Origin of the sequence: Desulfovibrio sp. (assembly GCF_009712225.1) — a bacterium.
In the GTDB taxonomy this organism is placed as follows: Bacteria; Desulfobacterota; Desulfovibrionia; order Desulfovibrionales; family Desulfovibrionaceae; genus Desulfovibrio.
This window is the reverse complement of the sequence record NZ_WASP01000006.1, coordinates 1-57,671: the sequence shown is the minus strand read 5'-3', so window position 1 is coordinate 57,671 and position 57,671 is coordinate 1. Positions and strand designations below refer to the sequence as shown.

44 protein-coding genes and 1 tRNA gene (1 of these 45 running past the window's edge) are annotated in these 57,671 nt (G+C 53.4%); 22 read left to right on the top strand and 23 right to left on the bottom strand.

All coding sequences use genetic code 11. The features are described 5' to 3' along the window. A protein-coding gene (locus F8N36_RS05685; protein ID WP_291331836.1) for an ATP-binding protein crosses the window boundary here: on the bottom strand, positions 1-854 show its beginning. Its footprint begins 1,684 nt before the window's first position; the window shows 854 of its 2,538 coding nt (coding positions 1-854); the start codon lies at positions 852-854; its stop codon lies off the left edge, out of view. 108 nt (positions 855-962) lie between these two features. Continuing rightward, positions 963-1,859, bottom strand: coding sequence for a hypothetical protein (locus F8N36_RS05680; protein WP_291331835.1), 897 nt, complete (start codon positions 1,857-1,859; stop codon positions 963-965). 2,095 nt (positions 1,860-3,954) lie between these two features. On the opposite strand from F8N36_RS05680, the gene F8N36_RS05675 reads away from it, so the two are divergent. From F8N36_RS05675 to F8N36_RS05665, 3 genes are all read left to right on the top strand, one after another. Beyond that, entirely contained in the window at positions 3,955-4,899 is a 945-nt protein-coding gene (locus F8N36_RS05675; protein ID WP_291331834.1) for a LysR family transcriptional regulator, read from the top strand. Between the two features lie 956 nt (positions 4,900-5,855). Continuing rightward, positions 5,856-7,316 (top strand): catalase, encoded by a 1,461-nt coding sequence (locus F8N36_RS05670; RefSeq protein ID WP_291331833.1) that lies wholly within the window; start codon positions 5,856-5,858, stop codon positions 7,314-7,316. A 174-nt stretch (positions 7,317-7,490) separates the two neighbouring features. Continuing rightward, positions 7,491-9,239, top strand: coding sequence for a methyl-accepting chemotaxis protein (locus tag F8N36_RS05665; protein WP_291331832.1), 1,749 nt, complete (start codon positions 7,491-7,493; stop codon positions 9,237-9,239). Positions 9,240-10,364: 1,125 nt separating this feature from the next. On the opposite strand, the gene F8N36_RS05660 is transcribed toward F8N36_RS05665, so the two are convergent. The 4 genes from F8N36_RS05660 to F8N36_RS05645 all read right to left on the bottom strand — a co-directional run bounded on the left by F8N36_RS05660 (position 10,365) and on the right by F8N36_RS05645 (position 16,233). Next, positions 10,365-12,314 (bottom strand): sigma 54-interacting transcriptional regulator, encoded by a 1,950-nt coding sequence (locus tag F8N36_RS05660; RefSeq protein WP_291331831.1) that lies wholly within the window; start codon positions 12,312-12,314, stop codon positions 10,365-10,367. Positions 12,315-12,673: 359 nt separating this feature from the next. Beyond that, positions 12,674-14,317 carry a DASS family sodium-coupled anion symporter gene (locus tag F8N36_RS05655; RefSeq protein WP_291331830.1) on the bottom strand — a complete coding sequence of 548 codons (1,644 nt, stop codon included), beginning with the start codon at positions 14,315-14,317 and terminating at the stop codon, positions 12,674-12,676. After that, a complete protein-coding gene (locus F8N36_RS05650; protein WP_291331829.1) occupies positions 14,317-15,471 on the bottom strand; it encodes a sulfotransferase in 1,155 nt (384 codons plus the stop codon). The genes F8N36_RS05655 and F8N36_RS05650 overlap by 1 nt, the downstream gene beginning before the upstream one ends. Before the next feature lie 18 nt (positions 15,472-15,489). Next, on the bottom strand, positions 15,490-16,233 hold the full coding sequence (locus F8N36_RS05645; RefSeq protein WP_291331828.1) for a sulfite exporter TauE/SafE family protein: 744 nt from the start codon (positions 16,231-16,233) through the stop codon (positions 15,490-15,492). A 577-nt stretch (positions 16,234-16,810) separates the two neighbouring features. On the opposite strand from F8N36_RS05645, the gene F8N36_RS05640 reads away from it, so the two are divergent. Then, positions 16,811-17,062 carry a hypothetical protein gene (locus F8N36_RS05640; protein ID WP_291331827.1) on the top strand — a complete coding sequence of 84 codons (252 nt, stop codon included), beginning with the start codon at positions 16,811-16,813 and terminating at the stop codon, positions 17,060-17,062. Positions 17,063-17,801: 739 nt separating this feature from the next. Here the strand turns inward: F8N36_RS05640 and F8N36_RS05635 are convergent. After that, positions 17,802-17,877 (bottom strand) — tRNA-Glu (locus F8N36_RS05635). 152 nt (positions 17,878-18,029) lie between these two features. Here F8N36_RS05635 and F8N36_RS05630 point away from each other — a divergent pair. The 5 genes from F8N36_RS05630 to F8N36_RS05610 all read left to right on the top strand — a co-directional run bounded on the left by F8N36_RS05630 (position 18,030) and on the right by F8N36_RS05610 (position 24,673). Next, positions 18,030-19,412, top strand: coding sequence for an NlpC/P60 family N-terminal domain-containing protein (locus F8N36_RS05630; RefSeq protein WP_291331826.1), 1,383 nt, complete (start codon positions 18,030-18,032; stop codon positions 19,410-19,412). Then, positions 19,409-20,986 (top strand): dephospho-CoA kinase, encoded by a 1,578-nt coding sequence (locus F8N36_RS05625; protein ID WP_291331825.1) that lies wholly within the window; start codon positions 19,409-19,411, stop codon positions 20,984-20,986. The genes F8N36_RS05630 and F8N36_RS05625 overlap by 4 nt, the downstream gene beginning before the upstream one ends. A 163-nt stretch (positions 20,987-21,149) precedes the next feature. Further along, a complete protein-coding gene (locus F8N36_RS05620; RefSeq protein ID WP_291331824.1) occupies positions 21,150-23,207 on the top strand; it encodes an ATP-binding protein in 2,058 nt (685 codons plus the stop codon). A 9-nt stretch (positions 23,208-23,216) separates the two neighbouring features. After that, the gene (gene ybaK, locus F8N36_RS05615; RefSeq protein ID WP_291331823.1) at positions 23,217-23,705 is read left to right on the top strand and encodes a Cys-tRNA(Pro) deacylase; all 489 of its coding nucleotides are present in this window, start codon (positions 23,217-23,219) and stop codon (positions 23,703-23,705) included. Between the two features lie 119 nt (positions 23,706-23,824). Continuing rightward, positions 23,825-24,673, top strand: a complete 849-nt coding sequence (locus tag F8N36_RS05610) for a PhzF family phenazine biosynthesis protein (protein ID WP_366247034.1) — start codon at positions 23,825-23,827, stop codon at positions 24,671-24,673. Between the two features lie 91 nt (positions 24,674-24,764). On the opposite strand, the gene F8N36_RS05605 is transcribed toward F8N36_RS05610, so the two are convergent. The 10 genes from F8N36_RS05605 to F8N36_RS05560 form a co-directional block, all read right to left on the bottom strand. Continuing rightward, on the bottom strand, positions 24,765-24,953 hold the full coding sequence (locus F8N36_RS05605) for a rubredoxin (protein ID WP_291331822.1): 189 nt from the start codon (positions 24,951-24,953) through the stop codon (positions 24,765-24,767). A 12-nt stretch (positions 24,954-24,965) separates the two neighbouring features. Further along, the gene (locus F8N36_RS05600; RefSeq protein WP_291331821.1) at positions 24,966-25,505 is read right to left on the bottom strand and encodes a bacterioferritin; all 540 of its coding nucleotides are present in this window, start codon (positions 25,503-25,505) and stop codon (positions 24,966-24,968) included. Positions 25,506-25,607: 102 nt separating this feature from the next. Further along, entirely contained in the window at positions 25,608-26,015 is a 408-nt protein-coding gene (locus tag F8N36_RS05595) for a transcriptional repressor (protein ID WP_291331820.1), read from the bottom strand. Positions 26,016-26,318: 303 nt separating this feature from the next. Continuing rightward, positions 26,319-27,317, bottom strand: coding sequence for a glucokinase (locus F8N36_RS05590; RefSeq protein WP_291331819.1), 999 nt, complete (start codon positions 27,315-27,317; stop codon positions 26,319-26,321). Positions 27,318-27,341: 24 nt separating this feature from the next. Then, a complete protein-coding gene (gene rfaE2, locus F8N36_RS05585; protein ID WP_291331818.1) occupies positions 27,342-28,799 on the bottom strand; it encodes a D-glycero-beta-D-manno-heptose 1-phosphate adenylyltransferase in 1,458 nt (485 codons plus the stop codon). 19 nt (positions 28,800-28,818) lie between these two features. Further along, positions 28,819-30,801: a glycosyltransferase gene (locus F8N36_RS05580; protein WP_291331817.1), complete on the bottom strand. Its 1,983-nt coding sequence runs from the start codon at positions 30,799-30,801 to the stop codon at positions 28,819-28,821. A gap of 61 nt (positions 30,802-30,862) precedes the next feature. Next, positions 30,863-32,053 (bottom strand): ABC transporter permease, encoded by a 1,191-nt coding sequence (locus F8N36_RS05575; protein ID WP_291331816.1) that lies wholly within the window; start codon positions 32,051-32,053, stop codon positions 30,863-30,865. A gap of 242 nt (positions 32,054-32,295) precedes the next feature. Then, the gene (locus tag F8N36_RS05570) at positions 32,296-33,471 is read right to left on the bottom strand and encodes a glycosyltransferase (protein WP_291331815.1); all 1,176 of its coding nucleotides are present in this window, start codon (positions 33,469-33,471) and stop codon (positions 32,296-32,298) included. A 115-nt stretch (positions 33,472-33,586) separates the two neighbouring features. Beyond that, entirely contained in the window at positions 33,587-34,135 is a 549-nt protein-coding gene (locus tag F8N36_RS05565; protein ID WP_291331814.1) for a hypothetical protein, read from the bottom strand. Between the two features lie 57 nt (positions 34,136-34,192). Next, a complete protein-coding gene (locus F8N36_RS05560; protein WP_291331813.1) occupies positions 34,193-35,287 on the bottom strand; it encodes a glycosyltransferase family 4 protein in 1,095 nt (364 codons plus the stop codon). Between the two features lie 231 nt (positions 35,288-35,518). Here F8N36_RS05560 and F8N36_RS05555 point away from each other — a divergent pair, with 231 nt between their 5' ends. Genes F8N36_RS05555 through F8N36_RS05545 form a run of 3 tightly spaced genes read left to right on the top strand, consistent with a single transcriptional unit; the run spans position 35,519 to position 38,208 of the window. Beyond that, positions 35,519-36,544: a hypothetical protein gene (locus F8N36_RS05555; protein ID WP_291331812.1), complete on the top strand. Its 1,026-nt coding sequence runs from the start codon at positions 35,519-35,521 to the stop codon at positions 36,542-36,544. Further along, positions 36,544-37,314, top strand: coding sequence for an alkaline phosphatase family protein (locus F8N36_RS05550; protein WP_291331811.1), 771 nt, complete (start codon positions 36,544-36,546; stop codon positions 37,312-37,314). Before F8N36_RS05555 ends, F8N36_RS05550 begins: the two co-directional genes overlap by 1 nt. A gap of 24 nt (positions 37,315-37,338) precedes the next feature. Further along, entirely contained in the window at positions 37,339-38,208 is an 870-nt protein-coding gene (locus F8N36_RS05545) for an EamA family transporter (protein ID WP_291331810.1), read from the top strand. A 98-nt stretch (positions 38,209-38,306) separates the two neighbouring features. On the opposite strand, the gene F8N36_RS05540 is transcribed toward F8N36_RS05545, so the two are convergent. Then, positions 38,307-38,735, bottom strand: a complete 429-nt coding sequence (locus F8N36_RS05540; protein ID WP_291331809.1) for a cupin domain-containing protein — start codon at positions 38,733-38,735, stop codon at positions 38,307-38,309. 471 nt (positions 38,736-39,206) lie between these two features. Here F8N36_RS05540 and trpS point away from each other — a divergent pair, with 471 nt between their 5' ends. From trpS to F8N36_RS05525, 3 genes are all read left to right on the top strand, one after another. Beyond that, positions 39,207-40,277, top strand: coding sequence for a tryptophan--tRNA ligase (gene trpS / locus F8N36_RS05535; RefSeq protein ID WP_291331808.1), 1,071 nt, complete (start codon positions 39,207-39,209; stop codon positions 40,275-40,277). A gap of 194 nt (positions 40,278-40,471) precedes the next feature. Further along, positions 40,472-40,912, top strand: coding sequence for a MarR family transcriptional regulator (locus F8N36_RS05530; protein WP_291331807.1), 441 nt, complete (start codon positions 40,472-40,474; stop codon positions 40,910-40,912). 110 nt (positions 40,913-41,022) lie between these two features. Beyond that, entirely contained in the window at positions 41,023-41,421 is a 399-nt protein-coding gene (locus F8N36_RS05525) for a pyridoxamine 5'-phosphate oxidase family protein (RefSeq protein WP_291331806.1), read from the top strand. A gap of 87 nt (positions 41,422-41,508) precedes the next feature. On the opposite strand, the gene F8N36_RS05520 is transcribed toward F8N36_RS05525, so the two are convergent. Next, complete coding sequence (locus F8N36_RS05520; protein WP_291331805.1) at positions 41,509-42,852, bottom strand: sigma-54 dependent transcriptional regulator; 1,344 nt, start codon at positions 42,850-42,852, stop codon at positions 41,509-41,511. A 3-nt stretch (positions 42,853-42,855) separates the two neighbouring features. Further along, on the bottom strand, positions 42,856-44,343 hold the full coding sequence (locus tag F8N36_RS05515) for a HAMP domain-containing sensor histidine kinase (RefSeq protein WP_291331804.1): 1,488 nt from the start codon (positions 44,341-44,343) through the stop codon (positions 42,856-42,858). A 218-nt stretch (positions 44,344-44,561) separates the two neighbouring features. On the opposite strand from F8N36_RS05515, the gene F8N36_RS05510 reads away from it, so the two are divergent. The 7 genes from F8N36_RS05510 (at position 44,562) to F8N36_RS05480 (ending at position 53,162) form a co-directional block, all read left to right on the top strand. Beyond that, positions 44,562-44,978: a universal stress protein gene (locus F8N36_RS05510; protein WP_291331803.1), complete on the top strand. Its 417-nt coding sequence runs from the start codon at positions 44,562-44,564 to the stop codon at positions 44,976-44,978. After that, a complete protein-coding gene (locus F8N36_RS05505) occupies positions 44,975-45,913 on the top strand; it encodes a sulfite exporter TauE/SafE family protein (RefSeq protein WP_291331802.1) in 939 nt (312 codons plus the stop codon). Before F8N36_RS05510 ends, F8N36_RS05505 begins: the two co-directional genes overlap by 4 nt. 2 nt (positions 45,914-45,915) lie before the next feature. Continuing rightward, positions 45,916-46,671, top strand: coding sequence for a TIGR02186 family protein (locus F8N36_RS05500; RefSeq protein WP_291331801.1), 756 nt, complete (start codon positions 45,916-45,918; stop codon positions 46,669-46,671). A gap of 77 nt (positions 46,672-46,748) precedes the next feature. After that, the gene (locus F8N36_RS05495) at positions 46,749-49,370 is read left to right on the top strand and encodes a PEP/pyruvate-binding domain-containing protein (RefSeq protein WP_291331800.1); all 2,622 of its coding nucleotides are present in this window, start codon (positions 46,749-46,751) and stop codon (positions 49,368-49,370) included. Then, positions 49,342-49,716 (top strand): response regulator, encoded by a 375-nt coding sequence (locus F8N36_RS05490; RefSeq protein ID WP_291331799.1) that lies wholly within the window; start codon positions 49,342-49,344, stop codon positions 49,714-49,716. Before F8N36_RS05495 ends, F8N36_RS05490 begins: the two co-directional genes overlap by 29 nt. 147 nt (positions 49,717-49,863) lie before the next feature. Then, on the top strand, positions 49,864-50,520 hold the full coding sequence (locus F8N36_RS05485; protein ID WP_291331798.1) for a DUF599 domain-containing protein: 657 nt from the start codon (positions 49,864-49,866) through the stop codon (positions 50,518-50,520). Between the two features lie 470 nt (positions 50,521-50,990). Then, positions 50,991-53,162, top strand: coding sequence for an EAL domain-containing protein (locus F8N36_RS05480; protein WP_291331797.1), 2,172 nt, complete (start codon positions 50,991-50,993; stop codon positions 53,160-53,162). A gap of 125 nt (positions 53,163-53,287) precedes the next feature. Here F8N36_RS05480 and F8N36_RS05475 read toward each other — a convergent pair whose 3' ends face one another. The 3 genes from F8N36_RS05475 to F8N36_RS05465 form a co-directional block, all read right to left on the bottom strand. Continuing rightward, the gene (locus tag F8N36_RS05475) at positions 53,288-54,100 is read right to left on the bottom strand and encodes a P-loop NTPase (RefSeq protein ID WP_291331796.1); all 813 of its coding nucleotides are present in this window, start codon (positions 54,098-54,100) and stop codon (positions 53,288-53,290) included. A gap of 87 nt (positions 54,101-54,187) precedes the next feature. Next, positions 54,188-56,083: an anaerobic carbon-monoxide dehydrogenase catalytic subunit gene (gene cooS / locus F8N36_RS05470; protein WP_291331795.1), complete on the bottom strand. Its 1,896-nt coding sequence runs from the start codon at positions 56,081-56,083 to the stop codon at positions 54,188-54,190. Positions 56,084-56,331: 248 nt separating this feature from the next. Next, positions 56,332-57,039, bottom strand: coding sequence for a Crp/Fnr family transcriptional regulator (locus F8N36_RS05465; RefSeq protein WP_291331794.1), 708 nt, complete (start codon positions 57,037-57,039; stop codon positions 56,332-56,334). Between the last annotated feature and the right edge of the window lie 632 nt (positions 57,040-57,671).

Here is a 57,671-nt window from a genome sequence, read left to right as displayed (position 1 = left end):
AATGATATTATCAAAAAAGTTAATGATAACATCATACCTAATTTGAACAGGTATGAATGGCTTAAGCCTAAGCTGTCCTCATCGAACAATAAAAATAAATTTATTCCCCCTAAATCAATGCCGATTTTCTTAACTAAATATGATTTCCCTCGGACCTCTAAAATTGCATCATTCTTTATTTCACCAGAAACAAAGCAAGACAAATTACTATATTCATCCAAGTCTGAATATAAAATATCCCTTGAGTTAGATAAAACCATTTTATAGGCCAGATCAGTTCTATATCGCGTTAGCTCTCCATTGATCATCTTGGATTGATCAATAGCAATGAGAGCAAATCCCGTGTGCAATCCTTTTTCTAAGAATTCTGAAATAATGTATAAATATTTTCTGTCGCTAGAATTTAACACTTTTATGACACTGGGATCCTGTCTGTTTTCGTCAATAGTGGATGCGATTCGCGCCTTATCTATGAGGGATGAAATATTTCTGTCAGAAATGACTATGTCAAGATCCGTGTCCAAAATATATATGGAAGTGTAAGCATTAAATGCTGACATTGAGGTCAAGAAGGAGGCAAGCTTGTCTATTTGAGCATTACTCATACTTAAAAAATTTATTTCATTCCTTACAAGATATTCTGTTATTGCTTCAAATGAATGAATACTATCGTCAATTGCAGAATCAAAAATAGATTGAATTTGAATAAAAGCCCCATGCAAATCGTTTTCTATTTCTCTTTTTCCGGCTTCAAACGACAGCCAGAAGGAGAGGGCAATGGGAACTGTCGTCGCAAGAGCGACTGTACAAAATATTACATAATAAAAATATTCTGTAATTCTATTTCTATACATTATACGACTCTAGTTACTTTTTAACTATAAATGTGCTTTGATTTTTTCTGCATTCCACAGGAAGCCACAAAACAGACTAATCAGTCTTTGGCAGGTATACCATATGAACTATTTTTTTTGCACAAGACAAGGATTCAAGTCCAACCTGCTGCACAACTCTTGGGGTATGCTCTTTTGTTTTTCTATAATATTATAGAAATCATCTTCAATCCATTCTATTATACAGTGAATACCGTCTTTTCCAACACTCTTCCATCCGATATTATCAGTAGAATCATAATAATGATGAGTGAAACATAAAAAAAGAGTCAAACGCTTTGCTTGGATGCTATAATGTGTATTTACGCATCGGCATACAACAATAATTTCCAGTTCCTTTTTTAGTGTTTTGTATAAAATTAATTTAAGTACATTTTTTTTTGAAAAAGATTCCTTAAGCTTTACGACATCACAAACTTGGTCGATTTCTATCCGCACGCCACCAGCAGAAATATTTACAACCCTAATTTTTTCATCACTCTCATTTTCACTACAACAATAATTGGGAATGCCAAGCTCTGATACGTCAGAAATGGTGTCTGCGCAAAACCACAACCCAATCTCTTTCACCATTCTTTTTGTTACATATACTCGTTCGTGGCGTTGAAGTTGTTTTTCGATAAAGTTGTCTGGGGTTGCAACTTCAATATATGAACAGTTATTTTTTCTTGAAAACGTATTCTTTATAACATAAGAATTACATAAAAAACAGTTAAATGAATTGGTGTTTTTAATTTTTAATTTGGTTTTTGAAATAGTATTTGGTATTTTTATATACACACTACACTTTTCTCCATGCAATGTATCTGGAATTATTTTTTTATCTGATTTTAAAATAATTTTTTTTAAATCAACATTTATAATGTCGCAAAGGATATTTTGCATCAATGATTGCCTATTAATAAAATAAAGCCGTACTGGAATACAGTTTTTTTCTCCGACATACATTATTTTTAATGCACTCATATTATAAAATATAAACAATTTTTTTATAAAAAACCACTTAATCTTCTGATATGCGTTCATATTTCATTTACCTTCAAGTAATTTGCAAGATTACGTAATGGATCCTAAAAAAAGACCACTGAGGAGGTATTCCGTCAGCGGCTTTTAAGTTCCCTTATAGCTATGCATAAAATTTGATAAACATTCTTCTTCGTATTCGTATAAATATTTCATATAGAACGTGAATATAGTCAATTCGAAAGTTTTAAATACTGATTTGAATTTACTATATATCCAATTAAGAAGGATGGTTGGATAGACAGACTTAACGTCTCCTCGCAAAATGAGCCTTTTATAAGCAGGTGCTCCAGACATGTGGACACAAGAATAAGACTCAGAGAATTTGATAGGGAATTATTGTGGCCAATCCGACAGTAGCTTAGGTAAGGATGCTACATGTGAGACTATCAACGGCAAAATAAAAAATTGAGTTTAATGGACATGCCGCCACATTTGGGGTCAAGCCGTGGAGGAACTCCCCTTGGCTTGAGCTGCTAAGGCTGTCCATCCGCTTCGTACTGTCAAATTTTTGTGGGCAGAACGAAACGCACGCTCTATCTCTACCACCCATAAATACAGATATTGTTGCTTCAGATCACGCCAGTGCCATTCCTTTATTACGCTGCCCAAAACGCCCAAGCTCAACCATAAAGATGCGAACATTAACCGCCCTAGCGTCCGTGCATACTTGTAGCCCAAAATTCATATCATAATGTAATTATTAAATATTTGTGTTTGTTAAAGCTGTTCATCACATTTCCAGCGGGCACACAGAAACCAGCACAACTGGAGTTCGTCTTGCACCAAAAGAGCATCGCTTGGCGTTGACAGTGCCAGTTCATAATAGCCACCTGATACAAAATGCTGCGCCGCATCGTGATGTACATGATATCGCACATGCATAGTCCAACATTGCAATTGCTTTGCCGTAACAGGTGATGATACATCGTGTAATTCAAATTTTATTGGTTTGTCTTTCGGCCTCTTGCAGACTGCACATCTCCCACTTAAGCATGCATTTCGTACTCAATTACAACTAATTTGTGATTATCCATCGCTTTATATGTTGTGTAATTTTCTTATCCAATCTGCAACAACTTCAAAAAAATTTATGATACATTTCATGAAAGATAAATTGTAGTTAAATTCGTTGATCTACGGATAATAGCACGTGATCGTTGCTGTTTGAAAATTTAACCATGGGCCGAAATCAAGCGTGGGATAGCTGTGTCGACAATTTTACGTCTTTGTTCGAAGCACAAATTTTGGCAAAGGCTTGCGGTAAAAAAAATGTTCCTTCACTGCGAGGTGCCCGATCTTGACATGAATTCCTTCATCCGAACTTCATCTCCCTGTTAGGCAGTCTGTTCCTTGGGCTGCAGGCAAATGCAACATCCAAACAAAACGCCAAAAGCAAATAAGCGTTCAAAACCATGTCTTTCCTACCCTGCCCTGCAGCCCTGCCAAAGTCCTATCAAATTTTAGACCGACATTGCGGATTACAACGACGAGTAAGCGTTTTTCTCTAGTAAAACAGCACAGATTTTGCTGAACTCATAGCACACCCATCACCCCTGCAGCAAATCTACGCAAAGCTACCTGTCACGACTTCAGGTCTGAATCACCCACAATCCGCCCATTCTATGGCATAGAGATCTTCGGCATTTTGTTTCTGCTGGCCGTACTCCTTCAGGCCGATCCCATCAAAATGGTGCGCGCTGAACCCCGTTGCAAAAGCAACCCCTACTAAGAAGTGCCAATCTACTTATCGACCCAACAGCACCGCAGATATTCGATAAAATTAAACTATCATTCGAAATTATTGCATTGAGTTTTGTCTAAAACTGGATGTAATTATAAAATTTACAAAGCATTAACAGAGGAAACTAAAGCAGTTGCAATATGTACCAAAGCATATTCGATGTGTATTAAAAAACACACCAAAGTATAAGACCAAGCAATGCGCTTCTTATAAAACTAATTAAATCATTACTTTTTTTCACACAACACACTAATTTTCTATTAATATTCTAGTCATAATTGAAGTGAGGTCGCGGTGATTAGAGAGCGAAGTGGAGATTTTTTGCAGTGGCTCAGGGGATTTTACTTTGTGGCGAAAACTGGCAACCTTAGTAAGGCTGCCGAGCATATGCATCGCAATGTATCGACAATTAGTTACCAGATACGCAGTCTGGAGCATGAACTTGGAATTGCTCTTTTTGACAGATCAAAAAAAAAATTAATCCTTACACAATCCGGAATAAAACTTTTAAATTGGGCAGTAGAAATTTTCATTTTATTTGAAAAGATGAATTTAGATATTTTTTCTTATAAAAACAACTTCAGAACTAACATAACAATAGCAACTAACATGGCCTTTTCACCTTTTCTTACGCAATCTATTGCGCAGTTTACCAGTTTTAACAATTCAAATATAAAAATTTTTGAGTGTACTTGCGTTCAGGGATTAAGCGCTCTGCATGACGGCAGAGTTGATATGGTAGCTGCTGGCGGTTTGACTTTGCCAAGCGAAGAAAAAATGAAAGTTTTGTTCACCGCAAGAAGAGTACTTATTTTACCCAAGGATAGCCCTTGGGGCATTTCAGCCAAACCCTCGTTGGAAGAATTGCGCCGATTGCCTCTTATTGGGTTCAATGTTGAAGACATCACTCTATCGAGTATCGCCTCTCAAGAACGCCTCAATATGCTGCAATTATATGAGATTAACTCCACAATCTCTACTAACAACTACCTTGTCACATATGATTTAGTGCGCCAAGGCCTTGGTGCTGCTGTTGTTGATGAGATATGTCTCCTTGATATTAGAAATAAATTCTTGGATGACATTGTGGCAATTCCTGTTGACCATGTCCTTCCATGCAACGATTATGGAATAATTATTTCTGACCACAGGCAAAATGATGTATATATAAACAGACTAGTAAGCATAATTAAAGAATATGCAGCGCAGCTTACAGAGGAATTATTGCTCAAATTGTAGCATATTCAATGACAATTACATTTACTGATATGTTTTAATATTCATCAGATGCGCCACTATAGTATAACTATCTAACATCAATAACAAACAAGTACAAACTTGCACGACAAATTATCTCGAACGCAACTAAGGTTAGAACGCCCCCGATATTAAGCGCATAAAAATAAAACGAAGCAGGTTCTGGAACGAGCTATTCTTGGGATATTGAGGCAATCTGCGACTGAAGTACTAACTGTTGATCGGCGCCAGCTATGTGATATCTTTGATACCGGCTTTTATTAAAGGCATTGCAAATTCATAGAATAAATATCACTGATATAGAGCTATTATGCAGTTTTATGATGATAACACCAGATAAAAAATGTTTCCTCTTGGTAGCGGATATTAACGCAATCGCCTTGGCTGATCGGCTATAGCATTCTACAGACCATGTTTAAGTCAGGGTTTGCCATGAGCGCAGGAGGAAGGCTTTATCCTCTCATTTGAGTTTTCGTGTTTGGTTTGACATCAATGGCAGACTGCTCTGCACGTAGCATTCATACTGGTGAGGAAGACTTACGATTTCTTGGCGGGAATTTTTTAACACCTGAGCCTTCCACGTAAATGCCTCGTAACAGTCTGCTGTTTTTATAAAAAACTATACACATATTACTGGTTTATAGAGGTCCTCCCCTTGGGGTCAGCTGCCAGCTATTGAAAGATATATGATCACAGATGTAAGCAGATGAATAAATATAATGATAATGAATATCATTATCATTTACATAGCTAGTTATTCGTGCCATAAAACTCAGGCGGATTGAACAACCTCGCTGAATGACAGTTGCTATTTGTAGGAGATCTCATGGAAATGACGGCAAACAACCAATCAATCCATCCCTAAGAACAGGCCCTCTTTTTTTACTGCATGTGAGGTGGTTGCAGTTCTTGCTAACCTATAGCCAAAGGGGAACAGCATGAAAAATGATCATAGTAACAAACTTACCAACAACGCCGGAGCCCCTGTTGCCGATAACAATCGTGTACTGACCGCCGGGCCCCAAGGGCCGATGCTTCTTCAGAACGTTTGGTTTCTTGAAAAACTGGCTCATTTTGACCGGGAGGTGATCCCGGAACGTCGAATGCACGCCAAAGGTTCCGGTGCTTATGGCACCTTCACAGTAACGCACGACATCACACGTTACACAAAGGCATCAGTATTTTCTAAAATTGGCAAAAAAACAGATCTGTTCGTGCGGTTTTCAACCGTTGCGGGCGAGCGAGGCGCAGCCGATGCAGAACGGGATATTCGCGGCTTTGCCATCAAATTTTATACAGATCAGGGCAACTGGGATCTTGTTGGCAACAACACCCCTGTGTTTTTTTTGAGAGACCCCCTAAAGTTTCCTGACCTCAACCATGTGGTCAAACGAAATCCCCGCACCAACATGCACAGTGCGGCGGATAACTGGGACTTTTGGTCGCTCCTGCCAGAAGCGTTGCATCAGGTTACCGTCGTCATGAGTGATCGTGGCATTCCTGCTTCATATCGGCACATGCACGGTTTCGGCAGCCACACATTCAGCTTTATCAATGCACAGAATGAGCGCTATTGGGTGAAGTTCCATTTTCGCACGCAGCAAGGCATTAAAAACCTCACTGACGCCGAAGCGCAGGAACTAGTTGGTAAGGATCGCGACAGCCACCAAAGGGACCTTTTCGAACATATTGAAAAAGGTGATTTCCCACGTTGGACGCTATTTGTTCAGGTCATGCCAGAAGCTGCAGCAGAAAAACTTCCCTACCATCCTTTTGACCTGACAAAGGTGTGGTACCATAAGGATTGCCCTCTCATTGAGGTTGGCGTTCTGGAGCTCAATCGTAACCCGGAAAACTATTTTGCAGAAGTTGAACAAGCCGCTTTTAACCCCACCAATATTGTACCGGGCATAGGCTTGTCTCCTGACAAAATGTTACAGGGAAGGCTGTTCTCTTATGGGGACGCCCAACGCTACCGGCTGGGCGTTAACCACCACCTCATTCCTGTAAACAAATCGCGCTGCCCCTTCCACAGTTACCACCGTGATGGTCAGATGCGTGTAGACGGCAACTATGGGGGGCTCACCAATTATGAGCCTAACAGCCATGGGATATGGCAGGAACAAGCAGAATTTATCGAACCGCCTTTAAAAATCAGCGGAGATGCTGACCATTGGTCATATCCGTGCGATGATGCGGACTATTTCGAGCAACCAGGGAAATTGTTCAGAATAATGAGTCCTGAGCAACAAGAGGTATTGTTTGGTAATACCGCCCGCGCCCTCGGAGATGCTCCCGAAGAAATAAAGCTGCGACACATTAGGAACTGCGCAAAAGCTGATCCGGCATATGGAGCGGGAGTGGCACGAGCTTGCGGTATGCCGGCAGAAAAAATCTAGTTCCATACCATTACGGTAATGATTCGGCAGAATCACAATCTTTCTGCAACAGACCATAACACTTTAGGGTAGTGCCTTGTGCACTACCCTAAAGATAAACAGCTATATGCCGACCATAGGATAATAAAAACTTTATTGAGGCGCATTGTTTTCGCTTTGAATGAGGAGAGAGTCATGCCTAAGGCACCTAGGAGTTACATTAAGTTTTATTTCACACTTGTTAGTCTTCTTATTATTAATTTTGTCCTGACTATCCATGTAGTGTTTGCATCTACTTTTTCGTTAATGCCAACACTTGCTGCGGGTTGGACAGTATTCACTGTATTGTGCATATGGTTCGGCTTTTCTTGTTTGCGCCCAATGGCACACCAGCTTAGTATACATCGAAACGCAATAGATCGACTGGCTACTGGAAACTTGAGTGGCTGCCATAGTTCCAGTGAAAGTTGTTCCGCGATTATGCGAATGCGCACTTACGCCATTAAAGATCGAAATGCTATCTCGACTATCTCAGCTTATAGCATTGATTTTGAAAAAAACTCTGACCAAGCCAGCACTAAAGCCCAGACAGCTCAAAGTGACACTTCCGCCATTAATGATGAAACTCTGCTCCTCTTAGGTGAGATGGAATCTATTGATTTGTCCGCCAGAGAAGTTGCTAGCCATGTCGCCGGGATTGCTACAGGTGTAAGCCAAATGTGTCAATCAAGCCAATCCATTGCCAGTAACATGAAAAGTGCTCTGGAAGCTGCGGAGCAGGTATCACATACCGCCCGTGAAAACTCTCTTCGCATTGAATCACTTGGAGAACAGGCCGCACAAGGCATTGTTGGCTTACGCAACCTCAACGATTCAATCGCAGGTGTACGGGAACAGGCAGTATCTCTCAGAACGGATATGGAAGCATTAGGCCAGGACAGTCAGTCTATTGGTGCGATTTTGGGTGTTATTGCTGACATCGCAGACCAAACGAATCTCCTCGCGTTAAATGCAGCCATTGAAGCCGCCAGGGCTGGAGAATCAGGCAGGGGATTCGCAGTTGTTGCCGATGAAGTACGCAAGCTTGCAGAAAAGACTATGAATGCAACCAAAGATGTGGAAACGGCAATAAGATCTATCCAAACAATGGCCAGCAGCAATCTTGCTTCAACGGAACATGCCGTGACTGCAATCGAAAAAAGTATGAGTGTGGCCGAAGAGCAGATTCGTGAAACTGACAGCCTTATGGAAGCTATGCACATTGTGAGTCAAGAAGTCGGTGGCATTAATTCTGACGTTAATGCTCTCAAAGACATGATGTTTAGTTCTTCAAAAGCCACAGGTGAGCATTCACAAGCCTCTGTAAACATTGAAAAAATGATGACAACTATAGCTGAAATAATGGACAATATGCGCGACAGAGTCCACAAAGGGCATCTCTCAGTCCAAAATATATCTCAAAATGTAAAGTCTGTTAATTCTACAATTGCAGAGATGGCTACCAGCACCATTCAGGTCAATTCTTCGGCTAGGGAACTAACCAGTTTGACCAAAGGGATGAACAAATCCATTTGCGAATTCAACCTTGGTGATGAACCTTTTGATGTGGGTGCCATCAAAACTGCGCATTTGGCATGGCGGTCACGCTTGGAAGCGGTACTGCAAGGACATATGTTCCTGAAGTCCGCAGAGATGATCGATCACCACCAGTGCGCCTTCGGTAAATGGTATGACGGTGAAGGACAACGCAATTGGGGTAACAACCCAATCTTTCAGGAAATAGGAAAACTCCACGAACAGGTACATGCTTTGGCTATCCGCATAGCAGCCTTGGTCGAACAAGGTAACAAGAGAGAAGCACAAGACATTATGCCTGAATTTGAAGAAGTTCGCCAAACGTTGTTTGACGAGCTTGATAACCTCTATCTTGCCATGTCGACGTAAGAGGTTACTCGTCCTGCCCTTACCCTCCGCACATACCACTTGTAAGTTAGTGGCTCCTAGTGGGCTCAGGTTATATTCTTTTCGCGAAATTCTTCTGGAGGCAGTCAACCCAATAAGCTATGTGGTCACCGCTGACTATAATCATGCAGTCCGGGCGCAAGGGAAAGAAACACGTGCGGCTTTAACACCCATCAATGACATATCCACTTCGAGCACTGGGCTTGAGCGATCCCACAAATCGACAATTGTCAAAATCCGGAGGTGTCACCCATCTATAAGGGAGTCACTTACAAAATCCATCGCCCAGGACGACGATATCAAGCACCTGTTCGCCCACCAGCCTTTTCAGCCGGACGCCCTCTTCCTCCAACTGGCGTAGCCGCTGGCGTCAGAGATACTCATCCCACCGACTGCTGCGCAATTTGTAAAAGGTCGCATCCGATAAGCCACTTTGACGGAGTTGATCGTCCGGACTCTCCAGCCACCGATTACCGCAGTAACCCAATAATCTGCTCTGCGTGAACCTGCTTGGTTTTATTCTTGTGCACTCCTATCTTAGGAACACTAACTTTTCAGCACAAGGACACATCACTTAAGGAAATCTTATATATCAGTTAGATAGCATACGCTGTCATTTCTTAAAAGTAACAATTTTTAAGAACAATCCTTTATAAAAGTTGATACTATTTGGCTTAACTTGCTTGTATTTTCCATTTTTTTATATGCAATTCAAAAAAACAGTAAAACATTTAAATTGACGAACGCTAACTGACAGTCAATGAATACTATTTCTATTTTAAAGAGACTAACGAGAGCTTTTACAAATGGATAGAGGTGCCACATGTGCTCGGCCACAGAGGAGCCTGCCGTATATTCAGGAAAGATGACGTGGACGAAGTGCTTGTGAGACACCCCTTGAGGTGAGGCTGATTGGCATGTGACCAGCATTAATCTGATTGCTACCAGATTAACAAGTTGTACGGAAAAATCAGTATTATCTAGAATGCTAAGAGATGTACATTTAGTAATCTACATGTAATTATTTACACAACATTACGTATGTCAAAGATAAATGTACACACTTTGTCGATAAACACAAAAAAGCTATTGAGAATCCGTAGCCGGTTAACAGAGTTTGCAAACCTTGAGCTTGCGCCAAAGGGTGTTGGAGCTGATGCCCAGCGTGCGTGCGGCTAGCGCTCGATTATGGTTGGTGCTTACCAGAGTTTTTTTCAGAATGCTGCATTCGCACACCTCCAGTTGTTCTTTGAGTGTCAGAGGGCTGGGAAATTGCTGAAACTGGGAGGGCATACAGTCATTTTCAAGGGATAACGGGTGCATGGTGCCAGAGGGGGGGACGGTTTGCATGGCACGCAATTCCTCCAACAATTCTGCTAGCAGAGTGTCATCGGGGACGCCATTGTCCAGCAGCAGGGTGTAACGGCACACTAGGGACTCCAACTCACGAATATTACCCGGCCAAGTATACTCAGACAGCATTCTCAGGCCATGTAGGGAAAAATGGTCTGGCAGCCCTCTGCGAGCGAGCAAGGTGCGTACGATGGATGGTATATCTTCAAGCCTGTGACGTAGCGGCGGCAGATGTAGGCTCAGTGTGGTCAGACGGTAGTAGAGGTCGGCGCGGAAACGCCCGGCATGCACTTCGTCTACCAGGTTTTTCCATGATGAACTGATGACGCGCACATTGACCGGAATAACCCTGTCACCGCCGACACGCATAATTTCCCCCGACTCCAGCACTCGCAGCAGCAGCGCTTGCAGTGCGGGAGAAATATCGCCAATTTCATCCAGAAAAATGCTGCCTTCGTTGGCTAGCGCGAAAAGCCCATCCTTGCCGCCGCGTCGCGCGCCGGTGAAGGCCCCTTCGTCATGGCCAAAAAGCTCGCTTTCAAGCAGGGTTTCCGACAGCGCTGCGCAGTTGATGGCGACGAAGGGTTGCTGACAGCGCGGGCTGGCGGCATGAATGCCGTGTGCCAATAATTCCTTACCTGTACCGGTTTCCCCCTGGATGAGCACGGAGGCTTCGGTGCTGGCAAAACGACGTGCCTTGCCGCGCAGCTGGCACATGACGGAGCTATTGCCTGTCAGCGTATCTAGATCATGCCGTGTGGCAAACCCCTTGCTGCGCAGGTGAGCGCGCAGCTTTACATCAATGCTTCGGATATCTTCGACGGGGCGGAAGGCGGCCACGGCTCCGCGCACTTCGCTATTGACAAGGATGGGGCGCGAATTGACTATAAATTCGTATTTTCCCACCTGGCGTACTGTATCCTTACCCTGCTCCGAGCGTTGCAGCGCATCGGGAATACCCATACTGCGCAAGGCAGCGGTTACGAAGGGTGTGGTTTTGCGTGCGTCCGCCTCCAGGAGTTGCGTGGCTCTAGAATTACAGGTAATGACCTTACCCTGTGCGTCAACTCCCACAATACCTTCGTGCAGGGAATCCAGAATACCCCGCAGCCATGCTGCCTGCTCGCGCTCCAGCCGTTGGGAAACAGCAATATTAACGGCTTCTTCCAGTGCTCTTTGCATGACGTCACTGCCCGGCGTGACCACCACACCTTCGCATCCCAAGTTACGGGCTATTTCCGCACAGATACCACCGCCAACAACACATCCCACGCCATTTGCCACCGCTTGGTTGATCCCCTCTCGTAAGGTTTCTGTTGTGGTGAAAGAAATGGTGACAATGCGTATTCCCAATAATTTTTCAAGCACTTCCCAGCCCGTGGGTGGGGCATCGTAACAGGTCAATGCAATGTGGTGCGTGTGGCGCCTTGCGTACAATAACGCCCGCAGCACATCCAGATGGCTACGGGCGATGGTGACCACCGGCTTGTGCAACTGTTGGCGCAAAAGTTTACCAGTGGCGCCGCCGCCAAGGATAACTTCAGTACCTTTTTCCAGTAGAGAACGGGCCACGGGGACGGCTTTTTCCATGGTGGCAAGGCTAATTTCCATTCCAATGCCCAGCCTTGCGGCATAATCATGTACCGTGGCGGCAATAGCACTAGAGTTGGAAACAAAGGCAAATCTGAAATCCTTTTTATCCATACATACTCCCGATCTGTTATTGCACCAACACTATCGCATTCTGCGTATCAATACAAGAAACGACGGTCGATGTCATACAACGACCGTCGTAAGGAGAAAGAAAGCAGTACATTACAAGATATGAAACAAGAAAAAATCGCACAGTGGTTGTATACAATGTCATTCCCAGCCGCGGCAAGCCGGGGTGATGCTGCCAACAACAGGTTCCTCTTTACCCTGAAGAGTTTTCACAGTGGCCTTCGGCTATCTCTCAAGAAATACGCTTTTTATTCCTGCTGGAGATCATCGGGTGATATCCCTTGCGCAAAAATTCCTTTCTTACAGTCATACATAACACTGTGTATCCCGTGAAGGAATTACTAGAAAGGCCACGGGGCGGTTGGATCCCACACTGGCAGCCCAAGAAATGCATACCAAGGGACCATAACGAATATGCCGTATCCAATAGCCATCAAGACAGACACCCACCCCGCCTTTGCATAGTCAGCCATGGAAAAAGTGTTACTGCTGTATGCAATTACCGCAACAGTGATCTGCGTGGGCAGAATGTAAGCAAAGGTATCCGTGTCGGCCACAAGCATGGTAAAAGCCACGGGATGCAGGCCGAGAGTCGGGGCCAGTTTGACAAGAATAGGAGCAAACAAGCTGACCGCAGCCACATTAGACAGCATGCCAAGACGGATGATGTGCGTGCCAACCATGATGATAAGCAAGATCAGCCACCACGGATGCCCAACGGCAAAAATGTGTATATGTTCAGCGAGCCATGCAGCAAGACCGGAGCTGCCCATGCACTGAGACATGGAGAGGGCCCCGCCCAACATGATCAGTGTTCCCCATATGGTGCGTTCCTGAATCTGTTTCCAGGTGAAGGGGAAAATTCCCGGGATAAAAAGTAAAATCAGGCCGAGCATGGCTACAACATGGCTGGGAATATGGTGCCAGCTTTGTGTCATCCACAGTGTTGCAGTAAATCCAAAAATAAGCAGGATGAGAATCTCGCTTTGCGAAATCTGGGGCAGGCGCTTGAACTGCTCTGTCAACACCTGGGCTCCGCCTTCAATTCCCATATTTTTTGTCTTGAAATGTGAGCGCAGCCAGAAGTTAGTCAGAAAAAACATACCAAGATATGGCCATTGCAGAATGAACCAATCAAGATAGGATATATCAAGATGCAACTCTTTACTGAACAGACCCACGAGAACAAGGTTGGGCAAATGCGAAGTAAGGATGCACATACCGGAAATCATGGAACCATAGACGAGCACCTGAATCATAATATGCTTTTTTACGGCGCGCTCGGCTGGCGTATCACCAAAAAGATTCGTGATGCCGTTAACAATGGGCAGCAACAGCGCTCCGCGGGGATTCGCTCCGGGGACAATAATGGAAAGAATAAAATTGACGCCGAAGAGGCCCATAATGGTGCTGTTGGCGCTTTTAATGCGCAGTTTGTGCAGCAGGGTTATGGCAATGCGTTTATCTATACCTGCGACCTGTATGATGGCGGCCATGATAAACGCTATCATGCAGATAAAATATGCATTGGAGGTAAAGCCTGAAACGGCTTTAGGAAATTTGTCAACGGCCCCGCTCAGGGTAAGCAGCATGGGAATCGCTACCCCGGTTATGCCCACAGGGATGGCTTCGGAAACCCAAATTATGCTGGCCCATGCAACCACCGCCAAGGTCGCCTTGCCTTGCTGTGAGAGCCCTTCCGGTTGTGGCATGAATAATATGATGCCCAAAAAAACAACCCACGCAAGAATAAAACCAAGAAATGATTTCTTTGGAGATACTCCCGCCATGTCGGCGTTACCCCACAGAGTAGTCAAAAAGCGGGCTAGTCCAAAACGAGGGCAAGGCGTAGTAGATGGTGAATCCTGCAGCATACTTACCTCTCTAAAAAAATTCCAATTTTGAAGAAATTTTGAAAAGGGCTGGAAGTTTGCCTCAACCCCCTGCAGGGTAGTTATGACCTGCAGGGGGAAGTTCGCTTCCACTACAGCACGACATCGCCTACATATTGACGCTTGATGGAAAAATGTTTCTTCCACGTACTCCAGGCCCGCATGCCCATGATCATTTCCTCATCCGGGTCGCCCTGCGGGAATGCATGAGGATTGTCGGCTTCGGCCCAAATACCTTTTTTGCGGCGTTCTTCGCGCTGGTTAATAAGCCAATCGTTGTAGCTTTCAAATACAATGTGCCCTTCGAAACCGTCCAGCGTAGCAGCGCGGATGCGTCCATCAAATTCTACGTATTTGCTAATCATTTTCTCGGAAGGCATTTCAGGCGTTACATCATTCTTGTAACCGGCTTCCTCAAGTTCTTTTCCTGCAACGGCAGCAAAAATGCGCTGATCACGCTGACTCAACAAGTCTTTATAAATGCCCACATACTTATCGCTGATGGCGTGCCCCAGAGGTGCGTGATCGCGCGAAGCGCCACGCGCTTTGGCCATGTCAGTCTTGTAGAAGTCGAACATGCCCGTTTCAAAATTTTCGCCAAGGAATTCGCATACACCACGCATGATTTGGTCTGGTTTGCGCACAAGGTCTTCATAGCGCACATCCAGCCACAGCCCTTTGTCCGAGAGCGGTTTACGCCAGTCTTTAACTGCATTCCAGCAGCGCTTCCAAGAGTGGGCGGCGCAGTAAATATTGGTGGGGCCAAAAGAGGATTCCATGTAGTCCACGCAGGAATCGCGCCCGTCGCGAGTAATGTAAATAAACTGGGCATTGGGAAAATCGCGGTGCATCGCATCAATAAAATAGAGATTGTGCGGTGTTTTTTCGCCCCAGCGTGGTTTGTTGCTGTATTGAGCGAAGCGCTGGTGCATGGCTGCGTAAAGCCCTGCGAAACTGCGCTCAGGGGCTAATTCAATGACCTCGTCGAGGATTGTCCGAGGGTTAACCTTCATACCCCACAGGGGGGTCTTAAGACCAAAGACCATTTCGCTGGCTAACGTACGGAAATTCTCGGACTTGCCAAGATCACCGTAAGTATGCAGATACGGATAAAAGCGGGGATAATACCACACGACCTCCGGGACAGCGATGCGTGAATGACTACCGAGAAGCGCCATAACCAGCGTGGTGCCAGAGCGTTCCGCACCGATCATGAATATGGGACGTTCATCAAGTGTAATGGGCATATAGTACTCCTTGTAAAATTAGAATTGCAGTAACTCCCTCGCCAGCACAAAGCTGCCGACGAGTATACACACCACAGAAACAGTTTTTTTCAGAGTTGCGGTAGATACCGTATGGGCCAAGCGCGCGCCAAGAATGACACCGCCAAGCTCCAGTACCGTCACCCATGACGCAACCGAAAAATTGATGGCACCGTTGGAAACATTGCCTAACGTACCGGAAAGCGCTGCCGTGATCTGAATGACCTGGCTTGTAGCGATGGCCGTGAGCGGGGCAAATCCCAAAATGACCATAAGCGGTACCGAAAGCACAGGACCGCCCACGCCAGTAAGGCCTGAACCAAAACCCACCAGTGCACCTATGCCCAGCAATAGGGGCAGACGCCGCCGGTTATGGTTCTCTGGGGAATTTTGGTGGGGAGGCAGCAGGGCATAAATGCCTGCAAAGATGATGACGACGCCTAGGAGCACCCCCAGTAGGCGCGGCGAGGCGTAGCCGTTGCATAACGCCCCGGCATAGCCTGACAGCAGCGCCCCGGCACATACAGGGATGGTAATGCCCCAGTCTATGCTTCCGTGACGCTGGTATAGCCATGTGCCCAGTACTCCAGTGAAGATGAAGCTGAACAAGGACGTTCCCATGGAGACATGAATGGGAAGGTCGGCAAAGCCGTTGAGGGCGGGAATGAGCAGAATACCGCCAACGCCGACCGTGCCAATGAGCGCGCCTACAAGAACGGCAATTAACGCAAGAAGAATGAACATAAATATGCTCCGAATGCATGACGTTGTCTTGCATTGAGCAACTACCGTGCCATTCATATTGAAAATATAACTATTTTATATTCAACAATAAAATTATTGACTGACAAAACCACAGCCATACAAAATTGCAAAAATGTGATGATGTATCTTTTTTTTGAGAGACCATTTATTTTTATGCTGCTGAGGCGCTGACATCAGTGCGAGCAGATATCCGCCGTGTGGTCGCGAGCTCATGTAGGCATGGCGAACCACCCCATGCGGCGCGACACATGGAGGGCGAGGACATGAGGTGGAGATCAAAGATGTAATCCCACAGGGACAGCAAATACTGGACGCACACGACTGTGGGCATTCTAGCAGAATATGGGATATTTTTTACTGAGGAAAAGGCGTGTTATGAACTGTCACGCATGCTGCTTCAAGCAGTAAAGACGTAAGCAAAAAATACAGGTGGCGGTGACCTATTGCTTAATAACGTGCATCGGCCACAAATTAAACTGATCCCATCGCCGCAGCACGCGAAGAAAACAATGTGCCAGCGCTAGCTAAAAAAATAACCAAGGAGAGCTGGCCCCACATGATGACAGAAGGGCTGGATGTAAAGCTGCTGGCAGGGAAAGCGCATAAAGTTCTGCCCGCTGATGAAGACCATGTGATGCTTATGACAAAATCAGGCGGCCTATCCTTTCTCAACGAACAGCAGCCCTACATGGAAAGTCTATTGCAAGCTTTGACCATGCGTGTAAAAGACTGTGGACGCCAGTTTTTTGTGCGAGCAGACAAAAATGTTCCTTACGGGCAGATGATGGAAGTTATGGATCAGGCGTAGCGCAGGTATTAAGAATGTGGACCATGTAGCCACGTCAACCAAGGATGATCTTGCTGATGGGAACAGCAAGTGAGCCATGCCCTTCACATCGAGAGCTACTGCCACGCAGCTAGTTTAATTGATTCTCTGTCTATGTCCTTCCGCAGTATTCATGTGTAGTCAGTCCCAGATAAACTGTGCGCCTGCGCTGGCTATAATCCTGCTGCCAGTTTTCAACAGTCCCCGGAACGGATTCCTAAAAAAATACATGATCAAAGCTAAATACGACTACTTTTTTGGGGGGGCTTAGACCACCTGTACATCCCCGGCAATCATTATGATCAGCGAGTAGATCCAACGTTGAAACTTTCGCTGAATATCTTTAACTCTTGCCGTTCGTTTTTTCATATAAGTTACAGCTACTATGGGGTTACAAGCCTTCTTGTATGAAAAAATTTCAATAATTTCGCGTATTGAAAGTTCATAGCCAAATCATGTCGCGTTTCCCCTTTGACACCACAAAAAGATGGGGGATTATAGCAGGTTACTAAAATTACTTTTTTTACTTTTGCGTTTGAAATGAACCTTTCCCCCAGCATACATTCAAGGACTACTTTGCGGGGTGAAGGCTCTATTGAGACGACTGGATATAATCACAGCTTTTATTACGCAGCAAAGACTTTCAGCAAAAAGGTTGGAAATAGGGTTGGAAAAAATAAAAGGTGCTTGCAGCATATTACTGCAAGCACCTGATTTAATTTGGCGTCACCAACGGGATTTGAACCCGTCTTAACGGCTTGAGAGGCCGCCGTCCTAACCGGATAGACGATGGTGACAACGAAAGGATACATACGGGGCAAGGCCTGGTTTGTCAAGTATTTCATACACAGCCATTAAAATGAGCCGTTGCCGGACACGTTCCCAAGTGGTAGATATGTTGAAGCCGCTGGCGGCGGCTCAAATTCGCCCGAAGGAAGGAGCAGCCCTCATGAAATCTCGTCTTCACCTTCCCCTGCTGATCGCCTGTTTTGCCCTTTTGGCCGCATGTGGTGGCAAGGTCATTCCCACCCGCGATGGCACCCTGCCCACATGGATGGGAACCCTGGAAGACCTGCGACGCTACCCGCAAAACCTCACTGAATACGCCAAGGCCGCAGGAGAGGACAAGCTGCTTATTTCCCCGGCGGAACAGGCCAACCAGGCCGCCAGATTCATGCGTCTTACCTTTGGCCCGTGGGAAATGGTCAAAACATCTACCCGCAAACGCGATGTGGCCGTGCTGTTCAACAAGGCCCGCGGCTACAAAGACGGTTATACCCGCTGGACGCAGTCAGAATGGGACGCCATGAGCGCCAACGCCGCTCTGGGGTCATTCCCCTCGCGCAGCCAGGCAGCCATTGCAGTGCGCAACACCAACCTGCGCGAACTGCCCACCAACGAACCGCGTTTTTCAGAGCCAACCCCCGACCCCAAGGCCAATCCTTTCGATTATTTCCAGTACTCCCTGCTGCCTGTGGGTACCCCGGTTCTGATTGCCCACACCAGCCGCGACGGGCGCTGGCATTATGTTGAGTGCGCCATCGCCGGTGGCTGGGTCGCGGACGAAGACCTCGCCCCGGTAAGCGCCGAATTCAAGCACATGTACAGAAACAGCACTTTTGCGGCCTTTATCCGCGACAAGGTAAACCTTGCAACGCCCATGGGCTCCATAACCGCAAACATCGGTACCATACTGCCCATGCGGGGCAGCTCTGCAGCCTATGAAGGGGCGGATGCCGGTGCGCAGACCATTCAGCTTATGGCGCCAGTTCGTGGCGCTGACGGTATGGCGGAACTGGCCCCTGCCACAACCACCAACGCCGATGCCGTACCCTGGCCCATGCGCATGACCCCCGGCAATGTGGCAAAAGTGGGCAACGTGATGGCAGGCCAGCCATACGGCTGGGGCGGCATGTTTGGCGACCGCGACTGCTCGGCCCTCACGCGCGAGCTGCTTGCGACCTTCGGCATATGGCTGCCGCGCAACTCTGTATCGCAGGCCCGCACGGGTTCCATAACCATGCTTGAGGGCATGCCCACAGAGACCAAGGAAGAACAGATCATGCGCAATGGCGTTCCCTTCCTCAGTCTTGTGGGTATGCGTGGGCACATCATGCTGTACCTGGGCAAGTACAACGGCAGGCCCGTTATTTTCCACAACGTTTGGGGCGTGCGCACGGTTGAAGGCAGCGACACCGACCACCGCTTTGTCATCGGCAGGGCCGTGGTCACCTCCATCACGCCCGGCTCAGAGCTCAAGAACCTTTATCGCACAACCACTTTTGCCGACAGGCTGCGCACGTTGAGCACCCCGGCGGATACGCTTCAGTGAAAGAACTGCGCCTTACCACAACCGCTGACGACGCGGGGCAACGCCTCGACCGGCTGCTGAGTCAGGCAGCCCCGGAGCTTTCGCGCGCGGCCCTGCAAAAGGCGGTTCAGGCTGGGCACTGCCAGATAGACGGCCTGCCCGAAACACGCGCCAATGCAAAGATACGGGCCGGGCAGACCATTGTGCTCTGCCTGCCGGAAACTTCCACGACCCTGCAGGCCGAGGAGGGCCATCTGGAACTGCTGTGGCAGGATGATCACCTGGTGGTGTGCAACAAGCCTGCGGGCCTGACAGTACACCCCTGCCCCTCGTGCCCGGAACAGACACTGGTGCAGCGCCTGCTGGGGCGGTTCCCGCAGCTGGGCAAGATCGAGGGCCAGCGCCCGGGTATCGTGCACCGGCTGGACAAGGACACCAGTGGCATTTTGCTGGTGGCCCTTACAGAGCAGGACCGTCTTGCGCTCAGCGAGGCATTTGCCCAGCGTGAGGTGCACAAGGAATACCTTGCCCTTGTCAGCGGCGTGCCCGCGGCTGAAGGACAGTGCTTTGAGCCCATTGGCCGGCACCCCACCGCCAAGGTAAAAATGGCCGTTGTGCCAGAATCGCGCGGTGGTCGCGCCGCACATACCGAATGGAAAACCCTGTGGTCTGCGCCAGACAGGCGTTTTTCGCTGCTGGCGGTACGCATCCACACCGGGCGCACCCACCAGATACGCGTGCACATGACCCATGTGGGGCATCCCCTGCTGGGCGACAGACTTTACGCACCCAAACCGGTGCAGGCCATGGCCCCGCGCCAGATGCTGCACGCATGGCGCATCAGCTTTACCCACCCCGCCACTGGCGCGCCCATAAGCTTTGCCTGCCCCCCGCCGGACGACATGCTGCTGGCCGCGCTAAGCGCCTGTCATCGTATGCGGCGCATTGTTGTTACGGGCAATCCGGGCAGCGGCAAATCTGCCTTTACCAGCTGTCTGGCCGACCTTGGTGCCCCCACCTTCAGCGCTGATGCCGCCGTGGCCGAGCTATATGCCCCCCGTGGCGAAGCTGCCAAATGGATAGGCCGACTCAACAGCCAGACTTCGTTGCTCGCCCCCGACGGTTCGGTTGACAAAATCGCACTGATGGAAGCCATGCGCGACAACCCCGCCCTGCGTCGCGAGGTTGAGGGCATTGTGCACGCCTTGACCCACGCCGCCCTTGAGTCGTTCTGGGCAAAGCAGGAATCGCTCGGGGCCCCGCTTGCTGTTGCCGAAGTACCGTTGTTCTTTGAATCTGGCTGGCAGCACAATTTTGAACCCCGGCCACATGTGGTGGGCATACGCTGCCCCCTGTCACTGCGGGCGCAGCGCATCGAGGCAAACCGCGGCTGGCCGCAGGATAAGCTGGAAGCTATTGAAGGCTGGCAGTGGGCGCAGGACCGTAAAATGGCTGCCTGCGACTCTGTGGTTGACAACGATGGCTCTGCAAAAGCTCTCTGCGACCATGCGCAGCAGTTTCTTGCAACCATGCGGGCAAAAGATCAGAAAGATGAACAGGCCCTTGCACTGCACCTTGCCCGACTGTGGCAATAATAAAAAACAACTTTTTACAGAGAAAAAGTGCAATACGAAATAGCCTATCAGTTCAGATTCCATGAAGTTTTAGAGTTAGTTCGCATTTCTTGACACTATTCGCCATATTCGCGTATAGGCAACCTTTAAAAATTTTGACCAAAAGTATCAGTTGAAGCAAAAAATGTCAGAATCACAGCAGCCGTATCAGGGCAACCTAGCCAACCCCCTGGTTCTGGCTTTGGAAATATCAAGCTCAGCACTTCTGCACGTCAGCAAAGAGCCTTTTCTCAGAGCAGCAATGTCCAGCATTGGCGAGTCACTGCACTGTGATCTAGTGTCATTGGTGGAGTTTGACGACGAGCACTGGTCTGCCCCTGTGGTCTGGCGTTCTGGCATACGTTCCAGCGATGTAAGTGTGCAAGAGGTTACCCTGAAGGATATTGAGCCCGTCCTCAGTGTGTTTCAGGATGGCAGCAGCCTGTGCGTGGCCGATACATCCACCATGCCCGAGGGACCGCAAAAAACACTCTTTCTTTCGCGGGGCATAAAATCTGCAATCTGCGTACCCATTGCCCACGATGGCCAGCTTTTTGGCGGCATCTGCCTGTTGCGCCATCGCTACATAGGCAAATGGACAATCGAAGATTCAAGTCTCTGCCATCTTCTGGGCAATATTCTTGCCATTACACTTACGCATTTCCGGCTGTACTCGCAGCTGCAGCGCAAGCACCGCCAGCTGCACGATATTCTTGACGCCTTCACCGATCCTGTCTGCATAGTAGACATGGAGACGTATAAGATTCTTTTTGTCAATCACAGCGTCGAAGAAACATACCCTAGAAAGGACGATTCCCTTTCAAATCTCTGCTATAAGCGGCTCATGGGCCGCGATACACCCTGCCCGTTCTGCACCAATGCCATCATTGCGGCTTCTGACGAGCCCTACCACTGGACGTATGAAAACAAGACCACACGCCGCACCTACACGGTGGTGGACAAGGCCATCAGGTGGGACAATGACAAAACTGTTCGCCTGAGCATTTCGCGCGATGTGACCGATCTGCTGCAAACCCAGCGCGAAAAGCAGAATGCAGAGGTAGCCTCGCAGGCAAAAAGCGAATTTCTGGCCCACATGAGCCACGAAATACGCACCCCCATGAACGGCATCATTGGTCTTACCCATCTGGCCCTGCAATCGAACCCCAGCGACGACCAGAAAAACTACCTGCAGAAAATCCGCTCTTCCGCCACCAATCTTCTTGCCATCATCAATGATATTCTCGATCTCTCCAAGATCGAGGCCAACAAGATGATGCTTGAAAACACCAACTACCCGCTGGAAGACGTACTGGAATTCGTGCACACCTCGCTGCGCTTTCCCATTGAGCAAAAAGGGCTTGAGTACGTTTGCAGGATTGGCGACGAAGTACCGCACAAACTGTGGGGCGACAGCCTGCGTCTCAAACAGGTTTTGCTCAACCTCATGAGCAATGCCGTCAAATTCACCGCCGAAGGCAAGATTTCGCTGAGCATCGAGCGTGAAAGCTCGGGCGACACCGACAACCTGCATTTCAGAATTTCTGATACGGGCATGGGCATCAGTCGCGAATACCAGCAGCACCTTTTCGACCCGTATACCCAGGCCAATGCGAGCATCAGCCGCCGATTCGGTGGCACAGGTCTGGGGCTCAGCATCTGCAAGCGTATTGCCGAGCTTATGCATGGCGTGCTGTGGTGCGAAAGCGAACTGGGCAAGGGTTCTACCTTTCACCTTTGCATTCCCTGCGCCCCGGCCCGCAATGTCTATTGTCCCACAGGGCACATCGCCGCCCTGCCCGAACCCCTGGAAGGCGCGGAGGCGTGCAGCATTCTGGTGGCTGAAGACAACGATATCAACGTGGAAATACTGCGCGCCATGCTGCGCCAACTGGGCTTTGAATGCGACATTGCGTCCAATGGCAAGGAAGCTCTGCGCATGGCAATGGAAACCCCATATGATATTGTGCTGATGGACATAAACATGCCCGAGATGGATGGCCTGACCGCCACTAGAGAAATCCGCCGCAAGCTGCCCCAGGACGACGACAAAAAGAAGCTGCCCATCATCGCCCTCACCGCCGCCACCATGCCAGACAATATCGCTGAAATCATCAATGCCGGCATGAACGACCACATCGCCAAGCCCTTCAGCATCGAAACGCTACGCAAAAAGCTAGCATCCTGGCTTAACCTGCGCTGACCCCCCGCCATGTCCGCCGCAAAAGTTTCCAAAACCAATGCCGCCAGAATTCTTGAAGGTCTGGGCATACCCTTTGAACTGCACATGGCCGAGGTGGACGAGAGCGATCTTTCTGCCGTCACCATGGCCCACAAGCTGGACGTTGACCCGGCCTGCGTGTTCAAAACTCTGGTGGCCCGTGGTGACAAGACAGGTGTGATCATGGCCTGCATTCCCGCTGCGGCAGAACTGGACCTCAAAGCCCTTGCTGCCGCCTCTGGCAACAAACACGCAGAAATGGTGCCGCTCAAGGATGTACGTCCCCTCACCGGTTATATGCGCGGCGGCTGTTCGCCCCTTGGCGCCAAGAAGGCCTATCCCGTCTATATGGACGAAAGCGCCATTCTGCACGAAAACATCTTTGTGAGCGCCGGGCAACGAGGTGTACAGCTGCGCCTCAGTCCAGACGATCTGCTGCGCGCCGTAGAGGGCCAATACGCCCCTCTGGCCCGACCCTGACCATATCTTTTCTCTTTTTCTGCAAACATAACGCGCCTGCCCCGGCAGGCATGGTTGTGCTGCCGTGCATTGCCGCTTTTTGGGGGTAAAGCAGGGTTTTGCGCACCACAGGAGAGCCCGTGCTGTACTTTCATGCAGATGTGTTTTGCAAGGAGCCAATGACCGGCAACGGCCTTACCGTGATTGTTGCCGATACTTTTCCCCAGTCTGACGTCATGCAGCGCATGGCACAGGAATTCCGGCAGTTTGAAACCATATTCCTTGTACAGCGCGGGCAGAGTGTTTTTGATGCGCGCATTTTTACGGTTGAGGAAGAGCTGGATTTTGCCGGGCACCCCATTCTTGGTGCCGCCGCTGTTGTGCGGCAGGAATTCATGTGCGACGACACCGGCATTGTTTTTAATCTCAACAGCAGGCAGGTGTCTGTAACCTGCAAGCAGCAGGGTCTCGCATTTCATAGCTGCATGGACCAGGGTCCGGCAGAATTTGTGCGCAGCCTTGAACCAGAAATCTACCAGCAATTTCTGCGGCCGCTGAATCTGAGCCAATGTCATGTTTCAGCCGGGTATCCGCTACAGGTCGTTTCCACTGGCCTGCCCTACCTGCTTGTACCGATAACCTCTGGCCTTGCACAGGCCCGCATAGTTACCGCAGATTACGAAAGCCAGCTGGCGCAGATCGGCGCAAAGTTTGCCTATGTGTTTGACGTAAATGCCGTGGAAGGAAGAACCTGGGACAACGCAGGACAGGTAGAAGACGTGGCCACCGGCAGCGCTGCCGGGCCGGTTGGAGCCTATCTGTACAGGCACGGCAGGTTTGCAGCCCGCGATCCCATCACGTTGCGTCAGGGGCGCTTTGTGGGCCGTGATTCAGAAATTCATGTCTGCGCTCAGGCCACCACCGGCAACATGCTGGTAAGCGGAGAAGTGCGCATTCTTGTGCGCGGTTCTCTGGCCAAAATGCAGTAAAACCCCGCCGCAAAAAAACAGAAGCCCGTTTCCTTGCACTGCCGATACAGCATGGGGAAACGGGCCTTTTTTCAGCTATGAGCCTGACTGTCTAGCCTTCGTCGCTCAAAGGACGAAAACTCTTTTTGGTGGCTCCGCACACGGGGCACTTCCAATCTTCAGGCAGATCTTCAAAACGGGTTCCGGCTGGCACCTTGTGGCGCTTGTCGCCCCGGTCGGGGTCGTACACGTAGCCGCAATTCACCATCTGACAACGCCACATATCCTTGGGTTCTGCCATTTGCCTCTCCAACTAGCCAGCTGCGGGTGTTGCGGTTACAAAGCCCTTGGTGGCGGGACCAGTGGTGGAAGGCGTGCCGGCTATCTTGGCAAGATAGGTGTCGCCCAGCTTTTTGATGTGGCCGTCAATGTTGTCGTAATAGGTAAGGTGGGCCTGTTCTTCATCAATGATACGCTCAAAGAGGCGCGCGCTGACGATATCGCCCGCTTCCTTACAGATGGCAAGAAAGCCGCTGTAAGCCTCGATGGTGTTTTCTTCCTGATTGGCGTCGGCCTCGTAAATAACGGATACTTCCTGACCGGTCACAATCTTGCCGTCTTTCTGGGTGGTAGGTTCGCCGCCCAGTTCCTTGATGCGCTCGGCAAAATTTTCGGCATGACGCATTTCGTCAATAGCGATAAGCTTCATGTTGGCCGCCAGTTCGCCGTAATCCATGTCGTCCAGATTGTAATGCTGGTTCATATACTGATGGATGGCGAACAGCTCCATGGCACGCGCCTTATTGAGCACTTCGATAACTTTAGCCTTACGGCTTTCCCTGTTTTCAGCCATGACGCAAGCTCCTTGGTTATAACAGGTTCAAGATTCTTTTTGTATAGTACGAATGGCAAAATGCCACAAGCAGGCGGAGCGCGCCAAACAAGATTTCTGGTATTATTGGGTTGCTTCCAGAGATTTGGCGCAGATTTCGCAAACGCCGTCATACTCCACCCGCGAGTTGAGTATGCTCGCAAATCCCATGGCGTGCATACCCTCAACTGTGGGAGCCAGCTTCACATCTTCCACATCACCAATGCGGCCGCAGTAAACGCAGCGAACATGCTGGTGGTGCGAGATGTCACCGTCAAAACGTTTGGTTGAACCAGCGGCCTCAAGACGACGAATTTCGCCGCTGTCCGCCAGAAAGTCCAGATTCCGATACACAGTACCCAGGCTGATTCGGGGCAAACGCTCGCGCACAATGCTGTATAGCTCGTCTGCCGTGGGGTGGCTCTTGAGCTTGCGCAGTTCTTCCAGAATAACAGCCCGCTGCCGGGTCATTCGTGTTTGTGTTTGGGCCATACCAGCCTCCAGTGTTGGTAAAAATTACTGTTATCGTGGACTGCTGTCAAGCCCAAACTCAACTAAAAGACTAAGACTTGCGTTCAGCAAAAAATACCTGCAATGACTGGTCATTATCGGAAACATGGTTGCAGGACAGAAAAAAAAGCGGCTCAGTCTGGCCGGTGCAGCAAAAAAATCCAACCTTTTTCCATTGGGGCCAAGGCCCATCAAACCGCATCATTACAGAGCGGGTAAATAAATAACTTTCAGAAAAGCGTCAAGAAGTGAGCTGTTTTTTTTGCAATGGCCCGTGCTGCTCATCTACCCCTTGGCACTGGCGGCCAGAGTCTGCCCACGCAGGTGTTCAAGGCCCGCACGCGCAGCCCCCCACAGACCGCTGTTGGCATCGGTTGTCAGCAAAATTGGCGTGGCGTGCACTATTCCGCCCACATCCCCCCCAGCGGCAAGTTCCTGCAAAAAGGCTGGATGCTCAACGCACTGCGGATTTTTGGCGACAATGCCACCAGCGATCCACAGCCCTCCGCGGCTTAGGGTGTTCAATATCCACTGACGGCAAAAGCGCCCCAAAAAACGGGCGTACCAGTGAAGGGTGGGGGTGTCGTGTGAAAGAACCTGCTCACCCACCATGGCGGGGTAATAAAACTGCCCGCTCAGATAATAGTGCAGCAGGGAAAGGCCTTCGCCGCAAAGCACATTTTCAGCCGTGGGCATGTCGCACCCAAGATCGCGCGCCAGAAAGCCCTGATAGGCATGTTCTTCTGCGCCCACAAAGGCAAAGGGCGCATGCCCGGCCTCAGAGGGAACAGCCAGCCAGTGCCTGAAACCGGCCTCACCGCCGCAGCAAACAAGCGATGCCGCTCCAAGGCCCGTTCCAGCGCCAAATACGGCTTTAGTCTGTGTGGATTCTGTATCGGGAAGTGCCCTGCCGCGTACTACTTTGGCCCCTGCTCCCCGGGGCGTCAGCGCGGCAAAGGCCTGAGCGGTAAAATCATTGATCAACAGACAGCACGAAAGGCCGTATCGCTGCCCCACCCCGCCAAGATCAACCTGCAGTGGCCCGTTTGTAAGCTTGCCTCGCAATCCGTGCGTGGGGCCAGCCAGGGCAATGACCAGCATGTCACCTTCTGCAAGGGGGGTCTGCAACTGCCGCTGCATGATTTGCAGCAGATCTTCCGCAGTGCGCAGATCAGCAGACTTTTCCCACACCACAGTGTCAAGCCCGAGGCTGCCCTCGTGCCCGGTGAACAAGGCGAAGCGTGCGTTTGTTCCGCCTATATCGGCTGCGAATATGCGTTGCATAGACTGTTGCCGGCTGTCTGCAGGTTACGGAACATCCTTCTGGTTATCGATCTTGCGCACAATGCCGGTTGTGCTGCAACCGTCTACCAGACGGGCAAGGTGCACCCTGCCACCCCCCTGCTGCACGACATCAGCGCCCACAACCGAACCGATGGTGTAGTCGCTGCCTTTAACCAGTACGTCGGGGCGCAAGGCCGTGATAAGTTCAAGGGGGGTATCCTGGTCAAACAGCACAATGCCATCGACATCGGACAGAGCCGCCAGCAGGAGCGCGCGGCTGTTTTCGTTCTGGATGGGACGCGTGGGCCCCTTGAGGCGGCGCACGGAGGCATCGCTGTTGAGGCCCACAATCAGGCGGTCTCCCTGAGCGGCGCTCTGGCGGATAAGCGAAATGTGGCCGGGGTGCAGCAGGTCAAAACACCCGTTGGTAAATACGATGGTTTCGCCCTTTCTGCGCCACTCTTCAGTTTTTTCCACAAGGCCGGGCAGGTCAAAAAGTTTGGGATTGTCTGCCTGTTCGCGCAGGGCCTCGTTAAGCTCGGCCAGCGAAACCGGGGCCGTGCCCATCTTGCCCACGGCAACACCCGCCGCGGCATTGGCCAGATGCATGCTCTCGGCCCAGGGCAAACCCTTGCCCACGCAGGCAGCCAGAGTGGCAATGGCGGTATCGCCAGCGCCAGAAACATCGGCAACCTCGCGCACGCTGGCGCGGCAGTACACGGGCGCTTCGCCGGGGCTGAACAACACCATGCCCTTGGGGCCGCGGGTTACAAGCAGCCGCTCGATGCCGTGTCGGGCTCGCAGTTCTGCGGCGAGCGATTCACGCCGGGGTCTGTCGAGTTTTGCGCCGGGTTCAAGCCCGCAGGCCACATCAAATTCACCCGCATTGGGCGTAACGCAGTGCGCACCAGCATACCGCTGCCAGTCGCTGCCCTTGGGGTCGACCAGTACGGCGATGCCCAGACGGCGCGCTTCTTCAATAACAATGCGGCACAAATTGATGCCGTTGGCCGTTTCAAGCAGCACGCCCTTGGCGTAGTCTGACAAAATTACGGCCTGCCGCCCTTGCAAAAGCGAGAGTACCCGGGCGCCAAGCGCCTCGGCTTCTTCTGCCGAAAGGGGCGCGCATACTTCCTCATCCAGACGCAGCAACTGCTGCCCTTGCGCGAGCACGCGTGTTTTGCAGGTAGTGCGGCGGGTGGCAGAGGCGGCAAGGCCATCCACAATGCCCTCGGCGGCAAGGGCCGCGCGCAGGTCGTCGGCGGCGGCATCCTGCCCCACCACGCCAGCCACGGCCACATCCACGCCCAGGCGAACCAGGTTGCGGGCCACGTTGGCCGCGCCGCCAGGCACAGACCACCGCTTTGCCACAGATACCACGGGCACGGGAGCCTCTGGTGATATTCTTTTCACCTGACCGGCAATGTAATGATCAAGCATCACATCGCCCACAACCAATACGCGCACTCCGTCAAAATCCATGACGCTCTCCCGGCGGGGCTTAGTCTTTACCGCAGGCTTTTTTGATCAGTTCGGTCAGACGTGCCTCTGTGCGGTCTGCATCGGCCAGAGAAAACACAGACTTGCGCGCAGCTTCACCCAGGCGTTTGCGTTCCTCGGGGTGAGAGGCCAGCGATTCAAGCACATCTGTCAAAGCGCCTACGTTGTCTTGCGGCACAAGACGCCCGTTGCCGCCGTCGGTTACGGCCTCGGCGTGACCGGGCAGGTCACTGGCCACCACCGTAACGCCAAAGGCAAGAGCTTCCACCAGGGCCGAAGGCACGCCGTCGGCTTCGCCACCGGCAGTTTTGCGGCCCGGCGCAACAAAAATATCGGCGCGGTTGTACATGTCTGCCATGTTCTCGTGGGGAATCTGACCAGCAAACTGCACCCGGCCCCGCAGGCCAAGCCGCCAGGCAAGCCATCGCAGGCGCAGCTTCTCAGGCCCCTGCCCCACCAAGGTCAGCACAAAATTTACCTTTCTGTCTGCCAGCAGACGGCAGGCCCTGAGCAGCAGATCATAGCCCTTGCGTCGTGCAATGGTTCCCACCGCCAGCAGATTGAGCTCTTCTACAGAATCGGTGCCTTCGGCATTGCCAGCCCCGGGCACTGGCATCTGTTCTTCCGGCTCTTCCGGCGGCGTGAGGGTCAGCGGGTCGCGCAACACCACAAGCTTGTCTTTCAGCTCAGGCAGTAATTGCAGCATGGCATCACGCGTGGCGTCGGTATCGCAGCGGACAAACTGGGCATCAGCGCCCTTGGCGGCCCAGTTCAGCCCCGGCTCGGCCATATCCTGCGCGCGCACGGCAAAGGCAAAAGGCACGTGCAAAAGGCGCGATGCAACCCAGCTGGCTGTAGCGGGGCCGTGCGCCCCGGCGGCATAAAAAAATTCGATTTTTTCTTCCTGTCCCCAGCGCGCCAGCATGGATCCGGCGCAGAAAGAACGCAGGTGATCCCACCAGCGGCTGCCCCAGCGGCCACGGCCGGGAAGCTTGCGCCACAGCGACCATAGCTGGGACGACGCCCCGCGCATGAGGCGCAGCATGCCAAGGCATGCGCTAAGCACGCGCAACGAGCCAATGCGGCGCACGGCAAGCGGCAGGGCATAGCCTTCCGGGTTGCCCAGCAGGCCATTGTCGCGGATGGCGTAAATGCGGGTCAGCAGGCCAGAGGCATGCATGCGGTGGGCTTCGTCCATAAGGCACTGGCCGGAAGCTTCGGGAAAGCACTCGGCAACCATTGCGCCGCGCACCACCGGCGTGACGCCCTGAAGCAGGTTGTGCGATACGGTTTCGGGCAGCTGAGGTAGGTCACGCTTGCGGCAGTGCAGAATACCGTCTTCAAGCGTGTAGATGCTGTCGCAAAATTCGGCCATCTTGGGGTCGTGCGTAACCATGACCATGGAAACGCCGCCAGTGTGGCAGAGCGAGCGAAAATTATCCATGATCAGGCGGCTGGTCTTTGCGTCCAGCGCACCAGTGGGTTCGTCGGCCAGCAGAATGCGCGGATTGTTGACCATGGCGCGGGCAATGGCCACGCGCTGCTGCTCACCGCCCGAAAGGCGGTTGCTGCGATAATGCACACGGGCAGAAAGCCGCACCAGTTCAAGGGCGCGGATGACGCGCTCCCAGCGCTCTTCGGGCGGAATCTTTTCGAATATCAGCGGAAATTCAACATTTTCAAACACTGTGGAGTGGTCGAAAAGGTTGCTCGACTGCATGACAAAACCCATGGTGCCACGCCGGAAGCTGGCTGTCTGCTCGCGGTCGAGCGTCAGCACATCCTTGCCGAGAATCTCCAGCGAACCGGCATCGGGCGCGTGCAGCATTCCCAGCACGTGCAACATGGTGGATTTGCCGCAGCCAGAAGGCCCCATGATGGCCACCATCTCGCCGGGAACAACCTCAATGTTTACGCCACGCAGCACTGGCGAAAAGCCAGCGTAGCATTTGTATAAATCCTTGGCGACTATAACGGGTGCCATGATCCACCTTGTCCGTGCGCGGCCAGGCCGCTGCAACGCGGGCGCGCCCGCGCATTGTGTACTATTCAAACCGCAGAGCGGTTACCACGTCCATGCGGCTAGCCTGAACGGCAGGATACAAACCGCCTGCGATACCGATAACGGCAGAAAAAACAATACTGCCAATACTGCTGGCAAACAGCAGCGAATACGAAATGCCCGTTCCCAGTGAAAGGGAACCGATTTCGACCAGAGCGCAGCCAATCACTATGCCCAGTATGCCGCCTGCAACCGATTTGCACAGGGCCTCGGCCAGAAACTGCGCAAGGATGTCCACATCCGAGCCGCCCATGGCCTTTTTAAGCCCCACTTCGCGCGTTCTGGCGCGAACCGCCGCAAATGTGCCGTACCAGATGCCAAAGCCGCCCAACATGAGCGATGCGGCAATACCAAGCCACAGCAGAGCTTCAACCCACATAAAGGTGGTTTTGATGCGCTTGAGCTGGTCTTCCTGGGTTTGCACAACGATATACGGAGCCGACTGATGCTCGCGCACCACCTGGGGAATAACTTTTACAAGCGGGGGCACGTCTTCCCAGCCGATGGCGCGTATGAAGAGCCGCCGCACCTTGCCACGGCCCCAGTTACGGTCGGCCATGGTGGTATAGGGCAAAAAGCCGCCCTGGCTCCAGCTGCCAAGCATTACGCCGCTTACAACGCCCACGACCTCAAAAACGTCCTGTTCGAGAAACAGCAGTTTGCCAATGGATTCTTCCGAGCCGCCAAAGAGATTTCTGGCCGCATCCCTGCCCAGCAGGCATACACGCCGGTGGGCGTCCACATCGGCGGCGTCGAGCTGCCGCCCTGCCACAAGGTCGATGGAATACACCTCGGCAAAATACTGATCGATACCAATAAAATCCACGGCCAGTGTACGTTCGCCAGTGCCGCGAATGCTGAATGGCTTGCTGTCGCGCAGGTTGCGACTCACAAGGCTCACACCGGGCAACTGCGAAAGGGCCTCGATGGTTTCGGGGTAAAATTCGCGGTCAGGCTGGCCCGGGTACTGGGCATCGTCCATGTATACCTGGATGACGTTTACGCCACCCATAAGCACCATGTCCTGACCAACCTTGTAGCGGATCTCGCGGCCAAGCACCGCCAGGACGATAAACGCCGTGATGCCCAGCGCGATAGAAAGCATCACCCCAAAGCCGCGCTGACGCACAACTTGCCTGAGGCTGACGCGAATAAGGTCTGACATTGCGATCATGGTGCAATCACTACTCTGACAATAAAACAGTAAAAAAAAGCCATGGCTCCTGCCGCGCACATGCGCAACGCCATTGCCGCATCCAGCTGCCGGATTGAACGCCAGACCATATGGAGCTGTTCGCCACCCGAGGCAAAAGGGCAAAAGACAATACACGACACTACAGGTGCATGTCAAAATCCAGATTTGCCCTTTGCCCCGGGCGGCAACAACAGTATCCGGCAGCCCGCCTGATGTGCGGGTTAGCTGCGTTCAGAACGCAACACAACGCCGCCCCTGCCGACCTCATAGCGTATGCCGTGCCAAACAATGCTCCACGCCTTGATGCTCTGCCAGTAAACGGAAGAGAACATGCGCACTGCATCCACAAAGGCCAGGCACCACCGCAGCAGAGGAACAGGCTTTGCCAGCAGGCCGCGCCACAGGTGCAGTGCGCTCACTATGGCCGCCAGCCAGAAAACCGCCAGTAACACGCCCGCGCCGCTGCCCACGCTGAAAACCCAACCCAAAAGGGCAAGACCAGCGCAAACCATGGGCAGGGCCATCATAACGCACATGAGGCCCAGCAGCTTCCACTGGCCGGGCATGCAAAACTTGAGAAACAGCACCTGCCGGTCCATCCACGCCCGCCAAACGGACTGGGAATGGTTTATGGCATCGGTGTGCAGCAGAGCACCGGGGCAAAGCTTTACCTTGGCTCCGCGCACCTGCAGCAGGGCGCTGAGCGAGCAGTCGTCCACCACGTTTTCAACCCACAGCTGCGCCACGGCGTATTTGACATAGGCGGCGCGGGTCATGGCCATGGCCCCGCCCCACAGCTGGGTAAAGGCCGACATGGCCTGCAGGTAGCGCATAAGCATGACACAAAGCGCGTAGGCCAGCGTAGTGCGCTGGTTGTCGCGCGGCTCCACCACATGGTAGCCGGTGCTGAACGAGGCCTCGCCCCTGGCCATGGGCGCCACAAGGTGGCGCAAAAAGTCGGGGTCGGCCATGTGGGTGCTGTCGCAAAAGGCGTAAGCGTCCACTTCATCCCCAAGGGCCGCAATGCCCTGAAGACTGTTGTGGTTTTTCTGTCCGCAACCGGTGGCAGTACCAGCCACAACATGACGCAAGCCGGGAAATTCCTGCTTGAGGCGGGCCACAAGCTCGGCGGCGGGTTCGTTTTCTTCGGCGGTGACCAGCACCGGCACAAACCGGGGGTAGTCCTGCGTCAGCAGGCTGCGCAAAGCGCCTTCCATGCGTGGGTCGCGCCCTGCCACGGGCACGATCAGCCCCACAGAGGGCCATTTGTCTTCAGGCACAGCCCTATTGGCCTCGGCCTCTTCCTGAATGCGGCGGGGCATGCTTTCGCCCCTTCGGGCCAGAATATACAGCAGAGCGCATTGGGAGGTGGCCAGCAAAAACCATATCCAGAACATAGGCACTCCTTTACTCGTCGTTTTAAGAAAAGGCACCTCGAACACAGGCACCGGTCATGACGGAGAAAACGCTGGCAGACCAGGCACAACACTGGCCGGGTTACCCCGGTAACAGCTATTGCGGCAGAGGCGCGCAGTCCTCAGGCACAAGAGCCACATCGTGCGCGCGTTTGCCTTCAAGCTTTATGTTCATGCCGTTTTTCAGACTTATGACACCTTCGACAGTATCTGCCGAAACCAGGCGTCCCTTGAATTTGTGGCCGGATGAATGGTGCGCTTCAATGTCGTTGTTCTGCACCGTTCCATCTATGTGGTACACGTCAACTTTGCCGTTGTACAGTCGCAGATGCACCACCCCGCGAACCTTGCCCTGCGCGGAAAAACACAGGCCCACACGGTAGGTTGAAGAATAGAGCGAGCCAGTCCACAGCTCGCGCACTTCCACTGGGCTGTCAGAAGCGGCAGATTCCTGCCCGGCAGTTGGGCCCGTTGTAGCACCAGAAACGGACGCAGCTGCCGCTGCTTCTGGCGCAGCCTCTGCGGCGCTTACTGCCTGTGCCCCAAGGCAGACTAAACAGGCAAGACACAGGACCGCATGTTTCAGGCCCGTGCGTCTCGCCGCAGGCAGCACCCGGGTACGCAATTTTTGATAGATCAATTCCACTTGTATTCCTGCTGCATTCAGCACAATGCGCCAAATGCGTTTTTTTAATGCAAGGTATCAGTAGGTGCGCGGCCCGGCAAAAATGCCCTGATGCGCATCTACCATAGCCGTGAAAGAAAAATCCTTTTCCACGCGGGCACGGCCAGCTTGGCCCATGGCATCACACAACTCGCCGTCGGCAAGCAGCCTGCAGCAGTTTTCCGCCAGCGCTCCGGCATCGCCCGCAACGGAAAGAAAACCGTTCACGCCATCTTCCACAAGCCGGGGTATACCCCCCACAGAGGTTGCGCACACCGGCAGACCGCAGGCCATTGCCTCAAGAATGACATTGGGCTGCCCCTCGCGCACAGACGAAAGGGCGAATACGCGGGCTCCCGCATAGTGGGCGCGCATGTCGAGCCCCCCTGCGATAAAGTCCACATTGGTTCCAGCGACGTGCTCCCCGGCCCAAGTATGCAGGTTGGCTTCTTCCGGGCCATCGCCCACAATGCGCAGGCGGGCGTTGGGGTGACGTTGCAGCACAAGCTCAAAGGCGCGCAGCAGGGTCATGTGGTCCTTGTCGCCTGCAAGCCGCGCCACGCACAAAATCTCGGGCGAGCGGGCCGAGGGTGTTGTTCCGGTGGGCGCAAAAAATTCTGTATCCACCCCGTTGGGTATATAGCTCAGCTGTGCCGCAGGCACACCAAAACCCTGCAAAATCTCGCGCAGCGCCTCTGAATTGCAAATCATATGGTCCGTGAGCCGCCAGAGCCAGCGCTCATGCTGCCTCTTGGGGCCGCCGCCACCACGGCAGGTTCCCACCACCAGCGGTGCGTTCCCACTGCTGCCCAACCAGGCCAGCCTGCCCCATATGCGACCCCAAATATTGGGCAGGGCCGTGCAGGGCACGATAACATCAGGGCACAAGGCACGCAGACGCCAGCAAAGTGCCGCAAAAAACAGGGGCCAAACCTTGCGGCCCTGCCCCATGTGGTGCAGCTCTATGCCCGCGTCCTGCGCGGCTTTGTCCAGATCGGTGGGACCGGTAAGAGTAAGCATGACAGGCGTAAAACGGCTGCGATCCAGCCGGCGGGCCAGTTCAAGAGTCTGGCGCTGTGTGCCGCCAAAACAAAGATCCTCCATCAGAAAGAGGACGCGCAAGGGCTTGGTCATGCTGCTCCTTAAAAAACTCTGTGTAGATGAACAGGGGCAGTCGAACAGGCCCTATTCCATAAGCATTATTGTATGCATTCCGGCCGGTTTTGCAAGACCAGCGCGGCACAGAGTGCTCAACGCCATAAAATATATGCATTTATCCAGCATTATCCACGATGACAAATGCAAGGCAGGGGCAATACGCGCCTTTTCATTGCCATATGCGGCGCTTGGGCTTATGATTATCTGATGACTCATAGCAATAACACCCTCGACAGCGCCATGGATCCTTACGAGCCCGAACTGCGCGTTATTGTAAGCCTCGATGTTGAAGAAGAGGGACTTTTTTCCGGCAATTACGCCGCCACCGGCTGCGGTGTGCGCAATGTGGCTCTGCTGCGCAGACTTGCCCCGCTCACCAACGAACTGGGCTTTCCGCTGACGCTGTTTTGCGCCCATACGGTTTTTACCAATGCCGAGGCCTGTGAGCATCTGGCCTGGATGCGCGACCACTGCAATGCAGAAATCGCCGCCCACCTGCACCACTGGAGCACCCCGCCCCTCGACGACGCGCAAAATACCCCACAGGCCGAAAAAAACGGGCCGCCTACACGTACAGACCGCCTGCCGCGACAGCTGCTGCGCCAGCGTCTGCGCACCCTGCTTGACGCGGGACGTGAATTTCAGGGCGCGCCGCTCACCAGCTTTCGCATGGGCCGCTGGGATCTGAAGGCATCGGTGCGCCCCCTGCTGGCCGAAGAAGGCATTACCTTTGACAGTTCTGTTTGCCCGCTGCGGGTATTTCATGACGGGCCAGACCACTTTCTTGCGCCTTCCGACCCCTACTGGCTGGACGACGCCCCCAACCTGCTGGAATCGCCCGTCACGCAGATTCCGCTTTCGCGCTCGCTGGCAAGGCTGTGGCACAACTGCGCAAAAGGGGCCGACTGGGTCGACAGATTCCACTTCTGGGGCGCGCTGAGCCCCAACCCGGTGTGGCACAGCGCAGCCGTCATGCGGGCGGCCACGCGTTTGCACATGGCACGCGGCGGCAGGGTTTTGAGCCTGTTCTGGCACTCGTCCGAAATGCTACCCGGCGGCTCCCCCAATATCCCCGACCAGAAGGCCGCAGATGCGCTGTATGGCAAGATTTATGATTTTCTGGCCTGGCTTGCCCGCAACCACGCTGTGCGCGGTGTCACCGCCGCCCAGCTGCGCGCCCAGGCTCCCGGCCTTGATCTTGGCCCGCGCCCTGCTGGCAAGGGTGACTGGTGATGCCGCGTATTGTCTTTGTACTGCTTGATGGTCTGGCTGCTTCCACCGCCCGCCACTGCATGGGCTACATGCAGTCACTGGTTGATGCGGGCAAGGCCCGCTACACCGAGCTTACAGCAGAGCTGCCGCCCGCTTCGCGCCCCATTTACGCCACCCTGCTCTGCGGCAAGCGCCCGGTTGAAAGCGGCATTGCTCGCAATGACGACACGCGCCCCTGCCCGGAGCCCCATATCTTCAGCCGCGCGCAGTCTGCGGGTCTGATCAGGGCCGCGGCTGCCTACCACTGGATGAGTGAGCTGTGCAACGCGGGCCCCTTTGAACCCGCCCGCGACCGGCACACGGACAACCCCGCCCTGCCCATTGCCCACGGCCATTTTTACAGCACTGATTCCTATCCCGATGAAGAAGTTTTTTACGATGCCGCCAGCCTTCAGCTGCGCTACAATCCGCATCTGCTGCTGGTACACAGCATGGGCATAGACAATGCCGGGCATCTCTATGGCGCAGAAAGCCGCGAATACCGCAACGCCGTCCGCAGGGCCGACGGTCTGCTGGCCCGCTGGTTGCCCCGCTGGGCCGAAGCTGGCTATGAAGTGCTGGTTACCAGCGACCACGGAATGGCTGCCGACGGCAACCACAACGATGTAAGCGACGCCTGCCGATGCGTGCCCCTGTGGCTGACCGGCGAGACCTGGCGGAGCAGCCCCCCCCTGCCGCAAGACCAGACGCAGATCGCAGCCCTAGTATGCGACGCGCTGGGCATAGCCTGACACCCTGTAGCCTTATAAAAGATCATGCGGCAAAATTCTGTTAACGGATACGTGTGGATTCTTCTCGCGGCCCTGTTGTGGTCGCTGCTCGGCGTTATTTCCAAATTTTGCCAGCACGCGGGAGTGCTGCCCATTGAAACTGCCTTCTGGCGGGCGGGCATCGGCTGCATCTTTTTTCTGGCGCACGCCGGGCTTACGGGCGGGCTGCGCATACCTGTGCGCCATGCTCTTATTTTTGCGCTATTTGGTGGCTGGGGAGTGGGCGTATTTTTTGGGGCCATGCAAATGGCCATCAAGCTCAGCGGCGGTGCAACAGCAGTGGTGCTGTTGTACACGGCACCCGTGTGGGTGGCTGTTTTTTCGCGATTTCTGTTTGGTGAGCGCATCACCAGGCGCAAGGCACTGGCCGTGGGTATTGCTCTTTGCGGCACAGCCCTGGTCTGTTTTTCCGGCGGCAGCCTGCCGGGGCATGCGTCCCTTGCGGGCATAGCCTTTGGCCTGCTTTCCGGCCTGTGCTACGCCACGCACTATCCCTTCTACCGCTGGTGGCAAAGCCGCTACTCCACGGCCAGCATCTACGGCTACATGCTGTTGGGCGGCGTTGCGGCCCTTGGCATGGGCGGCCCCGTACACATCAGCCACACCCCGGATACATGGGGCTGGCTGTTTGCCCTGGGCCTGCTCACCTGCTACATGGCCTACATCTGTTACGGGCAAGGGCTCAAACGCATAAGCCTTGTGCGGGCAGCCGTTACCTGCCATCTGGAGCCAGTGCTTGGCACGCTGTGGGTATGGCTTTTCTGGAACGAGAGCTTCAGCGCGGCTGGCTGGTTTGGCGGCGCGCTGGTACTTAGTGCCGTATTTTTGCTCACCACCGACAAAACGGGCGAATAACCCGCTGCCCGCATTTTATGGCAAACGCCGCCCCTGGTCTGCGCAGCCGGGGCGGCGTTTTATGCGTTGCACGGGCAACGCTGGCAACAATCGCAAGATTAACGCTGACCTATCACATCCAGAAACACCAGGGGTTCCTTCCCGCTGTTTTTCAGGGCATGGGTGTCGCCGGGACGGGCAATGGTAATATCGCCGCCCTTGACCGGGGTTTCCTTGCCTGCGGTGTCTGTAAACACGCCTTCGCCGGAAACGATGATGTAGGCGTCCTCGTTGTTTTCATGCTTGTGCATGCCGATGGATGCGCCGGGTTGCAGGGTCATCCAGCCTATTTCCTTGATGACCATATCCTTGGTTGCGTCGTTACGGTTAAAGCCAAACTGCCCGAACAGGGTACCCTGCCCCCCGGCCACGTTGTCACGGTTCCAGGTTTTCAGCGTTTCCTTGGTGTACAGCTGGGGCTCGCCCGCCAGAGCGGTTCCGGCAAATACCAGCGAGCACAGCGCTGCGGCAAAAAGCATCTTTTTCATAATTACACTCCCGTTACAGGAACAAACCCATCAAAATCCATTCGGCACAAGCCAGTTCCCCCAAAAGACCCGTAAAATCGCAGGAAGCTATCCCCTGCCTGCGGTCAGAGCATACGCCCGCGCCCAGCCAGCCGCAAGTGAATAAAGTCACATACTCCACATGTCCCCATGGTACGCGGTGCTGGTCTGCCAGCCCCGTAGCCAGCGCCCCACCCCAATTTTTCATGCAGGAACACAAGCAAGCCAGACCGGCAGGCAAAACCCGGTAAAAGCGCATACGACAAAACGCCGGAGACCTGCCCCTTGTGGCCCGAGCACGCTTGGTGTATACAGAAAAGCTACGCCCAGCCCGTTGCGCAATCACTGCGAAGCGGCTGTATTTTGCGGGCAGGCTCTCGCTTCAACAGCAAAAAAATCACCAATGGAGGCTGCATTCCTGATGCCACGTGTCAGGAGCATGCGCAGAACATTATGAGCAAGATCATTCTGACCGGGGATCGCCCCACGGGAAAGCTGCACATCGGACACTTTGCCGGATCTCTCAAGCAGCGCGTCCTGCTGCAGAATTCTGGCAACTTTGATGAAATCTACATCATGCTGGCCGACGCGCAGGCACTGACCGACAATGCCGACAATCCTGAAAAGGTGCGCAACAACATTCTTGAAGTGGCGCTGGACTACCTTGCCTGCGGCATTGATCCCGAAAAGTCCTCCATCTTCATTCAGTCGCAGCTGCCCCAGCTTTATGAGCTGAGCTTCCACTACATGAACCTTGTCACCGTGTCGCGCCTGCAGCGCAACCCCACGGTCAAGGCCGAAATTGCCCAGAAGAATTTTGAACAGAGCATTCCCGTGGGCTTTTTCACCTACCCCATCAGCCAGGCTGCCGATATCACGGCCTTTGAAGCCACCACCGTGCCCGTGGGCGAAGACCAGAAGCCCATGTTGGAACAGACGGTTGAAATCGTACGAAAATTCAACAGCACCTACGGTGACACCCTTGTGGAACCGCAGATCCTGCTTGAGCAGAACTCCGCCTGCCTGCGCCTGCCCGGCATTGACGGCAAGGCCAAGATGAGCAAGTCCATCGGCAACTGCATCTACCTGAGCGATTCTGAAAAAGAAGTGCACGACAAGATTTTCAGCATGTTCACCGACCCCGGCCACCTCAAGGCCTCTGACCCCGGCAAGATCGAGGGCAATACGGTGTTCACCTACCTGGACGCCTTTGCCATGCCCGAGGACTTTGCCAAGTTCAACTCGCCCTACCCCAACCTTGACGAAATGAAGGCCCACTATCAGCGCGGCGGCCTGGGCGACGTGGCGGTCAAAAAGTTCCTCAACGAAGTCATGCAGCAGATTCTTGGCCCCATCCGCACCCGCCGCCAGGAATACGTGCAGGACATTCCCTTTGTCATCGACGTGCTCAAAAAAGGCACGGAAAAGGCCTACAACAAGGCGGCCACAACCCTCGAAAAAGTGCGCAGGGCCATGAAGCTCAACCACTTTGAGGCTGGCCTCAAGTTGCAGTCCGACAAATAAATATCTGCTGCGTGCAAAACGTGCACAGCATCATGCAATCCCCGGTTTTGCCACAGGCAGGGCCGGGGATTTTTGCGGATTCAGGCAAGTGCAACGAGGTATTTCAGTGGTTTGCTGGCCAACAAATGCATATCGGGTAATTTTGCTTGCGGGGCATGCTTGACATTGGTTCGATATCGAATCATTATCCCCCCATGAAGACCGATCACATCGTCGCACTTGTGAGCCGCATACGCGAGCAGGCCAACAATCTGCTTGTGGCAGAGCTGGCAAAAAGCGGTCACAGCGGCCTTGCCCCCTCGCACGGGGCCATTCTGCACGCCCTTGCGGAGCGCGGGCCCATGCCCATGACCGCGTTGGCAGAGGCCATTAGCAAGCAGAAAAACACCGTAACCACACTGGTCGGCAAGCTTGAGCAGGCCGGGTATGTGCTCAAGACTCCCTCGCGAGAAGATTCGCGGGTTACCCTGGTTTCACTTTCTCCCAGGGCGGTGGCAGCTGGGCCAGATTTTGCCGCCATATCCCAAACCCTGCTGGCCGCAGTGTGGGGTGACATGCCACAGACTGAAAAAGAAGCTCTCGTGCAGGGACTGGAAAAAGTTTTGCGCAATATCAGCGCCAAAGCCAGCAGCTGACCGTCCCAGTGTCTCGCTACAGCTGGCGGTGCACTGTGCAGATAAAACCGCGCATCATGCGCGTTTTATTGTATAGTAATAGTTCGATATCGAACATAAAAGGAGCAATTATGCAAAAAGTTATCGACTTCCTTTCGGCCAATACCACGGTCTTTCTAGCAACTTCAGACGGCTCGGCGCGAGTGAGGCCTTTTCAGTTTCAGTTTGCGGAAGATGGCCGCCTCTGGTTCTGCACGGGCCGCAGCAAGCAGACTTTTGCCCAGCTGCAGGCTGACCCCCGGCTGGAATTTTCGTGCGTGTCGCCCAACATGGTCACCCTGCGGGTAAAGGGCGAGGCCAATCTGGACGACAACATGCAGATCAAAAAACGTATTATTGAAAACAACAGCCTTGTGCGCTCCATCTACGGCTCTGCCGAAAGCCCTGAATTTACCGTTTTCAGCGTAGATCACGGCACCGCATACATGTTTGACTTCACAGGCAATATACCGGAATCGTTCACCTTCTAGGCATATTCCATACGCCCACGCACGCGGCCCCGCACAACCCGCCGGGCCGCGTGCTGGCAGATGCGTGTTTTCAACGGCTGCAGGCATTTATTCCACGCCGTATTCCTTGAGCTTGCGCCACAGCGTTGTGCGGGGCATGCCCAGCACCTCTGCCGCAAGTTTTTTATTGTAGCCTGTTTTTTCCAGTATTTTAATCACATACCGACGTTCCATTTCTGCCAGCGTGGGCAAGCCATCACCCTCAAGCGTATCAAATTCAAGCCTTCTGATGTCTTCTGGCAGGTCGGCAAGGCTGATGGTTTCGCCATCGGCAAGCGCCACTGCCCGCTCAATGATATTCTCAAGTTCACGCACATTGCCGGGAAAGCTGTAACCCACCAAAGCCGCAAGGGCCTGATCGTCCAGATCATATACCTGCTTGCGAAATGCCAGACGGTATTTTTCAATAAAGTGCCTTACAAGAAGGGGAATGTCCTCGCGTCGGTCTGCCAGACGGGGCAAGGTGGTGCTGACCACATTGAGCCTGAAAAAAAGATCTTCGCGAAAGTTGCCCTTCTCCACTTCAGTTTTCAGTTCGCGGTTTGTGGCTGCGATAATACGAATGCTCAGATCAATGGGGCGGGTTCCGCCAACCCGCAAAATACGCCGCTCCTGCAGCACATGCAGCAGCCGCACCTGCATGGCAAGCGGCATTTCACCCACCTCGTCCAAAAAGACCGTGCCGCCCGTGGCAGCCTCGAGCAAGCCCACCTTGGCGTTCACAGCCCCTGTAAAAGCGCCTTTTTCGTAGCCAAAAAGTTCGCTGCTGATCAGCTCCTCGGTAAAGCCGCCGCAGTTGAAGGTAACAAAAGGCTGGTTGCGACGCGGACTCAGGTGGTGCAGGGCCAGGGCCACAAGGGCCTTGCCCGTGCCACTGTCGCCCTGAACAAGCACATTGCAGTCAACCGGCGCCACCTTGCGGATAAGCGCAAACAGCTCCTGCATGGCAGGGCTGTTGCCCACAATGGACGACAGCCCGTTTGCCCCAAGCAGGGCCTCGCGCAGGCGGGTATTTTCCATGCGCATGGCGATTTTTTCCTGCGCGTGGCGGGCCAGCGTGCGAATTTCCGTAAAATTCACTGGCTTGGTGACGTAGTGAAAGGCTCCCTCGCGCATGGCCTCGATGGCGGTGGAAATGGTGCCGTGGCCCGTAACGATGATAACCTCGGTTTCCGACCTCAACCCCTTGATCCTGGGCAAAAGTTCAAGGCCGTTCATGTCGGGCAGCAGCATGTCTGAAAAAACCACGTCGAAAGGTCGCTCGATCATGGCTTCAAGAAACGAGCGGGCGCTCACAAAGGCCTCCACAGCATAGCCTTCCTTGGCAAGCGCCTGGCTCAGGCGTTTGCAGACAACCGGCTCGTCGTCAACTATGGCAACTCGCAGGGGCATCCCTTACTCCTTTTCACACGGCTTTTCTGCATTGATGCTTGGCAGCACCACGGTAAACACAGCACCTTCTCCCTGCGCGCTGCGCATCATGATCTGCCCCTTGTAACGGTGCACCAGCGCATAGGTTACGGCAAGGCCCAGCCCGGTGCCCTTGCCGACCTCCTTGGTTGAAAAAAAGGGCTCAAAAATATTTTCCTGTATGTCTGCCGGTATGCCGGGGCCTGTGTCGCTTATTTCAAAGGCAACCATACCCTGCTCACGCTTGCGGGCACTTATACTCACAGTACCGCCGCCGGGCGTGGCCTGAATGGCGTTGAGCAGCAGATTCATAAAAACCTGCTGCAGGCTGCGCAAATCGCCACAGATATCGGGCAGGGATTCCGGCACATCCACATTCAGGGTAACTCCTGCCAGCAGCACCTGATTTTTGAGCAGGTTCACCGTTGAACCCACCACCGTTGCAGGGCACAGCCCCTCTGAGGCAGGGTGCCCCGTACGGGAAAAATTGAGCAGATTACGCACGATATCTGAGGCCCGTTCGGCCTGCTGCATGATGTCGTCGATCATTTCCTGCCCGTTGGCGTCGATGGATTCCTTGTAATCCTCGCGCAGTCCTTCTGCACTCAACAGCACATTGTTGATGGGGTTGTTGAGCTCGTGGGCAATACCCGCCGTGAATGTTCCCAGTGCAGCCATTTTGCGGGCTTGCAGCAGATGTTCCTGATGCACGGCCAGCTCGTGCGACATTCGGTTAAACGCCTGTATAAAATCGGCAATTTCGCTCAACTGTTCGGCCCCGGTGGCAATGGGGCTGAAATCGCCGCGCCCAACACGCGCTGTGCCCGCCGCTACAATGCCCAGCGGACGCAGCACGCCCTGCGAAATCAGCTTGATCACCAGAACCATGAGCAACAAAAAGACCGACAAAAAAGCCACCGGCATGATGTGGGTATGCTTGAGCGCCTTATGTGCACGCTCGCGCTTTTGGCTGCGTATCTGGTCGGCCGCTTCAGTCAGCGATTTGCCAAGCGTACGCAACTCCTCCTGCCCCGCTGCTCCACCGTGTGCCAGCGTGCGCATAGCCTGTCCGTAGCGGGCAAGCAGCCCCATAAAATACTTTTGCTGCGCATCGCCAGCCAGCATGGCCATGTCGTTGCCAAGCTCGGCGGCAAGGTCATCCAGACGGTCAAGATACACGATGCCTTCGCGCAGGCTTTCTGCATCATTGTAAAAAAAATAATTTTTTTCGTACCTGCGCACTTCAAGAATGTTGTTGAGCAGGTCGTCGTATTTTTCTCCCAGAAAGAGGCGCTGGCTTACGGTCGAGAGGCTCCAGTAATTCAGCCCCGCCAGTACCCCGATGGACAGAAACGTAACCGCGAAGAGAATAAATATCTTGCCCTTGATGGAATGAAAAAAATCGCCAGAATCCGCAAAGATACGATGTATTCCCCCGGTTGCCGCAAGGCCCCCGCTGGCCGTATTCTCCATGAATTTTCTCCCCCGCCGCCGCAGCAGCACAGGCACAAACCTGCCAAGTTTTCATTTTGAAACATTTTTCACGAGTATTTTTTACATGCTTTTCAAAATGAAAACAACAGATTTTCAAATTTCATCTACATCTCCACATAACCAGCTTTTTTAAAAAACATTTTTTTCAAAATCAGCCTTGGCATCACATTTGCCTAAGCGCTGCCACGAGGTGGCGCATGGAACGTATTTTGGTGGCCGTTGATCAGTTACATCCCCAGCACGAAGCCATGGCACACGCATGCTCATTGGCAAAACGCATTCAGGCGCGGCTGTATGTGCTGTTTGTGCACAAAAAGGCGTGCGTGATCACAAACCCGGCACGGCAGCGTCTGGAACTGCTTGTGGGATATGCCAGAACAGAAGGAATACACGTTGAATACACAATTCTTGAGGGAGGATACCAGGAATCAATAATAGCATTCATTCAGAATAACGGAATAACACTTTTTATTCACGAACTTGAACGTGCAGATATGGGACAGTTTGAACGGAATTTTTCTGTATTGCAGTCAGTTCGACACAGAATTTCCTGCAGGGTTGAAATAGTAAATTCACAAAAACAGTTGACGCAACACCACGAGGCTGACGTATGAACATACCGCTGTATATGTACCTGCCCATTGCGGGCAACAGCGTAAACATGGCTGCAATTCTGGGTTTGGGCGGAGCTGTGGGGCTACTTTCGGGCATTTTTGGCGTTGGGGGCGGCTTTTTTATGACCCCGCTGCTCATCATGTTGGGCATTCCCCCAACCGTGGCCGCCGCATCTGACTCAAACCAGATTATCGGCGCATCCACCTCTGGCACACTGGCCCATTTCAGGCTGGGCAACGTTGATTTCAAAATGGGATTCCTGCTGCTGGCGGGCGGCGTGGCAGGTGGCTGTGTGGGCGTGCGGGTCATCAAGCTGCTGCGGGCGCTGGGCAACGCTGATTTCCTCATAAACCTGACCTACGTTCTCATGCTGGGCCTTGTGGGCGGCTACATGTTTTACGAAAGCCTGCAATCCATGCGTGCGCCCAAGACCAGCACGGCCAGCACCAAGCCAGCCAGAGGCGAATCAAGCTATCAGCGAGGCCTGCGCAACCTGCCCTGGCAGATGGACTTTGTGCGGTCCGGCGTGCGTCTTTCCGTGCTCATGCCACTGGGGCTTGGCACGCTTGTGGGCATACTTGCGGCTATCATGGGTGTTGGCGGCGGTTTTATCATGGTTCCCGTCATGGTGTACCTGCTGCGCATGCCCATGCATGTGGTGGTTGGCACCAGCCTGTTTCAGATTCTTTTTACCTGCGTCAACGTGACCATCATGCAGTCCATTGAAAACCACACGGTGGACTTCATTCTTGCCCTGCTGCTGCTCATCGGATCATCCATTGGCGCGCAACTGGGTACCCGCATTGGCAAAAAGCTGCACGCAGACCAGCTCAAGATACTGCTTGCCACCCTGGTCTTGGTGGTCATGGGCAAAATTCTCTACGATCTGCTGGCCCGGCCAGATGTTTTGCTGGCCTATGCGGGGGGGCATTAACCATGCGCTGTAAGGCAATTTTACGTTTTGTTTCTGCGGCGGCGCTGGTTTTGTCGCTGGGCAGCGCCACCACGGCGCAGGCTGGTGATGCGGTCGAGCTCACCATCAAACCAGACAACATAGACATTTCTGCCTCATATCGGGGCACGGTGCTGCACGTTGAAGGCCTGGCCCCCAAGGGCAGCGAAATCGTGGCCCGCTTTACGGGCGCTCCTGCCGACCTGGCCCTGCGCCAGAAGGGAAAAGTCTTTAACCTGTTGTGGATGAACCTTGGCACGGTGCACCTGCAACACGTACCAACTGTCTTTCTGGTGACCTCATCCCAGCCTCTGGCCCGGGTTCACGGCGACGAACTGGGACTGGCCGCCGTACACAACGGCATAAAGGTTCAGGAACAAATGGCGAACGACCTCGACCTTGCCGCCGAGCTCATAAAACTGAAGCAGCAGGACGGCCTGTACCGAGAAACTACCGGGGGCATTACAACAGCAGAAAACGGCCGTTTTTCCGCTGATCTGCGCATTCCCTCGCGGCTGTCGCCCGGCACATACGCGGTTGAGATATTTGCCCTGAACGAAGGCTCCATTGCGGGCAGCGTATCTGCCCCAGTGAGCGTAAAGCTTGTGGGCATGCCCGCATGGATAGACGACATGGCCAAAAACAGCAGCCTGCTCTACGGCATCTTGTCCACCCTGGTGGCAATCTTTGGTGGTCTGGCCATCGGCCTGCTCTGCCAGAGCAAGGGCGGCGCGCATTAGTCTTGCGCAGGGCGCGGGGGAGCGGCAGCGCTCTCCCGTGCCTTGCGACGCAAACCCGGCAACAGCAGGAGGAAAGCATGGAAATTCTGGCACGTCTGGCCGACATGCTGACAGGTTGGCGCAGCGAACAAGGCGTAACCTTTGCCCTGCTGTTCAAAAAATTCAAAAGCATTCTCGAACGCAACAACCGTATTCTCGAGCTCATGGCCGACATGGGCGACAAGCTTGGTGGCGAATACATTTTTGACCGAAAATATATCGAAGATGCCTGTTCCGAACTCAACGACCAGGTTTTCAAGCTCATTTCAGACATGAGTGTGCTGACGCAAAACAAGAATGCCGCACTGTTTCTTGCCTTTGAACGCGTGCAACACTGCCTGCAGGAGGAAATTGCGGGCCGCCGGCAGGTTGAGGGCGGGCGCATGGTGCTGCCTTTCAAAAATATCGGCATCGAAGCCGAAGACGAGGTGGGCGGCAAGATTTCGCAGCTTGGCGATCTCGCCAACCGCCTGCACCTGCAAACGCCCAACGGCTTTGCCATCACCACCACGGCCTTTTTTGCATTCATGTCGCGCAACGGCCTGCTCGAGCTGGTCAAGGATGGCCTTGAGCAGTGGGATGGCTCGGAACTGGGCCTGCACGAACTCTCTGACATTGTGCAGACACGCATCATGGATTCCCCCCTTCCCTGGCGGCTGGTGGCGCAGATAGACGCCATGGTGGACGTGCTGGGCGTGCAGAACAACAAGCCCTTGCGCCTTGCCCTGCGCAGCAGCGCCTGGGGCGAAGACGGAGATTCGAGCTTTGCCGGGCAATACGGCACAGAGCTTAACGTGCCCCCCGCCCGCGTGGTTGAAGCCTATAAGCGGGTTATTGCCAGCACCTATTCCATTGAAGCGTGGCGCTACCGCATGGATCGCGGCTACCACGAAAACGAGGTGGCTATGGCCGTGGGCTGTCAGCTGATGGTCGAAAGCCACGTCAGCGGTGTGCTCTTTACCTGTACGCAGACCCCCGGCCAGTCGTGTGAAACCATGGTTATCAGCGCTACCTGGGGCGGTGGCGCTGCCGTCGTTTCGGGCGAAACCGCCACCGACACATTTTTTCTGAGCCGTACGCCCCCATACCCGATGCAGAGCCATGCCATTTCGCACAAAACGCGCAGGCTTGCAGCAGCACCCAAGGGCGACCTTGTGTGGGAGGAAGTGCCAGAACCGCTGCAGGGCATTCCCTGCCTAGCGGCAGGGCAACTGGCCGAGCTTGCCCGGGTGGGCATGTCGCTTGAGCGATATTACAAGCGCCCGCAGGATGTGGAATGGACATTTGACGCACAGGGTCAGCTGCACATTCTGCAGTCGCGCCCCTTGCGCTCGGGCGGCGATTACGGCCTTTCCATCCCTGTTCAGGCCGCCACCCAGAACGCCGAAGTCATCTTTGCGGGCAAGGGGCTGGTGGCGCAGCGCGGCGTGGCCGTGGGCAAGGTGGTGCTGGTTGACCACAACACAGACCTCGACCAGTTTCCCGAGGGCGGCATTCTTGTTTCCAAGTACACCTCGCCCCGCTATGCCCGCGTTATGCGGCGCGCCAGCGGCATCATCACCGACGTTGGCTCGCCCACAGGCCACATGGCCACCATTGCCCGAGAGCAACGGGTTCCCGCTCTGGTCAACACAGAGGTAGCCACCAGCCTGCTGCGTGACGGCGATGAAATTACCCTCGATGCCACGCAAAACGTGGTTTATCAGGGCCGCATTGCCGAACTGGACAGATTTGAACGCACAGAGCCCGACATGTTTGAAGAATCGTACGAATACCGCCTGCTGCGCCGGCTTCTCAAACACATTGCCCCCCTCAACCTTGTGGATCCGCACTCAGACAATTTCAGGCCGCAGGCATGCCGCACCTATCACGATATTACTCGCTATATTCACGAAAAAGCCGTTGAGGCCCTTGTGGCCCTGAGCCAGCGCCACGATGCCCTGCACCACGCACCTGCCCGCAGGCTCACAGACGGACCGCCCCTGGGGCTTACGGTCATTGACGCTGGCGGTGGAACCAGCTGCGAACAGGCTGCAACAACACTGCGCATGGATGAGATAACTTCCGTTCCGCTGCGGGCTTTCATGCACGGGCTGGAAATGTCCGGCATGTGGGATACGGACCCGGTTCCTGTTGATCTTGGCAGCTTCATGTCCAGCTTTACCCGCACATTCACAGCCTCGCAGGCGGGGCCAGACAGGGTGGGCCGTAACCTGGCGGTGGCCCTGCGCGACTACATGAACGTAAACATGCGGCTGGGCTACCACTACAATACCATTGATGCCTACATTTCTGACCAGATCAACGACAACTATATCTATTTTCGCTTTCTTGGCGGCGTTACCGAACTGGTGCGGCGCTCGCGAAGGGCGCGTTTTGTGGCCGATGTGCTGGACAGGTTTGATTTCAGGGTTGAGGTTCACGGCGATCTGGTGGTGGGCAGAATAAAAAAACTTTCCGCGTCGCGCATGCTTGTTCGCATGCACATGCTGGGCGGCCTTGTGGCCTATGCCCGCCAGCTTGACGCGCGCATGAGCAATGACGAACAGATTACACAACACGCGCTGGCCTTTATTGAGGCCATCGAATCCATAGCCACTGCCGACCACGGCAGCCACACGGGAGAAAACCATGACAGCACTGCGCATACTGGTGCTTGATGACGAACCCATTGTCTGCAAACGGCTAAAACCGGCCTTTCAAAAAGCCGGGTACGAAGTGGAAACCTTCACCGACAGCGCGGCGGCCTTGCTGCGCATGACCGAAAAAGCCTTTGATGTTGTGATAACCGACCTCAAGATGGAAGGAGCCGACGGCTTTCAGGTACTTGAACGCGCCCGCCAGCTACTGCCGCAGGCGCGCATTGTGGTCATAACCGGGTTTGCCACGCTCGATACGGCCAAGGAATCGTTCCGAAAGGGGGCATTTGATTTTGTGGCCAAACCCTTCAAGCTTGGAGACATTACGGAGTGCGTAAAACGTCTGGAAAAAGGGCTGAAAGCCTGATTGCAGCAAGGTCTGCACGGCATGCAGCAAATCTGCATCCGGCAATTCTTGTGCCTCCACCACGCGGGGATTGCTGTTGCCTCACCGGCGGCAACAGTAGTATATGCCAATAAGGCGCAAATTATCACCCGCGCCAATGGAGGGCTCATGTATACGTTTGACCTGCTGTTTTTCTGTCTGTCTGTGGCCCTCTATGCAGCATACAATTTCTACATTCGTCACAAGGAAGCGGTCGATCCTGGCTTCACCATTCACGGCATTTCCAGCACCGCAAGGGTTCAGTGGGTTGCCTCGGTACTTGAAAAAAAGAACGCTATTCTCGCTGTACAAACCCTGCGCAATGCCACCATGGCCTCTACCTTTATGGCCTCCACCAGCGTTCTGCTGGCCGTAGGCGTGCTTTCGCTGACCGGTAATGGCGAAAATGTGCGCCACACATGGCACTCGCTGAATTTTTTTGGTTCTGTGACTTCCGACATGTTTGCCTTCAAGGTTCTGGCCCTGCTGCTCAATTTTTTTCTGGCATTTTTCTGTTTTACTTCTTCGCTTCGTCTATACACCCATGTTGCCTTTATGCTGGGCGCAGAAACCGTTTCTGAAGACACCTCACAGATCAGCTGCATGGCAAAAAAATACCTCAACATGGGGGCAAACCATTTTTCCATGGGTATGCGGGCCTTTTATTTTACCGTGCCTTTGGTGTTCTGGATTTTTGGCGCGCAATTTATGCTTTTTGGCACTGTTTTTCTTATCAGCATTGTTTACGCCCTTGATAAAACACCCCGAAAAGACCGGCAGGAATAAAATAGTTAAGCAGCAAAAGCCAGTTGCGCGGTGAACCATTCCATATTCATTCTCATGTCACATTAGACATATAAATTTATAAAATAAAAAGTGAAACAATTTTTTAATATAAAATGCACATTATTAACCATTAGTTAATCACAACTACGCAACAGAACCCCGCCAAGCAATCCATTTGAGGTTGCAATCCCCCCTATATTAACCAAAACAATTTCATAATTGCACAGATTTGTTCGTGTTATGCGTCTGCAAGCTTGATTGTTTTGGTTCCTGATATTACATAGGCTGCTAATAGTTTGAGCACGCACCGTAATTTTCCAACGGATTCTGATTGTTGCGCCTGAATGCGACGAATTGGCTTCGCGTGCCCCCACGACGACAGCTTTACAAAACAGAGCATGCGCTGCCGCAGCCCAGCTGCAAGGGCACGCCTGTGACCCAAGGGTGAGTTTGCAAGCGACAACCAATATATGAACAGCAGAAACCTGGCCCAATCACTTTTGTGCCTGCTGGATGACCTGAGCGGACGCCCGGCCTTCCTCTCCATCCGGCGAGGACTGTTCATCGTTTTGCCGCTTATTCTGGTTGGCTCGTTTACCTTGCTGCTGCGCAACCTGCCCTTTCCCGAAGCTCAAAAAGTTGTAGATACGCTGCTTGGTCCTGCCGGGGTACGCGCATGCGACAACCTCACCTCGGCAACCTTTGGCATTGCCGCGCTGGCGCTAGCTTGCGCCCTCGGTGGGGCAAACGCCATGCGCGCCAGCCTCACCTGCCCGTCTGCCCCCGCCATCAGCCCCATGCTGGGCTCACTTGTTGTGCTCTCGTGTTTTTTCGTCATTGTGGCACCAGAAGAAACCGGCTCATGGACCATGAGTTTTTCCATGGACAGGGGGCTTTTGCTGGCAATGATTGTAGCCATGGCCAGCAGCTCTGTTTTTGTGCGGCTGGCACGGTTGCGTGTTTTTCATCTGCCAGAAGAAGTCGCCGGGCACGACCCCGTGGTGCGCGATGTGGTCAAGGTTATGCCCGCAGCCGTGGGCACGATACTGCTTTTTACATGCATACGCTTTGTACTGACGATTTATGGCGCTGCAGACCTGCAGCAGGCCACAAGCAATCTGCTGGCCCTGCCTTTTTTGCACAGCGGCAATGGGCTGGGCTTTGGGCTGTTGTACGGCACGGCATCGCAGATTCTCTGGTTTTTTGGCGCGCACGGCCCCAACGTGCTCAACGCCGTGGATGTTAACATCCTCACTCCGGCTGGCCTGGTCAACGCCAAGGCTGCCATGTACGGCACAACGCCCCCTTTTGTATTTACCAAGGTTTTTTTTGATACATTTACCCGCATGGGCGGCTCTGGCTCTACCTTTGCCCTCTGCTTTGCCATTCTGGCGCGCTGCCGCGACCGTGGCATGAAGAAGCTCAGCCTGCTGGCTCTTGTGCCTGCCCTCTGCAATGTTAACGAACCGCTTATTTTTGGCGTACCGCTGGTGCTCAACCCGGCCTTTGCCATTCCTTTTCTGCTGGTGCCAGCCGTGCAGACTGTGGTGGCCTATACAGCCACGGTTATGGATTTTTTACCGTACACCAGCATTGGCGTAGCTTGGACAACTCCCCCGCTGATTAGCGGCTATGTGGCCACGGGCAGCATCAACGGTTCGGTGATTCAGCTTATAAACCTGGCACTAGGCTTTTTGATCTATCTGCCCTTTGTGGCCCTTTCAGACGCTGTGCGCGAAAAGCACGGCAGGCAGGTGATGCAGGCCCTGCTTGAGGTTGCCTGCCGCTGCGAATCCAGCGCGCCCGACAAATGCAAGTGCATTACCTTACCGGGCGAGGTGGGGCGGCTGGCCCACACCCTTGCCAATGATCTGGAACGCGCCCTCAATGAAAAGGAAAACCAGCTGTATCTGGTGTTTCAGCCGCAGTGCAACCATGCTACGGGACGAGTGGTTGGCGTAGAAGCCCTGCTGCGCTGGGATCACCCTGTGTACGGGGCCATTGCGCCGCCCATTACCGTTGCTTTGGCAGAAGACATGAACCTCATTGACCGGCTTGGTAAGTTCATTCTGCTTGAGGCCTGCAAGCAGCGCGCGGCCTGGAGCGCCGCCGTGCCGCACGATCTGGTGATCGCCGTAAATATTACACCGCGCCAGCTGCGCAATGCCAACTTTGCAAAAATGGTGCTGGATACCCTGTATGGACAAAAACTAAAACCAACCCAGCTGGAGCTGGAGATCACCGAATCATCCATTCTCGAGCCGGATTCGCGTACGCTTGATCTGCTTACCCGCCTGCGGGTATTGGGCGTACGCCTCGCCATAGACGATTTTGGCATGGGGCATACCTCATTGCGCTACCTCAGGGCCTTTCCTGTCACCACAGTCAAGGTTGACCGCTCGTTGACAGAAAGCCTCAACAGCAATGTGCAGGAACAGATAGTGCGCAGCATTCTGGATTTGAGCCGCAGCCTGCACATAACAACGGTTGTGGAAGGCGTGGAAGACGAACAGCAGCTGCGCGTGTTTACCCGCATTGGCTATCAGACGTTTCAGGGCTACTACTTCAGCCGTCCGCTTGCTGGCGGGGATTGCCTGGATTTTGTGCGCAACTTCAACGCGCGGGCCGGACAGGACAAATAGGCACGCCAGCTGCCGCAAGCTCTTTGGGTTCCGTCACCGGGCACAAAAAAGCCCCGGCATGACCGGGGCTGGAATATACGCTGCAGACTGTCTGCCCGCACCGATTACGCGGGACAGACCTGCCATTATTTTGCAATGTTGGCGCTCTGTTCTATTTTTTGCAGCAGGGCTTCACAAAATCTGTCCAGTTCTTCTTCCGTCTGCGTTCCAAGCCCCAGCACAGAGCCAGAATGCAGCTGCCTCTGCCGCAGGGCCTCAAGGTCGGGCATGCTTATGCGCTGCTCAGGCAGGTACGCCAGCAGTGGCATCTGCGCGGCCTGTCCCTTACTTGCCTTGTTGATCACCAGCACCTGACGCTGCAGCCCCAGGTCGCTGGCCATCCGGGCCACTTCGGCAGCTGTTTCAAGCGAGCGTATGCTCGGTTCTGATACAACCAGCAGCGCATCCACATGAGCCACGGTTCCGCGCCCCAAATGCTCCACTCCGGCTTCCATGTCCACCAGTACCCACTCACGCCTGTCGAGCACCAGATGGGCCAGCAGAGCCTTGAGCAGGGCATTGCTTTCGCAGGCGCACCCGCCCCCGGCATTGGTCAGCGGCCCCATGACCAGCAGGCGCTTTTCGCCCTGCTCGGCATGGGCAGGGCCAGTCAGAGGCAAAGGTGCGGAGAGCACTTCTGGCAGGTCGCTCACGTGCGGATCAAGATCCATCATGCCGCCCTTGCCAGCGGGCCGAATGCGCTCTTCAATAAGAGCCGCTCGGACGGTGAGGGGTTCTGGCAGCGCCGCACGGTCTAGGCCAGATGCCTGCCCCAGCGAAAGTGCCGTATCGGCATCCACCAGCCAGACCTTTTCGCCGTGTCGGGCCAGATAATCGCCAAGCCACGCGGTAAGCGAGGTTTTGCCCACGCCGCCTTTGCCAGAAATGGCAATCTTCATGCAAGCCTCCTGGGATTTGCCTGTGGGGTTTGCTGTTTGGTGCTGCGGGGCGGGCAGTCATGCCCCGCCCTGCCCCGCCTTGCAAACCTAGGGCTGCAAGCCCAGGCCCTGACGCTTTTGCCGGATGCGGGCATCCAGCAGATCAGCCGCCTTTTCGGGATCGTCATTAACCACAAAGGAGGCGCCCACAATTTCTTCCAGACCATTAAGGGCGATATCCGTCACTTTTTCCGAACCAAGAATATTGGGCGGCAGGCCCAGATGGGTGTAGATGCCGCTGGCCACGGCATACATGCCGATGGCCGCTGCCTTTTCCGAGTACCACTCCGGCGAGGACGCGCCCACGGGCAGATCGGAAATATCCACGCCCAGTGCGTTGGCAATGAGGGCGCAGAGCTGCATGATGCGTGCGTTGTCCACACAGCTGCCAAGGTGCAGCACCGGGGGAATACCCAGAGCACCGCACAGGCTTTGCAGGCCAGGGCCCGCCATGGACGCACCTTCAGGAACCAGCAGGCCAGCCTTGCCAGCCGCCGTAGTTACGCAGCCTGTGGCCAGTACCATTATATCCTTCTTGATCAGGGCTTTCATCAGCCCCACGTTGGCCGAATCATGCTTGATCTTGGGGTTGTTGCAGCCAACCACACCCACAAAACCACGCACCGTGCCAGCCTTTACGGCATCCAGCAGAGGATCAAGCGAACCGCCCAGGGCTTCAAGAATAGCCTCGTTGGAAAATCCGGTCATAATGCTCACTGGTTCAACGGGAATTTCCACGCGCTTGGGGTCGCGCTCCACAAAGGCATCCACAGCCATGCGCACAATCTTGCGGGCTTCTTCACGGGCGTTTTCAGGATGGAAATCAAAATGGATCGCGCCGGTAAAGCGAGCCTTGGAGGCCGTGTCGATAAAGCGGGTGTGGTAGCAGCCTGCAACCTGCACAAGGCTGGGCATAATGCACTGATAATCTACCACAACCGCTTCTACCGCGCCGGTAACGATGGCAAGCTCTGTCATCAGATGGTTACCGGCCATGGGAATGCCCTGCCGCATGAGCAATTCGTTGCCGGTACAGCACAGGCCTGCCACGGTGATGCCGGTTGCGCCGTTCTTTTTGGCAAGCTCGACCATTTCTGGGTCGCGGGCTGCGTCCAGAATCATTTCGGACACTACGGGATTGTGCCCGTGCACCAGAATATTGACAGTATCTTTTTTGATAACGCCAAGGTTGGCCGTGGCCATCTTGGGCTTGGGCGTGCCAAAGAGCACATCGCATAGCTCGGTGGCAATCATGGAGCCCGCCCAGCCGTCGGCCAGGGCGCAGCGCGCCGCGTGCAGAAGGGTATTGGGTGCGTCGTTGTCGCAGCCCATATGGGTGCGGTGCATCATTTCGGCAATTTCACGGTCGACGCCGCGCGGGGTTATGCCAAGCTTGTCCCACAGGGCCCGCCGCTTTGCAGGCACGCGCGAGACAAAATTTACGGCCTTGCGCCTGCTGCCAAAATCGCTGTAGCAGACTTCTACCACATCTGCCGCCACATCAAGGGCATCGCGGCCATCAGTGGCGACGCCCAGCTCTGCGGCGATGCGACGCAATTTCTCCTCGTCGCGAATCTGATAACCAGGGGCGCGGCCTTCAACCACGGCTTCCAGCGCTTCAATAACGTCGCGCCCATGGTCTGAGTGACCGGCAGAGCCCCCGGCAATAAACCGGCCAAAATTGCGCGCCACAATCACGTCGGCATCTGCGCCGCACACTCCGCGAGAAAGTTTCCCGCCGGGTTCGGCCTTGGCGCTGATGCGGCACGGCCCCATGACGCAGTTGCGGCAAGTTGTGCCAAGTTCGCAAAACCGGCAGTGAGGTGTCTGCTGATCCAGCCTGTCCCACGCTGTTTCTACGCCCTCGGCTCTGGCCTTGGCCAGCATGCGTTTGGCATCATCCCAAATGGACATGTCATTAATATCGCGTTTTTTGCTTTCCATAACTGCCCCACAAACATTGAGGTTTTGCGACGCTCCAAGTCTGCGCCGCCATCTTTGACTTTGTGGTATCACAGTCATGAAAAGATGTCTGTCGGGTGGCCGACAAAGCACAGATGATACAAAATTCCTAGTTCACAAAGCTTGAATCGAAGTCGTAAGGCCGAAGCATAAGCCGAGTCGTGAGGTGATGTTGCAATGCTGTGTCCCTGACACCGCCACATTGTTTTGCGCAAGGAAGAAACAAATGGCTAGTCGAGCAATTCGCGCAGGCGGGCTTCATCCATGATGCAATATACGCCGCGCTGCTCCTTGAGCAGGATGCCTGAGCGGGTGAGGTCAGTAAGCAGGGTTGAAATTGTCTGACGGGTCGCCCCGAGGCTTTGAGCCAACTTTTCGCCAGAAAGGTGCAGGCGTACCCGGCGACGGCCATCCGGACCAGGAGTGTTTTCCTGCGCCGTGGAAACAAGGTAACGGGCCAGGCGGGCTGAAACATCGCGCAGGGCAAGGCCATCCACAATGCTGAACGTGTTTTTGAGAATACCACCCAAGACACGAACCACCGTTACAGTAAACTGCGGCACAGCCATCATGCGACGGTTGAAGGTGGCTGTGTCGACCACAAGAATGGTGGTCTCTTCGACTGCCTGCACCAGCGCGCTGGAATGGCTCACGTATACGTCACCAGGTTTGAGAAAGGCGATAGTAAATTCTTTTTCACCGTAGGCAAGATACACACGCACTAGCCCCTGCCGGACAATAAACACATAATTGTCAGGCGAATTCAGGTCCTCGGGCCTTTCTGGCGCAGACGAAGACGCGAAGTCAGTTTCATCATCATAGCTGGGAGAAAAGATCATGCTTTGCCTGGCAAAGCGACGCTCCTGAAAAGCAGAAAGCAGCGATGAAAATTCGGGCTTGGCAAGTTCGTCCAGCAAATTGACAGAAGTAAACTTCATGGGGGCTCCACTATCAGCACGCAATTATGGGTGCGGCTATATGAAAGGCGCATATCTTGGAATTATTTCATGGGAATACGGAATAATGATCGAAGAGCAATCATCCATGCACAGAGGCAGTTTTTATCATGTTAGCCAGCATGGCTGCCAAAATCTATATTTTATCGGTGTGAAATACAGTTGAAAGAGAAATTAGTAAAAATTGGTCACATCGAAATGAAATCGCCAGATTGCAAAACATGCAGTTTCGCTTCTTGGTGAGATGACTATTTCGCAACTAGCTTGGGTAATTCGCCTGCGAAAAAGTTGCGACGTATGATCGGCATATGGTTTCTCCTTTTCGCCGTTGGATAAAGGGGTCTGATAGAAGCTGTGCTCACCTTAGACTCGCCGGAGCATACGCGGTAGCGATTGCAAGTATTGAGGGGATCAGCAAGATACGCGTTTTTCGTCCTGACAAAAACGCGTGGAATTTCGAGCGCAACGTACTCAGGTACATGTGCATCAAGAGTTTTGCGCTGATGCTGTTCAGGGCGATAAAAACGGTTTGCGCAAATCAGCCCCTGACAGGTTCTGAACGGCAGCTATCAAAGGGAAATGTCAAGAGATGGCAGGTGAGGGAAAGAAGAAGA

Excerpts from the sequence above, each read along its gene's own strand:
- F8N36_RS05680 (WP_291331835.1), bottom strand. The coding sequence starts at position 1,859 with ATGAGTGCATTAAAAATAATGTATGTCGGAGAAAAAAACTGTATTCCA.
- F8N36_RS05670 (WP_291331833.1), top strand. The coding sequence starts at position 5,856 with ATGAAAAATGATCATAGTAACAAACTTACCAACAACGCCGGAGCCCCT.
- F8N36_RS05665 (WP_291331832.1), top strand. The coding sequence starts at position 7,491 with ATGCCTAAGGCACCTAGGAGTTACATTAAGTTTTATTTCACACTTGTT.
- F8N36_RS05660 (WP_291331831.1), bottom strand. The coding sequence starts at position 12,314 with ATGGATAAAAAGGATTTCAGATTTGCCTTTGTTTCCAACTCTAGTGCT.
- F8N36_RS05650 (WP_291331829.1), bottom strand. The coding sequence starts at position 15,471 with ATGCCCATTACACTTGATGAACGTCCCATATTCATGATCGGTGCGGAA.
- F8N36_RS05645 (WP_291331828.1), bottom strand. The coding sequence starts at position 16,233 with ATGTTCATTCTTCTTGCGTTAATTGCCGTTCTTGTAGGCGCGCTCATT.
- F8N36_RS05640 (WP_291331827.1), top strand. The coding sequence starts at position 16,811 with ATGATGACAGAAGGGCTGGATGTAAAGCTGCTGGCAGGGAAAGCGCAT.
- F8N36_RS05630 (WP_291331826.1), top strand. The coding sequence starts at position 18,030 with ATGAAATCTCGTCTTCACCTTCCCCTGCTGATCGCCTGTTTTGCCCTT.
- F8N36_RS05620 (WP_291331824.1), top strand. The coding sequence starts at position 21,150 with ATGTCAGAATCACAGCAGCCGTATCAGGGCAACCTAGCCAACCCCCTG.
- ybaK (WP_291331823.1), top strand. The coding sequence starts at position 23,217 with ATGTCCGCCGCAAAAGTTTCCAAAACCAATGCCGCCAGAATTCTTGAA.
- F8N36_RS05605 (WP_291331822.1), bottom strand. The coding sequence starts at position 24,953 with ATGGCAGAACCCAAGGATATGTGGCGTTGTCAGATGGTGAATTGCGGC.
- F8N36_RS05600 (WP_291331821.1), bottom strand. The coding sequence starts at position 25,505 with ATGGCTGAAAACAGGGAAAGCCGTAAGGCTAAAGTTATCGAAGTGCTC.
- F8N36_RS05595 (WP_291331820.1), bottom strand. The coding sequence starts at position 26,015 with ATGGCCCAAACACAAACACGAATGACCCGGCAGCGGGCTGTTATTCTG.
- F8N36_RS05590 (WP_291331819.1), bottom strand. The coding sequence starts at position 27,317 with ATGCAACGCATATTCGCAGCCGATATAGGCGGAACAAACGCACGCTTC.
- rfaE2 (WP_291331818.1), bottom strand. The coding sequence starts at position 28,799 with ATGGATTTTGACGGAGTGCGCGTATTGGTTGTGGGCGATGTGATGCTT.
- F8N36_RS05580 (WP_291331817.1), bottom strand. The coding sequence starts at position 30,801 with ATGGCACCCGTTATAGTCGCCAAGGATTTATACAAATGCTACGCTGGC.
- F8N36_RS05575 (WP_291331816.1), bottom strand. The coding sequence starts at position 32,053 with ATGATCGCAATGTCAGACCTTATTCGCGTCAGCCTCAGGCAAGTTGTG.
- F8N36_RS05570 (WP_291331815.1), bottom strand. The coding sequence starts at position 33,471 with ATGTTCTGGATATGGTTTTTGCTGGCCACCTCCCAATGCGCTCTGCTG.
- F8N36_RS05560 (WP_291331813.1), bottom strand. The coding sequence starts at position 35,287 with ATGACCAAGCCCTTGCGCGTCCTCTTTCTGATGGAGGATCTTTGTTTT.
- F8N36_RS05555 (WP_291331812.1), top strand. The coding sequence starts at position 35,519 with ATGACTCATAGCAATAACACCCTCGACAGCGCCATGGATCCTTACGAG.
- F8N36_RS05550 (WP_291331811.1), top strand. The coding sequence starts at position 36,544 with ATGCCGCGTATTGTCTTTGTACTGCTTGATGGTCTGGCTGCTTCCACC.
- F8N36_RS05545 (WP_291331810.1), top strand. The coding sequence starts at position 37,339 with ATGCGGCAAAATTCTGTTAACGGATACGTGTGGATTCTTCTCGCGGCC.
- F8N36_RS05540 (WP_291331809.1), bottom strand. The coding sequence starts at position 38,735 with ATGAAAAAGATGCTTTTTGCCGCAGCGCTGTGCTCGCTGGTATTTGCC.
- trpS (WP_291331808.1), top strand. The coding sequence starts at position 39,207 with ATGAGCAAGATCATTCTGACCGGGGATCGCCCCACGGGAAAGCTGCAC.
- F8N36_RS05530 (WP_291331807.1), top strand. The coding sequence starts at position 40,472 with ATGAAGACCGATCACATCGTCGCACTTGTGAGCCGCATACGCGAGCAG.
- F8N36_RS05525 (WP_291331806.1), top strand. The coding sequence starts at position 41,023 with ATGCAAAAAGTTATCGACTTCCTTTCGGCCAATACCACGGTCTTTCTA.
- F8N36_RS05520 (WP_291331805.1), bottom strand. The coding sequence starts at position 42,852 with ATGCCCCTGCGAGTTGCCATAGTTGACGACGAGCCGGTTGTCTGCAAA.
- F8N36_RS05515 (WP_291331804.1), bottom strand. The coding sequence starts at position 44,343 with ATGGAGAATACGGCCAGCGGGGGCCTTGCGGCAACCGGGGGAATACAT.
- F8N36_RS05510 (WP_291331803.1), top strand. The coding sequence starts at position 44,562 with ATGGAACGTATTTTGGTGGCCGTTGATCAGTTACATCCCCAGCACGAA.
- F8N36_RS05505 (WP_291331802.1), top strand. The coding sequence starts at position 44,975 with ATGAACATACCGCTGTATATGTACCTGCCCATTGCGGGCAACAGCGTA.
- F8N36_RS05500 (WP_291331801.1), top strand. The coding sequence starts at position 45,916 with ATGCGCTGTAAGGCAATTTTACGTTTTGTTTCTGCGGCGGCGCTGGTT.
- F8N36_RS05495 (WP_291331800.1), top strand. The coding sequence starts at position 46,749 with ATGGAAATTCTGGCACGTCTGGCCGACATGCTGACAGGTTGGCGCAGC.
- F8N36_RS05490 (WP_291331799.1), top strand. The coding sequence starts at position 49,342 with ATGACAGCACTGCGCATACTGGTGCTTGATGACGAACCCATTGTCTGC.
- F8N36_RS05485 (WP_291331798.1), top strand. The coding sequence starts at position 49,864 with ATGTATACGTTTGACCTGCTGTTTTTCTGTCTGTCTGTGGCCCTCTAT.
- F8N36_RS05480 (WP_291331797.1), top strand. The coding sequence starts at position 50,991 with ATGAACAGCAGAAACCTGGCCCAATCACTTTTGTGCCTGCTGGATGAC.
- F8N36_RS05475 (WP_291331796.1), bottom strand. The coding sequence starts at position 54,100 with ATGAAGATTGCCATTTCTGGCAAAGGCGGCGTGGGCAAAACCTCGCTT.
- cooS (WP_291331795.1), bottom strand. The coding sequence starts at position 56,083 with ATGGAAAGCAAAAAACGCGATATTAATGACATGTCCATTTGGGATGAT.
- F8N36_RS05465 (WP_291331794.1), bottom strand. The coding sequence starts at position 57,039 with ATGAAGTTTACTTCTGTCAATTTGCTGGACGAACTTGCCAAGCCCGAA.